Below are 57,051 nucleotides of genomic sequence, written 5' to 3'. Positions count from 1 at the left end.
CTTGATCTGCCTATCACGGCAATGGAGCTCTGCGCCGATGGGCTTCTGGTGGCGCAGACCGGCGGCTGGTCGTTGTTCGATTGGGAGGGTGTGGAGCACCCTGTCCAGGATGTGCTGGGTAGCCGTCTGCTGGCGCTGGCTACCCACCCTTCGGGGGCATTGTGGGCCTGTGCGAAAACACCGGGGGGTTGCGTGATCGGTGAGCTGAGTGCCGAAGGCGAACTGCGCAACGGCTGGAGCGTCAACGAGCTGATCACCAGCTTTCGATGGGATGCCAAGGGGTCCGCGGTTTACGCCATCGCGTCGAGCGTCGGCAACATCCTGTTCATGCAGCCAGGCAGTAACCTCATCCGCAGGCTCGCGTCCCTGCCACCCGGGGGAGGCAGCTTCAGTGGGCTCGCTCTCGATGCCGAAGGCGGTGTCTGGACCACTCAGCGCGACGGATGGAGCCTCGCCCGTTTCGATGCGGACGGTAATCTGGACCGCATGATCGGCTTGCCAGTGCCCTCACCCACCGACCTGTGCTTCGGTGGCGAAGACGGTCGCAGCTTGTATATCACCAGTGCACGACAATCGCTGAACCTCGAAATGCTGGGCAGCGCGCCTGACTCGGGCTGCTTGTTGAGGGTGGATGCAGGCATTGCCGGCGAGCTGGCCGCAGTGGGTGACTGGAAGGTCAACTCATCACGCTAGCCTCAGTCACCCTGTTGTCAACATCGACTCATACCAATAAGCATCACTCAACAGCATATAGCCCAAGACCATGCAGATATTGACGCCAGGGTGGCACAGCACCCCGGCAACCTGATGGCAACACTTCAGACACCTGCGGCTACTCGCCCAGGTAAGCTTTCCTGACCTGGTCATCGTCCAGCAGCGTCTTCGAACAACCTTCAAGCGTGATTTTTCCACCGTCGATGACGTATGCCCGCTGGCAGGTCTGCAACGCCAACCGCGCATTTTGCTCGACGAGCAACAGCGTCACACCGCCTTTGACGACGTCGACGATGGTTTCGAAGATTTTCTGCACAATGATCGGCGCAAGCCCCATCGAGGGCTCGTCGAGCAATAGCAACTTGGGTTTGCCCATCAGGGCGCGGGAGATGGCAAGCATCTGCTGCTCCCCCCCGGACATGGTGCCGGCCAGTTGCTGCGAGCGCTCCTTGAGCCGTGGAAAGATGCTGTACATCCGCTCGATGTCAGCCGAAATCGCGCCCTGGCCATCCTTGCGGCTAAATGCGCCCATTTCCAGGTTTTCGTGCACGGTCAACTTGGGGAAAATACCGCGCCCTTCCGGCACCAGGGCGAGGCCTTCACGAATCAGATCATGGCTCTTGATAGCAGCATGCGCCTTGCCATCAAAGGTGATGCTCCCTGAAGCAGGTGTCAGCAGGCCTGCAAGCGTCTTGAGGGTGGTGGTCTTGCCAGCACCATTGGCCCCGATCAAGGCAACCATTTCACCCTCGCCGACCTTCAGGTCGATCCCTCTGATCGCTTGAATCGCACCGTAAGAAACCTTCAGATCGTTTATTTCCAGTATGTTTTTCGTGCTCATGCCACTGCCTCCGAGCCCAGATACGCTTCAATCACCCGCGGATCCTTTTGCACCTCTGCTGGTAAACCATCTGCAATCTTGCGGCCGAACTCCAACACCGTGACGTGATCGCACAAGCCCATCACCAGCTTCACATCGTGCTCGATCAACAGCACCGTCTTGCCATCCGACTGCATCTTGCACATCAGTTGCCGAAGCCCTTCGGTTTCGGAGGCGTTCATGCCTGCCGCAGGCTCGTCGAGGGCGATGAGCTTGGGCTCTGTGGCCAGTGCCCGAGCGATTTCCAGGCGGCGTTGATCGCCGTAGGACAAGCTTTTTGCCAGCTCCCCGCCCAGATGCCCAATACCGACGTAATTCAGCCAGTAACGGGCAGCCTGACGGATTTCCCGCTCCTCCCGCACACAGGCCGGGGTTCGCAGAATGGCGCCGAACACACCGCTGCGGGTGCGCACATGGCGTCCGATCATCACGTTTTCCAGGGCAGTCATGTTGTGGAACAGACGAATGTTCTGGAAGGTGCGCGATATGCCGGCTTCCACCACCTTGTGGGGTTTACTGATGCGCAGCGGCTTGCCATCGAACATCACCCGCCCCTGCTCGGCCCGGTACAGTCCGGTGAGCACGTTGAACAGCGTGGTCTTACCAGCGCCATTAGGACCAAGCAGGCCGCGGATCTCGCCGCGACGGATCGTCAGGTCGATGCCGTGCAATGCCTGCAAGCCACCAAAGAACTTGCTGACCTGATGCAACTCGAGAAGGATATCGCTCATGCCTTGTCCGCCTCTTTGATAGGGAGTTCGAAAGATGCTTCGCTGGCCTGGGCATGAACGGTAGTGCTCATTGCCGCAGCCACCGGCTCGGCTTCAGGATCGCCATCGTGCAATTCGGCGCGCCGTCGATCGGAGGGCCACAAGCCTTCGGGGCGGAAACGCATGACCAGAATCAGCGCCAGACCGAACACCAGCATGCGCAGGGTCGAGGCATCGAGCACGTTGCGCAGGATGTCGCGACTGATGAAGGTGACATTGTCCATCACCCATGGCTGAATCCAGTTGACCAGGTCACGGAACAGCTCTGGCATCACCGAAAGGATCAACGCTCCCAGCACCACGCCACGGATCGAACCCATGCCACCCAGCACTACCATGGCGAGGACCATGATCGACTCCATCAGGGTGAACGACTCCGGGCTGACAAAGCCCTGGTAGCTGGAGAAGAGCACACCGGACACACCGCCGAAGGTCGCCCCCATGGCAAAGGCCAGCAGTTTGAGGTTGCGCTTGTTCAGGCCCATGGCCTCGGCGGCCACTTCGTCTTCGCGAAGGGCCATCCAGGCGCGGCCGATACGCGAGACCTCCAGCCGCTTGGACAGCACGATGCAGAGGATGACGATGAACAGGAAGAACAGGTAATAGCTGATGACTGGCGATACGTGCACGCCGAACAGGCTCCAGCCTTGCTGCAGTGACAGCAACGGTGCCGCGCCCTCCCCCGGCGCATGCGACCATGCGCCGCCATCAATGTGCAGCGGGGCAATGCTGCTGATGCCCTGCGGGCCATTGGTAAGGTTCACCGGCTGGTCGAGGTTATTCATGAAGATGCGGATGATCTCGCCAAAGCCCAAGGTAACGATCGCCAGGTAATCCCCACGCAGCTTGAGCACAGGCGCGCCGATCAAAACCCCACAGATTGCGGCAGCCACGGCCGCCAAGGGGATGATCACCCACACCGGCCAGTCCAGTACGCTGTCGACCAGGCCCGCCAGTTGCAAATGCGGCGAAGCGAGCAAGGCGTACAGGTAGGCGCCGATGGCATAGAAGCCGATGTAACCCATGTCGAGCAGGCCGGCGTAACCGATCACGATGTTCAGCCCCAGCGCCAGCAGCACGTAGAGCATGGCGAAGCCAAGGATGCGCACCCAGGTCGGGCCGAGCATAGGGATGGCTTCGACCAGGAACGGCAAGGCTATGAAACCGATGATCAACAGCAGGTATTGAGTCTTGAGGTTTTTCATGATGCCCCCTTACGCCCGGTCAGCCTGGCGTTCGCCAAGCAGACCATTGGGGCGGATCAGCAGCACCAGGATCAGCACGGCGAAAGCGAAGATGTCCTGGTAGTTGGCCCCCAGGAAGCCACCGGTGATCTGCCCGGTGTAGCCCGCTGCCAATGACTCGATCAGGCCCAGCAGCAAACCGCCTGCCATCGCCCCGAACAAGTTGCCGATACCGCCGAGCACCGCCGCAGAAAACGCCTTCAAGCCCAGCAGCAAGCCCATGTAGGCGTCGGCCTGGCCGTAGTTGACCGCGCGCATTACCCCTGCGATCGCGCCCAGACTGGCACCGATCAGGAACGTAGCGCTGATCACCCGGTTGATATTGATGCCCATCAGCCCGGCCACTTCCTGGTTCTGCGCCGTGGCGCGCATGGCCTTGCCCAGGCGAGTCTTGTCCACCAGCAGCCACAGACCGAGCATGATCACCACGGCAATCAGCATGATCGACAACTGCACGTTGGTCACCGTGGCGCCGAACACATCCACCGGCTGGGTCTCGACCACTTCAGGGAAGGTTTTGTAACCACGCCCCCAGATCATCATGGCCAGGTTCTGCAGGGCGATGGAAATACCGATTGCAAGAATCAGCGGGGTCAGCCGCGGCGCTTTGCGCAAGGGCCTGTAAGCATACTTTTCCATGCCCTGCGCCAGTAGCATGCACACCACCACAGCAGCCATGATCGCCAGCAGCAAGGTGATGATTCCTGGGGCAAAGCCTGCGCCAGCAAGCATGGTCAGTACCGAAATGGTGACCATTGCACCGACCATCACCACCTCGCCATGGGCGAAGTTGATCAGGCCAATGATGCCGTAGACCATGGTGTAGCCCAGGGCTACCAGGGCATAGATGCTGCCCAACACAAGGCCGTTTAGAACCTGTTGCAGCAAGATATCGAAATTACCGTCCACGCGCTGAATCCTCGAAACTGCATTAATGTCGGCGCACAGCGGCTCAGCACCACACGCCGACAGGCCTGGCAGATGGGAAAAGTCTTCTTGTTATCTGGCAGGCCGGCGCCTGCTTGTTATGGGGTGACGCTTAGTCGCGCTGGACTGAAAGTGTTTTCCAACCGCCATCGGCGAACTGGAACACCGTGGCCGCCGGATTTTTCAGATTACCTTGGTCATCGAAGGCGATAGTGCCGGTGACACCCTCATAGTTCTGGCTTTTGAGCACAGGCAGGTAGACTTTGGGGTCGTCAGAACCGGCCGTGACCATGGCGTTGATCGCGGCCCAAGTGGCGTCGTATGCAGCAGGCGAGGACTGCACTACGCCGACCCCGAATTTATCCTTGAGTTTCTGCTCGAAAGCCGCCCCTTTTGGCATATCCAGCAAAGGCGTGCCGTAGTTCCAGGCGTAGGTGCCTTCCGCAGCGTTACCGGCCATCTGCTTGAACTGGTCATTAGGAAGGTTGCCGATATTCATGAAACGCGCCTTCAGGCCAAGGTTTTTCATCTGCCGGGCCATCGGCGCTGCCTGATAATCCAGAGCGGCGAAGAACACAGCATCGGCTTTTTGTGCCTTGGCCGTGGTGAGGATGGCATTGAAGTCGGTGGACTTGTCGTTCGTGTACTCGCGAACCACCACATTGCCACCTGCAGCCTTGACCGCCTTGGTCACCTCATCGGCAAGGCCCTGGCCATAGGCAGTGCGATCGTCGAAAATGGCGATGCGTTGGGCCTTGAGCTGGCTGACCAGGTAATTGCCGGCATAGCGGCCAAGGGTGGCGTCGTCGTTGACGGTGCGAAACACCGATGGAATGCCCTGGCGGGTCAAGGTCGGGTTGGTGGCCGACGGCGAGATTTGCGGTATGCCCGCAGCGGCATAAATCTTGGAAGCCGGGATGCTGGTGCCGGAATTGTAATGGCCGATAACCACCGCGACCTTCGAATCTACAAGCCGCTGGGCGACGGCAGTGCCGGTACGCGGGTCAGCGACATCGTCTTCGGATACCAGCTTGAACTGGGCAACCTTGTCGCCGATTTTAAGCTGCTGCTGGTTGGCCTCTTCGACCGCAATCTGGATGCCATGCTCGACATCCTGTCCTTGGTGCGCCGAAGGGCCGGTCAAGGGGCCGGCGAAGCCGATCCTGACGATTTCACTTTCTGCTGCATTCGCCGTCCCCATGGCCATCAGCAATGTTACCGCGGTCGCAAGGGCTGTACGCCCTCCCTTATTGTTATTCATGCTCAGCTCCCAGTAGTAATTGGACGAACCTCGACATCGCTTACCGCATGCGAAATGGCCAGAAAGCCCTCGCACTTGTAAGATAACAGGCAGCAGACAACTGTCAATGGTGTATGCTTGGCCTGTCGTTAAAAAAATTTTCGGGCATGCAGGAATGCGCGTGGGTGGGCGATCACGCTCATACAGATCAGATGTTTGATAACATATGCCTACAACATCACCGCTGGTTGGCTACGGATCCCGCCGCAAGGGGCATCAGGGCTGCGCGCAACCTGCCGGAGAACCAACCGTGATGAGCCAATCAGTTTCAGGAGCAACTTTCTATGAATGCGTCGTTAGGAACGCGTCGCGCCAACCTGGCGGAAACCGTCATCCAGGAGCTGTCCAGCCGAATAGACAACGGCACCTACGGCCCAGGCGACAAACTGCCGTCCGAGCAGGAGCTGTGCAAGGAATTCAATGTCAGCCGCCCGGTCATCCGCGAAGCCGTTGCTTCACTGCGCCTGGGCGGACGCTTGATCGCACGCCAGGGCGTGGGCGTGTTCGTGGTCGAGCAGGATGTCAAACGCATCGGTTTCGCCATTGACAGCGTCGTCGATGACGTGCGCGCTGCCGCGCAGATCCTCGAACTACGCCTTGGCATCGAGGCTGAATCGGTGGCCCGCGCAGCCGAGCGACGCAGCCCCGCCAGCATGGCGGCGATCACAGAGGCATTCGATCGCTTCAATTCGCTGGACGGTGCCACGCAAGAGGAAGAAGCCCGCGCCGATTTCGAGTTTCACCTGGCGATTGCCCGTGCTACCAATAATCCGCACTTTACCCAGTTGCTGGAAGCGCTGGGGCCGGACATCATCCTTGACCTGAACCTCAAGCACGGCCAGGTTACGGGCAAGAACCGCCAGGCGCACATCAAGAAAATCGGCCGCGAACATGGCGCGATCCTTTCAGCAATCAGCATGGGCGATGTGGCCAGTGCGCGAACGGCGCTGCGCAAGCACCTCGAAGAGAGCCTGTCGCGCTACCAGCGCTTGCTCGACACCAAGGCCTGATCGCTCTCCTGTACCGGCCTCTTCGCGGCAGAAGCCGCTCCCGCATTGACCGCTGCTTCAAGCAATGCGCCGTACCTGTGGGAGCGGCTTTAGACGCGAAGAGGCCGGTACAGGCGACCTCAGAGGCTCAGCAATACCTTATAGCCCCAGGCACACATACTTGAGCTCCAGGTAATCCTCGATGCCGTAGCGAGAACCTTCCCGGCCCAATCCCGAGGCCTTCACCCCACCAAAGGGCGCCACCTCGGTCGCCACCACGCCGACGTTGACCCCGACCATACCGTACTCCAGCGCTTCCGACACACGCCAGATGCGCCCGACATCCCGGGCATACAGGTAGCAGGCCAGCCCGAACTCGGTGTCGTTGGCTTGGGCGATGACCTCCTCCTCGCTGGCAAAACGGAAGATCGGTGCCACCGGACCGAAGATTTCCTCGCGCGCCACGCGCATGTCCCGCGTCACGTCCGCGAGCAAGGTCGGCTCGAAGAAGGCTTCCCCCAACGCATGCCGGCGACCGCCCGCCAGCACCCGCGCCCCGGCCTCCACCGCGTCGCCAACCAGCCGTTCGACACCGCTGACCGCACGCGCATCGATCATCGGCCCGACCTGCGTTCCAGGCGCATCTCCTGGACCCACAACCAACTCAGCTACTCGTTCGGCGAACCGCGTCACAAAACGCTCATAGATGCCGTCCTGGATATAAAACCGGTTGGCGCACACGCATGTCTGGCCGCTGTTGCGGAACTTGGCAATCAACGCGCCCTCGACTGCTTTTTCCAGATCGGCATCGTCGAACACGATAAACGGCGCATTGCCACCTAACTCCATGGTCACCTTTTTGACTGTCGCAGCCGACTGCTGCAACAGCTGGATGCCGATAGGCGTAGAGCCGGTGAACGACAGCTTGCGCACCACCGGGCTCGCCGTCAGCTCTCCGCCAATGGCGGCCGAGTCACCAACCACCACGTTGAGCACGCCAGCAGGAATGCCCGCGCGCTCGGCCAGTACGCACAGTGCCAAGGCGCTGAAGGGGGTCTGCGAGGCCGGCTTGAGCACCAGCGTGCAACCTGCCGCCAATGCCGGGGCCGCCTTGCGGGTGATCATCGCTGCCGGGAAATTCCACGGGGTGATGGCCGCGCACACCCCGATCGGCTCCTTGGTGACGAGCAGACGCCGGTCGGCGTTCGGCGAAGGGATCACATCGCCATAGATGCGCTTGCCCTCCTCGGCATAGAACTCCACATAGGCGGCAGCAAAGGCGATCTCGCCACGGGACTCCGCCAGCGGTTTGCCCTGCTCGGCGGTCATGATGCGCGCCAGATCTTCCTGGTGGGCCATGATTTCGCTAAACCAGGCTTGAAGCCGAGCGCCACGCTCCTTGGCGGTCAGGGCCCGCCACGCAGGCAAGGCGCGCTCGGCAGCCGCAATGGCGCGACGGGTTTCTTCCGCGCCCATGCGCGGCACATGGCCCAGCACCTGCCCGGTGGCCGGATTGGACACGGCAATGCGCAGGCCACTGTCGGCCGCCAGCCATTGGCCATCGATATAGCAAACTTCACGCAGCAGATCACGATCGGCAAGTTTCATGTCGATTGACTCGTTCGGGGGATGAAAAAAGGTGGGGCCGTACCGCGCCCCACCTGAGGTGAATCAGCGCTTGGCGTGCAGGGCCTTGTCACGGATCTGGCTGAGGGTCATGCGTGGGGTCAGGGCTTCGGGGTCGATCTGCACCTCGATCAGAGCCGGCTTGCCCGAGGCCTGGCAACGCTCGAACGCGGCGGCAAAGTCCTCGGTTCGGGCCACGGTCTCGCCATGCAGGCCGTAGGCGCGGGCCAAGGCGGCGAAGTCAGGATTATGCAGCTCGGTGCCGGACACGCGCCCTGGATAGGTGCGCTCCTGATGCATGCGAATGGTGCCGTACATGCCGTTGTTGACCACCACTGTGATCAACCGGGCATCGTAGTGCGCTGCGGTGGCCAGTTCCTGGCCATTCATCAGGAAGCAGCCGTCACCTGCAAACGCCACCACCGTGCGCTGGGGATAGGTCAGCTTGGCCGCCACCGCCGCAGGCACGCCGTAGCCCATGGAACCGTTGGTGGGCCCGAGCAGCGTTCGGAACACGCGGTGCTGGTAGCCGCGGTGCACCCAGCCGGTGTAGTTGCCGGCACCACAGGTGAGGATGCTGTCGGCCGGCAGGGCCTTGTTCAGCCAGGCGATCACTTCACTCATCTGCACATCGCCCGGCGAACGCGGCGTATCAAAGTTGCCGCGGTAGCCGTTGTTCAGGCGGGCGACCCAGTCGGCGAACGCCGTCGGCCGCACTGCCGGCAAGGCAGCGGCCTGGTCGAGGAAGCTGGCCGGCCCGGCATTGATGCCCAAGGTTGGCTGGTACACCCGGCCGATTTCTTCGGCACTGGCATGCACATGCACCAACACCTGCTTGGGCGTGGGAATGTCGATCAGTGCATAGCCGCCCGTGGTCATCTCACCCAGTCGAGCACCGATGACGATCAGCAAGTCCGACTGCTTCACCGCATCGACCAGTACCGGGCCGGCGGCCAAGCCGAGGTCGCCGGCATAGTGCGGGTCGGTATTGTCGAACAGGTCCTGGCAGCGGAACGATGCCGCCAGCGGTAGTTTCTGGGTCAGCACGAAACGTTTCAGAGCCGCTACTGCCTGGTCGTTCCAGCCACCACCGCCGGCAATCACCAGCGGCCGTTCAGCCCTGGCCAGCAGCGCCTGCAGGTCAACCAGCGCCTGCGGTGCCGGGGCGGCCTCCACGCGTTGTGCAGGGCGGGCGTCGGCCACCTGCACCAGGTCGGTCAGCATGTCTTCTGGCAGCGCGATCACTACCGGGCCAGGGCGGCCGCTGATGGCACGCTGGAAGGCCTGGTTGACCAGTTCGGGAATACGCGCGGCATCGTCGATTTGCACTACCCATTTGGCCATCTGCCCGAACATGCGTCGGTAGTCCACCTCCTGGAAGGCTTCACGTTCGATCTGGTCGCGGGCTACCTGGCCGATGAACAGCAGCATTGGCGTGGAGTCCTGGAAGGCGGTGTGCACGCCCACCGAGGCATTGGTGGCACCCGGACCGCGGGTGACGAAGCAGATGCCCGGCTTGCCGGTCAGCTTGCCATAGGCCTCGGCCATGTAGGCAGCACCACCCTCCTGGCGGCAAACGATCAGGTCGATCTCATCCTGCACATCGTGCAGCGCATCGAGCACCGCCAGGTAGCTTTCGCCCGGCACGCAGAACGCACGCTCGACACCGTTGATCCGCAGGGCATCGACCAGCACCTGGCCGCCACTGCGCTTGACTTCGCAATTGCTCATTGTTGTTCTCCCTCAGGCGCTGCGGTCAGATGACTGAATCTTCCAGGAACGGTTTGTTGTCGATCACCCGCTGATAGCTCAGCGCACCCAGGTCGAGCGTGCGATAGGCGCCGTAGGTAATCAGTTCGGACAGCCCGCGACCGATCGCCGGTGCCTGCTGCAGCCCATGGCCGCTGAAGCCATTGCAGAACAGGAAATTGCCCACCTCGTTGTGCGGGCCGACGATGGCGTTGTGGTCAAGCACACAGAAGTCGTAGTGCCCGGCCCAGAAGTTGACCACCTTGATACCTTCGAACGCCGGCACGCGCTCGGCAAGAATCGGCCATACCTCCTCGTCGAATTCCTCATGCAGGACGTCGAAGTCTTCGAAGTCCACTTCCGGGTCGTTCTTCGGGTAGGTGCCGCCCAGGTAGAACTTGCCCTCCGGCCGGAAGAACACGCCGGTCGGGTCGATGGTCAAAGGCACGGTACCCTCCAGCGGGGTGCGGCAATCGAACACGAACAGCGAACGGCGACGAGGCTCGACCGGTATATCCAGCCCGGCCATGCGCGCCACTTTGGTGCCTCGGGTACCAGCGCAGTTGACCAGCAGCCCACAGCCGATACGCTCGCCACTGGCCAGCTGCACGCCCGTGATGCGGTCACCCTCGCGCTGGATGCTAGCCACTTCGTTTTCGATGTATTCGATGCCCAACGAACGGGCCTTGCGACGGAAGCCGTTGAGCATACCCAAGCTGTCGAACCAGCCCTCGCCGCTCTGGCCATAACTGGCGCCAGCAAGGCTGTCGATGTTGACCCACGGGAACTTGCGCTTGAGCTGCTCGGGGTCGAGCAAATGCACATCAGCGCCATGCGATACCTGGGTATCGTGCAGGCGGCGCAGTACTTCGTAGCCCTTGTTGTCGCCGAGAAACAGATAACCGTTTTCGTGGAAAGCGAGGTCCGGACGGTCCCCATCCAGTTCCATGATGCGCGGAAAGTCACGCACGAACTCGGCGCCAAACTTGGAGATTTCGATGTTTATCGGGTTGGAGAACTGCTGACGGATCGAGCTGCTGGAAAGCGCCGTGGCCGACTTGTTGTAGGTCCAGTCGCGCTCGATGACCAGTACTGTTCCTTTGAAGTCCGGGTTGTTGGCCAGAAAATAGGCAGTAGCACTGCCGTTGACTGCGCCACCGACGATTACCACATCATAGTTTTGTTGTTTAGCGGTAGAAGCCATGAGGTAAGCTCTCTTGAGTTTTGCGGCCCCTGTGGCAGCAGCGCTAGAGCACTGCCACAGTGCGCTCAGGTCATTTCGGGTCTTCGAAGTGGCCGGCACCCGCGAAGTTGCCGCCGTGGTAGCGTGCCGCAGGCTCATCCGGGTGCAGGGGTGGATGCTCGGCAAGGACTTTCTCGCGGTAATCGTCGGCGCTGTCTCTGGGCTGGTAGCCAAGCGACGAGGCCAGGCGGTTGTCCCACAGGCTCTCACGGTTGGCCGACATGCCGTAGACGATCATGTGCCCGACCCGAGGTGCCAGCAGCGAGCGCTCGGTGAGCTGGGCGAAGTCGTCGAACGACAGCCAGGTGGCAAGCATGCGCCGGTCCAGCGGCTCGGGGAACGACGAGCCGATGCGCAGGTTGACCGACTCGATGGCGAATTTATCCCAGTAATAACGGCCCAGGTCTTCGGCGAAACACTTGCTCACGCCGTACAGGCTGTCAGGGCGGTGCGCGGCGGTGGCGTCGATGGTTTCGGTGCGGTCGTAGAAACCGATGGCGTGGTTGGAACTGGTGTACACCACGCGCCTGACGCCATTGCGCCGCGCCGCTTCATAGATGTTGTATGTGCCAACGATATTGCCGTTGAGGATCTTCTCGAAGGTGTCCTCCACCGGTACGCCACCTGCATGCACGATGGCGTCGACGCCTTCGGTCAACGGCAGCACATCAGCGAAGTTGGCCAGGTCGCAGCGGATCAGCTCTTCATGCGGTGCGGCATGGCCGAGGTCGGCGATATCGGTCAGGCGCAGCTCATCGGCGAACTGTGCCAGGTGCTTGCGCAATACGCTGCCCAGGCGCCCCGCGGCGCCGGTGATCAGCAGGCGTTTGAATGGCTTGCTCATGGTCTACCTCTATTCGATTCGTTTGGTCAGGCCAGCGCTGCGAACGCTTCGCGCAGCTGGCCCAGTGCCTGTTCCAGTTCCTTGCGCGACGTGGCGAAGGACAGACGTACATAAGGCTCCACGCCGAACGCCGAGCCTGGCACGGTGGCTACCTTGCCCACCCGCAACAAGTAGGCCGACAGCTCGGTGTCATTGCTGATCACCTGCCCGTCCGGGGTGCGCTTGCCAATGAAGGCACTGACCTCAGGGAAGGCGTAGAACGCACCCTGCGGCATCTGCAACTTGAGGCCTGGGATCTGCGCGAGGCCGTCCACGACCAGCGCACCACGCGCCTGGTATTCTCGATTGGCTTCGCGCACGAAGTCCTGAGGCCCGTTCAATGCAGCTACTGCGGCCAGCTGCGAAATGCTCGACGGACATGTGGTGGTCTGCGACTGGGTCTTGTTCATCGCCACGATCAAGTCTTTCGGCCCTGCCGCATAACCCAGCCGGTAGCCGGTCATGGCGTAGGCCTTCGAGACCCCGTTGATCAGCAGGGTGCGCTCGCGCAATTGCGGGCAGGCAGTTACGAATGACACGAACGGCTGGTCGCCCAAGACGATGTGCTCGTAGATTTCATCGGAGATGATCAGCACGTTCGGGTGGCGATCCAGCACCTTGCCCAGCGCTGCGAACTCCTCGCGCGTGAAGATCGCCCCGCTCGGGTTGTTCGGCGAGTTCAGCATCACCCAGCGCGTACGCGGGCTGATGGCAGCCTCCAACTGCTCAGGCGTGACCTTGAAGCCTTGCACGGCGCCACAGGGAATGACCACCGGCACCCCACCATTGAGCATGGCCATATCGGTGTACGACACCCAGTACGGCGCCGGGGTAATCACCTCGTCGCCCGGTTCGAGGGTGGCGAGGAAGGCGTTGAACAGCAGTTGTTTGGCGCCATTGCCCACGCAGATCTCGTCCAGGCCATAAACCAGGTCGTTTTCCCGGGCAAACTTGTCGACGATCGCCTTGCGTAGCACCTCCAGGCCGTTTGGCCCGGTGTAGTGGTTATTGCCCGCGAGCATCGCCTGGTAGGCGGCTTCGATCACATGGGCTGGCACGTTGTAGTCCGGCTCGCCGAGGGCGAGGTTGATCACCGGCTCGCCCTTGGCGAGCATCTGCTTGGCCAGCACCGAGACGGCCATGCTTGGCGAGCTTTTGACCGCGCGCACGCGGCTGCTTTGCACGTCCATCGTCTAGCGCTCCTGAGCGGCATCAAAGCCGTAGTCGTTGCGCGCCTGCTCGGCGCTGATGTAGCCAAAGCGCAGGTCACGCTCGACTTGCTGGCGGTCGCGCTGGCGCGGATCGCCGTAGCCGCCACCACCCGGCAAGCGCAGCACCAGACGCCGCTCGGCCGGCACGAACTGCTGGCCCTTGCCACGCAGCAAGGTGCCGTCATCCAGGCCGACGAAACCTTGTGCGCCCTCTTTGCCACCCTCCAGGCCGCGCGCGGCATACTGGATGCGGTCGAACATGGCGCTGAAGCGGAAGCTGTAGCCTTCAGCCGCCGACACTTCAATCTCCTGGCCCAGGCCGCCGCGCAACTGCCCGGCACCACCGGACCCTTCGCGCAGCTCCTTGCGCCATACCACCACCGGGCCAGCGTGTTCAGTGGCCTCTACCGGCATGGTGTGCACGCCGCTTGGGAACGCCGTGGCGCTAAGCCCATCCATCGCCGACCGGGCGCCCATACCGCCACTGTTGAACATCAGCATTTCGGCGTTGCGCCCACCGGGGTTGCTCTCCAGCGGACGTACGCTCAGGTGCAGGTTCCACAGGGCGCTGGCGCCCTCGGCAGGCACATTGCCCGGCAGGCACTTGTGCAGCGCACCCAACACCAGGTCCGGCACGAAGTGGCCGAGCACATGGCGCACCGACACCGGCGCCGGGTGCTTGGCATTGAGGATGCAGCCCTCGGGCGCAGTAACTTCGAACGGCGCCAGCGATGCGGCGTTGTTGGGGATCTCCGGCGCAACGATGCATTTAAGGCCATAGCACGCATAGGCCTTGGCGTAGCCTAGCGGCACATTGATGCCGAACTGGCTCATGCCAGAGGTACCCGTGAAATCGCTCTTGATGCCATCAGGCCCGACGGTGATGGCCACCGCCAGAGTCACCGGTACGTCATAGCCATCCAAGGTCATGCTGTTGCTATAGGTGCCATGGGGCAGCGACTTGAAGCACTCTAGGGTGGCGCGGCGGCTATGCTCGAGGATGAAGCCACCGATGTGCTCCAGGTCATCCAGCTTGAACTCTTCCAGCATGTCGAGCAGTCGCTTGTGGCCGGTCTCGTTGCATGCCGACAGCGCATAGAAGTCACCGACCACGCGGTCGTTCTCGCGCACATTGTTGCGCAGGATGTTGATCAGGTCGCGGTTGACCTTGCCGCGCTCGAACAGCTTCATGATCGGAATGAACAGGCCTTCTTCGTACACCTCCCGAGCGTCCGGGCCAAAACCGCGGCCACCAATATCGACTACGTGGGCAGTGCTGGCGAAGTAACCGATCAGCTTGCCGCGGTAGAACGATGGCGACACGATGGTGATGTCGTGAAGATGGCCGGTGCCCTTCCAGGGGTCGTTGGTGACATACACGTCGCCTTCGAAGATGTTGTCCTCGCCAATATCGTTTATAAAGTGCACCACGGCTTCGGCCATGGTGTTGACGTGGCCAGGGGTGCCAGTGACGGCTTGGGCAAGCATGTTGCCGGCGCGGTCGAAGACGCCGGCCGACAGGTCGCCGGCTTCACGTACGCTAGTGGAAAAAGCGGTGCGGATCAGCGTCAGGGCCTGCTCTTCGACCACCGAGACCAGGCGGTTCCACATCACCTGCATTTGAATATCGATCAGGGTATCGCTCATGTTCTGGCTTCCAAATCAGGCGTTAGCGGCGCACGACCAGCAGGCAGCCATCAGGCTGGACCGTGGCGGCAAAGTTGGAGGTGACGAAGGTCGAGGTTTCGCGTTCGACAATGATCGCCGGGCCGTCGACGCGGGCGCCGACCTGCAGCTCCTCACGCGGATAGATCCCTGTATCGACGAAGCCGCCAGCAGCCACGTCGAACACCTGACGGCGGGCGACATGATGGGCCCGGTAAACGGCGCTCACTTCTTCGATACGCGCAACGGGTGGCAGTGGTGAGCTGGCCTTGACCGACCAACTGACGATCTCGATGTCCGGCCCATCGATCGGGCGACCGAAGAAGCGCGTGTAAGCCTCTTCGAACAGGTGCTTGAACTGGGCGGTATCGGCTGCACTGAAGGCCTTGAACGGCAGCGACACGGGAATTTCCCAGCCCTGACCGACATAGCGCATGAACGCGGTGCATTCCATCTCCGGCTCGCCTTCAGGCATGCCTTGACGCAGAAAACTCAGTGACTCCGCTTTCATTTCTTCGATCAGGTCGTTGATGCGCGCGGCATCGAATTCGGACAAGCGCACGAATGCACTGCGCACAGCTTCGTAGCCGAACGGTGCCCGCAGGAAGCCGATGGCCGAGCCAACCCCCGCACCGGCCGGGACGATGAAGCGTGACACGCCCATCTTCTCGCACAGCCGCGCCGCATGCAGCGGGCCGCCGCCACCGAAGGTAATCATGGTGTAGTCGGCAATGTCCTTGCCGCTTTCCACAGCGTGTACGCGGCCGGCGTTGGCCATGTTTTCGTCGACCACTTCACAAACGCCGAAGGCGGCCGTGTCGGCAGCGATGCCCAGTGGCTGGCCGATCACCCGGGCCATGGCATTGGCGGCACTGTCGCTTGACAGGCGCAGGGCGCCACCTGCGAAGTTGTCGGCATCCAGGCGACCGAGCAGCAGGTTGGCGTCGGTGATGGTCGGCTCCAGGCCACCCCGGCCATAGCAGGCCGGGCCAGGCTCGGAAGCGGCGCTGTGCGGGCCGACGCGAATCTGGCGCATGCTGTCGATGCTGGCGATCGAACCGCCGCCAGCGCCGATTTCGACCATTTCCACCACCGGGATGGAGATCGGCATGCCACTGCCCTTCTTGAAACGATAGGTACGGGCGACTTCGAATGTCTTGGCGGTTTTCGGCACCTGGTCCTCGATCAGGCAGATCTTCGCCGTGGTGCCGCCCATGTCGAACGACAACACGTTTTCCAACTGGTAACGGCGTGCGATGTCAGCGGCGAATATCGCCCCACCGGCCGGCCCCGACTCCACCAGGCGCACCGGGAACTCGGCGGCGCTTTGCACCGAGATGATGCCGCCACCGGAGTGGATCATGAACACCGGGCAATCGGCGCCCTCTTGCTTGAGGGTCACCACCAGGCGGTCGAGGTAGGACTTGATCAGCGGTTTGACGTAGGCGTTGGCACACACGGTGTTGAAGCGTTCGAACTCGCGCATCTGCGGTGAGACTTCGCTGGAAATCGAGATCGACAGCTGCGGCAGGCGTGCCTGCAATGCGTCGCGCAGCTGACGCTCGTGAGCGCCGTTGACATAGCTGTGGATGAAGCCGATCGCGACGCTTTCGTAGTTGCCTTCGGCGATGCGTTCGACCAGCACATCAATGTCGGCCTGGAGCGGCGCGATCAGCACGTGGCCTTTGACATCCAGGCGCTCACGCAGGGTGTAGCGGTGTTCACGATCGATCAGCGGCGGGGGCAGGACGATATTGATGTCGTACTGCTCGAAGCGGTTCTCGGTGCGCATTTCCAGGGTGTCGCGAAAGCCTTCGGTTGTGATGAAGGCGGTACGCGCGCCCCGGCGCTCGATCAGGGCGTTGGTAGCCAGGGTGGTGCCGTGGATCAACTGGTCGATGTCCGAAAGCGCCAGGCCGGCCTGCTCCACTACCTGGCGTACGCCGGTGAGGATGGCCCGCTCGGGCAGCTCGTAATCGGTCAGGATCTTGGTCGAATGCAGCACGCCGTTAACGTCCAGCGCGATGTCGGTGAATGTCCCGCCTATGTCCACGCCGACCCGGCATGATGTCGCAGTCATCGTCATATCCCCTGCTTGCTTTGTAGTTGTACCGATCCGCTGAGCGGTCTTCATGTAAGTTATATGTTGTCTTACAGGTGGTCAAGCACCCATGGATGGAAATCTATGCTGATCTGGAGGGCCTCTTCCGCGATGGTGCGGCGGGAAGAGGCCGCAAGCTCATACGGCAGTCTTGACCATCCGCCCGCCACCGACCGCCTGCGCCGTGGGGAACACTTCCAGCCGCGACACATCCACCTGCCGCGGCATCTTCAACGCCGCGAGCAACAATTGGGCAATGTCCTCGGGCTGGATAGACTCGTAACCGTCGTACAGTTCACTGCCCGCCGCCTGCATACCCATAGCCGCCTTGTACAGTTGGGTTTGCACCCGGCCCGGCGCGATCTCGGTCACCCGCAGGCCGGTCCCCAGCAGATCACAACGCAATGCATCGCAGAAAAGGCTTACACCGGCCTTCGAGGCCCCGTACACCGCAGCCCCTGGATGAGGCGCACGACCTGCGCTGGACCCGATGAAGAACAGGTGCCCCCTGCCCCGCTCGATCATGCCGGGCAGCAGCTGCCGAGCCAGGTGCAGCGGGGCTTTGAGATTGATATCCAGCATGTTGTCGATCTCGGCTTCATCGATGTCCTGGAATGCCGCACGCGTTGAAAGCACCCCGGCATTGTTTACCAGCACGTCGATGACTCTTCCTTGCAACGCCACCTTCAGCCCTTTGGCGTCGCGCACATCGGCCTCCACCGTGGTAATGCCAGGCTCGTCGGCCAAGGCTTGCAGTGCATCAGGGCTTCGGCCAACTGCGATCACCTGCAACCCGGCGTCACGCAGCGCCAGCACGATGGCTCTGCCGATACCACTGGTCGCGCCGGTGACGAGCGCGTGCTGGTAGCCTTCCGGCAATGGGGCATCAGGCATAAATGTAACCTCCGCTTACGATCACATTTTCGCCGGTGGCGTAGCTGTTGCGACTACTGCCCATCATCACGATCCACTCAGCGATTTCTGCAGGCTCCGCGGCACGCCCAAGCGGGTTGGCGGCTGCAAGCTCACCCAGGAAGCCGAGCTGCCTGGCGCGCTCGGTGGCGAAGCCTGCCGGCGCGACTGAATTGACCAGGATCTGATCTTTGGCACACGCCTGCGCGAACGATTTGGTCAGGCTGACCACCGCTGCCTTGGTCGCTGCATAATGGGCGTTCTGCGGGTGCGCCTTGAATGCGTCCACGGAAGTCACATTGACGATGCGTCCCGTTACTGCGGGTGCTGCAGCATACGGCTGCATGTGTCGAACCGCGGCAACCATCATGTGGTAGGTCCCTTTGATGTTCACCGCGTTCTCCAGGTCCCACTCTTCGTCGCTGATCTGGAAAATGTCCTGACGCGGATAAATCGCTGCGCTGTTTACCAGGCAGTGCACTCGACCCAGTTGTGCAACGATTTCGTCAAACGCTGCGTGGGCAGTCTGCTGCCGGGCGATGTCCCCCGTGGCGATTGCTACCTCGACCCCTTGGGCCGTGAGCAGCTCCTGAGCCTGCACCAACAACTGCTCATTGCGGTCGATGAGACCAATTCTTGCCGCACCTCGCTTGGCCATCAGCCGAGCTGTTTCCAGGCCAAGCCCGGATGCACCACCTACGATCACCACAGTTTGCGCTTGCATGAACACCTCCGCGATTGAGTCTTTACGTAAGATGCCTGTTGTCTTACATTTGGTCAAACGACAAAAAGGCGCAAGGTCAGTCATGCCAGTACAGAACCTACCGTCCCTCTCACTATCGGATGCTCGAGACCGGCTGCTGGAGGGGGCCAGCGCACTGTTTGCAGCTTACGGCTATCAAGCCATCAGCATCCGCGATCTGGCAGGTCACCTGCAAATTAAACCGGGATCGCTCTACCACCACATCGAGAGCAAACAGGCGCTGTTGTTCGAGCTTATTGAGTCCAGCATGACGGATTTGCTGTATGAAACCCGGCAATGCCTCAAATACGCCCCCTCAAACGAAGCGCGTCTTGAGCGATTTGTTCAGGCTTTCATTTGCTTCAGTGACCAGAACCCTGATCGGCTGGTGCTTATCACCCGGGAGGCGGTAAATCTGAGCGCCGACCAAGCCGCCCAGCTCGATCGATTGAAAGCCTCGTACACTGAGCTTCTTAGCGGCATCGTCGCAGCTGATTGCAACTTGACCAGCGTCGCTGCAAAAGCGCATGCCACGGAGATCGCGCATGCGGTTCTGTGCATGCTGTGCGGCCAGTGCCACTGGGGCTCGTCACACCACTCACCGGTTGCATTCAGGAAAGTACTGTTCACGTACGCGCGCGCAATCGTTCATGCTGGGAAAGATCTTGTGCAGGCTGGCTCTAGCATTGCGCTCAAGAGCCCGGCAGGCTCGCTGACTTGAAAAACAGGGGCCATCAATGACGATGGCCCCTTTGCTTTGTGACCAAACAAAGCGAAAACGATCAACGCAATGGACCACCCCTGCCGGATGGATCGGATGACGGCCCCGCGACCACGCCCGCGTCGTGCAGGCGTGCAATCTCGACGCCCGTGAGCCCCAGTACAGTGTGTAGCACTTCGTCGGTATGCGTGCCCAGCAGAGGGGCACCTGCTCCGGCGGTACGAGCTACACCATCGAATCGTGCAGCCAATTGCGCATGAATGTGTTCACCAACGCCAGGGCTGTTGATTCGCTCGAAGACAGGGTTGTGCATACCGACCCGCGGATCATCCTGAAGAAGTTCCTGGGCGGTTTGGTATTTACCCCAAGACACGCCATGAAGATCGAGCTGAGCGATCGTTTCTGCGAGCGTACGCTGTTTGAACCAGGCATCAATCAACGCGGCAATGACCTCCCTCCCCTCGTAGCGCTGTAACGCGCTGTCGAAATCCAGCCCACAGCGCTTTTCAGCCAGTTCGATCTCCCGCTCCAGGCCGCAACAGCTAACCAGCGCTCGCCACTGCTCCAGTGTGATAGCGGCAACCATTACCCAACGGCCTTCTGCAGTCTGGAAGTCGCGGCCAAACGCGCCATAAATGTGATTGCCCTGTGAGGGGCGGTCCCTGCCCAGCACATCAGCCTCGGTCAAAAGCCCAAGGTGAGACACCGTTGAGAATGCTACGTCTGCCATCGCCAGCTTGATCTGCGAACCCTCACCGCTGACCAGTCGTCGATTGATCGCCCCTACAAATGAAAAGGCAGCCTGGTAGGCCGTGATTACATCCCATGCAGGCAGCTGACTGTTGACTGGCCGCGCCTGGTCATCGTCCCGCCCCAGCAAGGGGAAGCCTGTCGCGCTGGCGAGGGTATGTTCCATAACAGATGACCCATCCGGATTGCCTTCGATGGCGCAAGAAATCAGGTCCGGACGCGCCAGAGCGAGCGTTGAATGCGACAGCCACGGTGCCGCCCTGTTGGTGAGGAAATTACCGGTTTGAGCGACGAGTTCCTGAACCAGTTCGCGAGCTTCAGGTTTGGTAAAGTCCAGCGCCACGGAACGCTTACCGGCATTCAGCGATGTCCAGTAGAGGCTTCGTCCACTGGCGTCGACGCGAGGCTCGCGCCGGTAATCGATCCCGCCCCCAATTGCATCCACCCGGATCACTTCGGCACCAAACTGGGCCAGGACCAAGCCTGCCAGTGGTGCCGGCACGAAGGCCGAACTCTCGATGATGCGGGTACCATTCAGAAACGGATAAGGCATGTTGGCCTCTCACTTCGATAACGCTACGCCCCGGCCCCACTACTGCCTGTGCGTGGCAGCCAGCAGGGAGGCCGGTACGTAAACTCAGCCCAACTCGCGCGCGAGTTGTTCCCGGTCCAGAACACCCTCCCAGCGGGCGACGAACAGCGCGGCGACACCATTACCGATCACGTTGATCAGCGCGCCGCCCTCCGAGATGAAACGATAGACACCCAGTACCAGCACCAGGCCCGCAGCGGGGATGACATCGATGGAGCCCAGTGTCGCGGCCAGGGTGATGAACGCGCCCCCGGTTACACTCGCGGCGCCTTTTGACGTCAGCAGCAGGATCAGCAGCAGCGTGATCTGGTGGTAGAGCGATACATCGATGTCCAGGGCCTGGGCGATGAAGATGGCCAGCACTGTCATGTTGATGCAACTGCCATCGAGGTTGAAGCAGTAACCCGATGGCACCACCAGGCCCACTGTGGACTTCTCGCAGCCCAGTTTCTCAAGTTTGGTCATCAAACGCGGCAGCGCAGACTCCGAAGACGAGGTACCGAGCACCAGTACCAGTTCTTCCCTGATGTATTTGAGGAACTTCCACAGGCTGAAGCCCGCCAGCCGCGCTGCGAGGTTGAGCACCACGAACACGAAAACCAGGCCTGTGACGTAGTAGCAGATCAGCAGGTGCCCGTAGGCCGCCAGCGAGCCGATACCGTACTTGCCTACGGTGAATGCCATGCCACCGAACGCCCCAAGCGGTGCCACGTACATGACGATTTTCAACATCCGGAAGAACGCTTGCGCTACCAGGTCGATCGTCGCAAGCAGCGGTTTGCCGATGGGGCCCAACAGTTGCAACCCAAACGCGAACAACACGGAAATGAACAGTACCTGCAGGATTTCTCCATCAGCGAAAGCACCGAATACCGTGGTAGGCACGATGTGCGTCAGGAAGCCGACCACGCTTTGGTCGTGCGCCGCCTTGGTATAACCGGCAATGGCAGTGGCATCCAGCGTCGCCGGATCGATGTGCATGCCAACGCCTGGCTTGAACAGGTTTACCCCTATCAAACCGATGATCAGCGCCAAGGTGGTCAAGACCTCGAAATACACCAGAGACTTGAAACCGATACGGCCGATTTTCTTCAAGTTCTGCATGCTGGCGATGCCACTGACAACCGTGCAGAAGATGATCGGCGCAATCAACATCTTGATCAGCTTGATGAATGTGTCGCCTAGCGGCTTCATCTGTTCGCCCAAGCCGGGGCTGATGTGCCCCAGCAGGATACCCAGCAAGATCGCCGCAAGAACCTGCACATAAAGGTGGTGATAAAACGGCTTGCGTTTCAACCCCGGAACGGCAGGTATTTCGGATGAAGAGCTGATTGTTTTTGTCATGGCGCTCTACCTATTCAAGTTGTCTGTACACACGTGCTTTCAGGAGACCACGTTAATTGCCTTCCCAGCGGCGAAGGATTCGATGTTGCCAAGCAAGATCTCTTTGAGGCGGGATACGCTGCTCTGGCTGGCCCAACCCACATGAGGCGTGATGATCAGATTGTGCAGTTGGCTGTGCAGGTAGGGGTGTTCAGCGCGAGGCGGTTCGCCATCGAGTACATCAAGCGCAGCGCCGCCGAGCTGACCTGAATGCAGTGCATCGAGCACCGCTTGCTCCTCAACAAGAGGCCCGCGTGCTGTATTGATCAACAAGGCACCAGGCTTCATCTGAGCGATTTGCGCTGCGTCTATCAGATGATGGGTTTGCGCTGTCAGTGGGCAGTGCAACGAAATGGCATCTGCCTGCCGCAGCATGGCTTCAAATGCCACATAGCCTTCGCGGACAGTGCTCGCACCGCGGTGTTCGGCAAAGATCACCTTCATACCCAAGGCAGAAGCCAGGCGCGCTACCCTGCTGCCGATGTCGCCCCGCCCCACGATACCGAGGGTAGAGCCTTCAACGTCCAGGATCGGCGTGCCGTGCACGCAGAAATGATTGGAGGTAGGCCAGTGACGAGACGCTGCATCACGGTACTCGAAAAGGTGCCGGCGCAGTGCAAACAGCGATGCGATCACCGCTTCGGCCACACTCACCGCCGAGTAAGCAGGCGCGTTGCACACGGTAATGCCCAAATCCCTGCACGCCGCAATGTCGATGCAATCGTAGCCAGTTGCGGCAACGCAGATCAGCTTCAACCCTGACAACTGCTCAAGTTGGGCTCGCCCCAGCTTCACCTTGTTGGTAATGGCCACTTGCGCATCGGCAAGCGCAGAAACGACCTGTTCGGGGGCGGTGCTTTCACGTACTGTCCAGTGGCTGGCGAGTGCTGGGCGTTGCAGGGCAGACGGCAGGCTGGCACCGTCGAGGAATACGATGTTCATGGTGTACCTCTTGTTATTGTGTTTGATCGCAAGCCAGGTCACAGCAGCTCGGAAATCTCGATCAGGTTCAGGTCTGGGTCGCGCACGTAGACAGAGCGGATAGGCCCGGTCGCACCGGTTCGCTGAACTGGGCCTTCGATGATTGGCCAGTTCTGGCTTTCCAGATGCGCAACCACCTGTTTCAGGTCAACACTTGCGATGAAGCACAGGTCCAGTGCGCCGGGAACCGGCAAATGGGCCTTGGGCTCGAACTCATGCCCGCGGACATGAACGTTGATTTTCTGGTTGCCGTAACAGAAAGCCAGGCGACCTGCGCCAAACGTCTCCAGGCGCATACCCAGCACGCGGACGTAAAAGTCTTTACACGCGTCAACATCGAAAGTGGTCAGTACCAGATGGTCCAGGTGGTCAATCATTTGGCCACCTCCGCTACAGCCGACACGACTTGCCTGGACAAGTTGTGAACATGTTCCGGGATCGGATGCAGATCCAGGCGTTTGCCCGCCCTGAGAATCTGGCTGGGCGTTGCGTGCCCGATCAACCCCGGCAGGCGCGCGGAGGCAGCCAGAATCAGGTCGAGGTCAACGCCCGTGTCGTACCCCATCAGGTCGAGCATGTGCACCAGGTCTTCAGTGCACACGTTACCGCTGGCACCTGGCGCGTAAGGGCAGCCACCCAAGCCGCCGAGCGAGGCGTCGAAACGGTCGATGCCAGCTTCAAGCGCGGCCAGCGTATTGGCCAGTGCCATGCCGCGGGTATTGTGAAAATGCAGTGTCACCTGCAGTTCGGGGAACCGCTTGAGCACTTGCGCCGACAAGGTCTGAACCTGAGAAGGGTATGCCATGCCAGTGGTGTCACAAAGCGTGACGCCGCGCACCCCCAGGTCTGCAAAGCGCGCAACCCAGTCCAGCACTTCAGCGGCAGGTACATCGCCCTGCATGGGGCAGCCGAATACCGTAGAGAGTGAAACATTCACGGCAACAGGACCTTGGCCGATGACGGAAACCACTTCCTTGAGTTGAGCGAAGGAGTCCTCACGGGCCATACGCAGGTTGGACCTGTTATGTGGCTCACTGACCGACATCACCAGATTGGCTTCGTCGATACCGCAGCCCAATGCCCGCTCGGCGCCGCGAACATTAGGCACCAACACGGTATATTCAACCCCAGGCTGGCGAGTGATGCCCTGCATGACTGCTTCTGCGTCGCGCAGCGCAGGAATGGCCTTGGGCGAGGTGAAGGACGTCACCTCGATTTTGGCGAAGCCGCACTGGCTCAGCGCGTCGATCATTGAAATCTTGTCGGCCGTTTCGATGAAGGTGGCTTCGTTCTGAAAGCCGTCCCGAGTGGCGACTTCCTGCATAAATAGACGTTTCATCAGGTTACTCCGCATTTCAAATAATGCCGCGCGCACGCCATTGGTCACGCGTGTGTGCATCGACGCCGCAGGCATCGAGCACCTCGTCGGTATGCTCACCCAAGGTCGGCGCCTTCGAACGCAACTGCCCGGGTGTGGAAAGGAGCTTGGGCACGATGCCTGGCAAAGTGACCGGCGTGCCGTCTTCCAGCGTGCTCGCGAGCAGCATGTCACGCGCCTGGTAATGGGGGTCGCTGGCAATGTCGGCGGCATCGTAGATCTTGCCGGCGGGAATCCGCGCCTCGTTCAACGCTTCCAGCACTTCATCCAGTGAGCGTTCGGCAGTCCAGGTTGAAATGGCGGCGTCGATACGCGCTACATGCCGGACGCGGCCATCGTTCTGCTCAAGTTCAGGGTCATTGGCAAGGTCCAGGCGATCGATCTTTTCCATGAGGCGACGGTAGATGCTGTCACCGTTGCCGGCGATCAGTGCGTACTTTCCATCCTTGCAACGGTAGGCGTTTGTAGGGGCAATACCGGGCAAACTGCTCCCCGCTGGTTGGCGAATGGACTGGAACACCGAGTATTCGGGGATAAGGCTCTCCATCATGTTGAACACCGACTCGTACAGCGCAACATCCACCTGCTGCCCTTGGCCGTTGTTCTGCTCGCGATGGCGCAGTGCGAGCAGCACACCGATGACCCCGTGCAGCGCAGAGAGCGAGTCACCGATTGACACGCCAACCCGCACTGGCGTGCGCCCGGGCTCACCGGAAAGATGGCGAAGCCCGCCCATCGCCTCACCTATCACACCGAAGCCGGGCAAGTCACGATAAGGCCCGCTTTGCCCGTAGCCGGACACCCGAAGCATTACCAGACGAGGGTTGATTTCGCTCAGCACATCCCATCCCAGGCCCCATTTTTCGAGAGTGCCCGGCCGGAAGTTCTCGATCAATATGTCAGCGTCTGCGACAAGACGCTTGACCACCTCGTGCGCCTCGCCCTGGCGCAGATCCAGCGTAACGGAGCGCTTGTTGCGCGACTGGGATGCCCACCACACAGATGTGCCGTTGTGCAGCATGCGCCATTTGCGCAGGGGGTCACCGGTGACCGGGGGCTCGATCTTGATTACCTCGGCACCGAATTCGGCGAGGATTTTGGCAGCAAACGGACCAGCAATCAGCTGCCCCATTTCGATGACCTTGATGCCTTGCAATGGGAGGGTCATGGCGTCATCCGCTCTTGTTGGTTGTTATGACCGGATGATTACGCTCATTGCCGATAATGAAAATTGCGAAATTCTCCATTACCCTTTCCGAAATCGAAAGCCTTGGAGCTTGTGATGAACCTTCTACACGTTGATTTGTTATCCCTGCGCCTGCTGGTCTTCGCTGCAGAAACGCTCAACCTGACTCAAGCGGCCCATCGCGCGAACATGACGCTTTCTACGGCAAGCAAGCGCCTGGCAGAGTTGGAGCGCATCACTGACTGTGCGTTATTCGTACGCCTGCCACGCGGGGTTGCGTTGACCGCAGCAGGCCGAGGCATTGCCGACCACGCGCGTCATATCCTCGAGAGCGTCAACCGCATGGCGTGTGACGCCAATGACTTTGCCATGGGGGTGCGCGGGCACGTTCGCCTCACCGCCAACACCTCGGCAGTCGTCCAGTTCCTGCCCCAGGACCTGGCTTGCTACCTCGCCGACAACCCGCATGTACGTATCGGCATGGAAGAAGCACTAAGCGATGACATTGTCGACGCCGTATCCAATGGCAGGGCTGATATCGGGATTTTCGCCGACAACGTTGCGTCTGAGGGGCTGCTCAAGCGGGTCTACCGCCGTGATCAGTTGGTGCTGCTGGTGCCCAACGACCACCCGCTTGCCGGGTTGCAACAGATTGCCCTTGCGGATGCGCTGGACTTCGACTTCGTTGCACTGAACCAAGGGAGTTCGCTGCTGCGACGCCTTACGGATGCAGCAGTGGCCAACGGCAAGATGCTCAAGGTGCGCATTCAGGTCAGCAGCTTCGACGGTATTTGCAGGATGATCGAAGCAGGCCTGGGTGCGGGTGTGCTGCCCCTTGCGTCGGTGCGCAAAGCGTTGCTGGGAACGCAGATACACGCGATCAGGCTCACCGATGATTGGGCCAGGCGCACCCTTTATGTGGGGGTGGCGAATGAAGCGCAACTTTCACCTGAAGCGGCCAAGCTCTTCGATTACCTGGCAAGAATGGAAAGCAGCGAGGCCACGACGACGGGTGAATGAGTAATTCCCATACTCTGAGATACGCGCGCATAACGACGAACTGCGGCATTGCGACAGGTAATGATTCTTCACATGCTCTAGTCATTCCACTTCTTCCAACAACAATCAAGGGAATGCAACGTGAAAGTATTCATTACAGGTGCTACCGGTCGTGTAGGCAGTGAAGTTGCCAAAGCGCTGATTCAGCGAGGGCACGTCATCAGCACCGTTGTGCTGCCGGGCGATCCCAACCTGGGCAAGGCCCAGGCGGCTGGTATCCAGTGCACTGTCGGTAATCTTGCCAACCGCGATGATGTTCGCCAAGCCATGGAGGGCGCCGGGGCGGTTTTCCACCTGGCTGCACTCATCTCGTTTCGTAGCGAAGACCGCGACCGCCTATGGGCAGCCAATGTCACGGGAAGCTATAACGTTTTCGATTGCGCGGCCCAGCAATCCTCGCTCGACACCGTGCGGCTGATCTTCGCTTCCAGCGACCAGGTTTACCCGACTCGCTTCGCCCGTTACAGGCCGGTGGATGAACATCATCCGCGCGAGCCGTACAGCTTTTACGGAATGACCAAGTTGCTGGGGCAGGACATGCTCGACTTCTTCGCCAGAACTCACTCGAATCTGCTGGTCAGCACAGCTGTCTTTTCGCATATTGAAGCGGCAGCTGAAGTCATCGACCCTAATGGGGAATACTCCCGCCCGGCCTTTTCTCTGCAGGGGCGAATAGACAGCCTGCGCGCTGCCAGCAGCCACAACGCCAACTCGGCAGCCAATGATGTTCAGCGCTTGCTGGATGTGCTGGAGCCGCTGGCCGGGGATGATGACCCCCTGCTGCTGGCCCGTGATGCCAACGGTCATGCTCACACCCAAGAGTTGACGGACGTGCGCGATATCGTGGATGCGCTGCTGCTGATGCTCGACAAGCCTGCAGCGGTCGGCGAAACCTTCAACCTCGCGCCTCCTAGCCTGGTAAGCCTGGATACCTTTATCCCATACCTGGCGCAAGCAACCGGCCGCCGCTACGTGGAGGCCAACCTGCCTGCCGAGCTCGGCCAGCCGCACAGCACGGCTGCAAAAGCCAGGGCGATCCTTGGCTGGGCTCCGCGCTTCAGCCTGTTCGATATGGTCGACGATGCAGTCCAGGCGCAAAAGCGCTAACCCTCCCGGCACCACCCAACCCGCGCAGCGGATCCTCGGCTGCGCGCGCTTTCACAGGCGAGCCCTCATGAATAAAAATAAAAGCCACTATCGCTGGTTCATTGTGACCATGCTATTCATCGCCATGGTCATCAACTACATGGATCGCGCAGCACTGTCAGTAGCGATGCCGTTCATAACCAAAAGCTTCGAACTGACGCCCAGCGAAAAAGGCATGGTCTTCAGTGGATTTTTCATAGGTTACGCCGCCTTCAACTTTATCGGCGGTTACCTGGCCGACAGGTATGGGCCCAAACGCGTATTTGTCTATGCCATGTGCATCTGGTCAGGCCTGTGCGCACTGACAGCGTTGGCTTACAGTTTCTGGACGCTATTGATCATCCGGGCATTGTTCGGTGTCGGTGAGGGCCCGGTGCCTACCACGGCGAACAAGGTCGTGAACAATTGGTTCCCGATCCGCGAGCGCGCTCGAGCAGTGGGAATTAACCAGGCGGGTGGGCCGCTGGGTGGCGCTTTGGCGGGCCCTGTGATCGGATTTCTTGCCATATCGCTCGGCTGGCAGATTTCATTCGTGATAGTGGGCGCCATCGGCGTGCTGTGGGCCATCGCGTGGAAGTTCATCGCCACCGACAACCCTGCCGACCATAAGCGGGTGAGCCCGCAGGAGCTCAAGGACATTCAGGCTGGCCGAGACATCATCGTTGAAACAGACCAACCGCTCAGCAAACCTACTTTACGTTCAGTGCTGATGCGGCCCGCGGTACTTTGCACAGGCTTCTCACTGTTCTGCTACAACTACACGCTTTACTTCTTCATGACCTGGTTCCCCAGCTATCTGGTAGACACCAAAGGCGTCAGCCTGCAACAGATGAGTTGGATCACTGCATTCCCATGGCTTGTGGGCGCGTGCGGTATGGCAGCAGGGGGCTTCCTGATTGACAAGATCTACCAGAAAACCGGACGCCAACTGTTCTCCCGCAAGGTGGTGCTGGTCACATGCCTGACACTGGCGGCAGCATGTATTGGCCTGAGCGGGCGTTCTGAGTCCGTGCAGTGGGTAGTACTGTTCATGTCCGTGGCAATCGGCTTTCTGATGCTGACGGCTTCCGCTTATTGGGCACTGATTCAGGATACCGTACCGAGCTACTACGTTGGCACGGCAGGAGGATTGATGCATGGCATGGGCAACTGTGCCGGCCTGTTCGCACCGACCCTCACCGGGGTCATCATTCAGGCAACCGGCACCTATAGCGCAGCATTCGTATTGACCGGCGTGCTGGGCGTTGCCGGTGCACTGGCTGTATGGGGCTTTGTGAACGAACAAAAGCATCCAGAGCGACAGCCAGCCCTGTCCGCGCAGTGAGCCAGGCTCAAGCCATCGTCAACCGTTCGAGCAAGTCCACAGGCTGCAGGTAAACGCTGGTCGTGCAACAACCAGCGTTTACCTGCAGCTTCACTTTTCGTTAACAATGCTGGTGCCGTAGGATTTGGCGCAGTCCCGTGCCAAAGCACCTAGCGTATACCCCAACGCTTGCTGGTCATGCTTCATGAATGCGAGATGGTAATCCACCGGGGTGGCCCCTGTGGCCAGCGTGACTTCCTGGTACAAGCCACACGCAATATCTTCCTCGAACAACACCTTTGGTATGCAACTCACTCCCACCCCCGCCCGTATCAGCGCAGCGAGCGCGAACAGGCTGTTACTCCCGTACACCTTGGTAAACTCAACACCTGACTGCGCAAAAAGTTGCTCCAGCCGTGTAGTGATCCCTGACTGTGGCCCTTGCACGATCACCGGCAGTCGCGCGAGTTCGCTGACAGTAACAGGCACACCTGCCTCAAAAGAACCGGGGGGCGCCAGCCAGGCAAAGTCAACCGAATCGATCAGCAGCGACTCCATCTCGGGCGAAACGTAATCCACCGGCACGACGATCAGGTCAAGCTCACCCGTCATCATCTTTTGTTGCAGCCGCGCGGAAATATCAACGTCTGGAAGCAGGGAAATGTGCGGGTAGATAACCCGCATTTGTTGAACAAAGCCCGAGAACCAGGTGAGCGTGGCCAATTCGGAAAGGCCGATTCTGACCGTTCTCATGGTTCGCTGAGCCGACGTGCGCATTTCATCCAGCTGCTGCAAGCTCTCCAGCACGGCACCCGCGGCGACAAGGAGCTCTTCCCCCTTGCTCGTCAATGACGATTTCTGCGCATTGGAATCGAATAGCGGTACCGACGCCTGTTTTTCCAGCTCCTTGATGCGTTTGGTTGCAGCTGACTGCGTGATGAACAGCTTTCCGGCAGCACGCTGCAGCGTGCCCAGCTTGATCGTCCAGTAGAACGCCTCAATTTGCTTTATGTTGGACATGCTTCATACCTCCCGCGGGACATCAATCCCGAACGACATGCTCACCGTCCCTGCAGAGCTGCACACTTCACCAATGATTTCTGAAATACGCCGCAATACCGGAGTGAAGGAGTCTGAGCGCGCGGCGACGACGTAGGGAATACACGGCGGCTCCGGGTGCATCTGCAGCTCAATCAATTGCCCGTTTCGGACACAGCTGGCGGCGATCATGGGCGGGATGAACGCAACACCGAGGCCGGAGATGGTCAAGCCGAGCATGGCGACGATGCTGTTGCACGACATCTGATTGAGGGGTTTGACATTGTTGGCCTTCAGCCACTCGCTGACCAGCAAGCCAGAGCCCGATTTTTTGCCTTCGAACAGCAGCGTGTGGCGCTCGAAGAGCGTGATATCGACGTTCTCCCGATCAAGCTTCAAATCAGCGGAACAATAAAGCCGATTCGCAACGGCTTGTAGCGGTCGTTTGACCAGCCCTTCCTGCACGAAGGCATCCGGAAGCACGACGACATCCAGGCGCCCGGCAAGCAGCAGGTCCTTCAAGCCTGCGCTCATCTCGACAACCGGTTCAACGACGATTTGTGGATACTCCCTGGAAATCGCCTGAATAATGCTGGACAACCAGGCTATCGCTGTCAGCTCCGTGACGCCAATTCTGAGCTTGCGTTTGACGACCTCGCTACTCATCAAGCAGCTGTCGAACACACCTCGCTGAAGCAGAACGAATCGGGCTTGCGCGACAACGTCACGCGCCATCGCATTCGGCTTGGCGGTACGCCCCGTGCGATCGAACAGATCGAATCCAAACCACTGCTCCAGCTCCTGGATCTGCCGAGAGATCGCGGACTGAGCCAATCCCAGATGCCGGGCGGCGCCCTCGAAGGTACCGTGATCGCAGACCGCAATGAAGGCTTCAAGCTGCTTGAACGTGACGTTCATTTATCTATCTCGCTTTGGAATACTTTTCCTTCAATTATTATCACTATGCCTCCTACTGCGGCTTCTGTAAAACTTTGTCCATACGCGCGCACCTTGATCACAACATCAGGCTCCTGGTTCCGGCCAGTGAACCGTCCACAAAAAGCCGTGCTCCTTAGGATTAGTGTATGCAGCAGCCAGACTTGAACGCCTGCAATGACGTCGTCGTCATCGGTGCGGGAATCGTGGGACTTTCGGTCGCTCTTCAGCTACAGCTGGACGGCTTCAAGGTTACTGTCGTCGACCACTCGCCTGCGATGGAAGGTTGCTCGGCGGGTAACGCAGGCTACCTTTCCCAAGCAAACATCTTTCCACCCGCCACTCCTGACCTGTTGCTCAAGTTACCTAAGCTTCTGTTGGATAAAGAAGGACCTCTGGTTATCAAGCCCAGCTACTTCGGCAAGATGATTCCATGGTCGATGCGAGCCGTTTCGGCACTGAAGCCTGCACCCTACGCCAAGACCGTGGATGCGCTGGCTAGTTTGATAACCCGCTCTCAGGCCTGTCTTGCCGAGCTCGCGAGCAAAGCTGATGCTAGCCATCTGTTGACGCAGGAAGGCGGGCTGATTGCCTTTCGTACTGAATCCGCGTTCGCTACTCGGCAAAAGGCTATCCCCGCCTGGCGTGATCACGGTGTTGATGTCACTGCCCTCTCGCGCCAAGAAGCCCTGGCATTGGAACCTGCGCTGACGCCGGACCTGGTCGGCGCCATCCATTTTGCCTACTCGGGGCGCTGTAGTGATCCTCAAGGCCTTGGCCTGCTCTACGCAAAGCAGCTTGAACGAGGCGGAGCTCGGTTCATTCGGGATAAGGTGCTGAGTGTCAAGCAAGGTAAGAACGCTGACTGGACGCTGATCACCCCCTCACAGAAGCTGAGCACCTCAAAAGTTGTGCTGTGCGCGGGGCACGCCTCTGATGAGTTGCTGGCCGGCTACGGATACCGCAAAGCCCTGGTGAGTGAGCGCGGCTACCATCTGATGCTGCCTTCCTCCGGTATTCAGCTGAACCGGCCGGTCGTGTTCGGCGAGCCCTATTTTGCGGCGACGCCGATGCTCCATGGGCTGAGGCTTGCCGGTACGGCTGAATTCTGCTCAGCCAGCGCCGCCCCCAACCTGCAACGTTCGCACATGCTCGGCAGCCTTGCGCAGAAATATCTCCCAGGCTTGAGCATAGACGGCGCCAACCCTTGGATGGGTGTGCGCCCCTCCCTGCCTGATGGCCTGCCGGCCATCGGCCATGTGGAAAGAGGCAACGGTTTCTTTTATGCCTTCGGGCACGGCCATAACGGCCTGATGACATCGGCGATTACCGCTAAATGCGTTTCTGAAATGGTTCGCAGGCGGGAAACGACGGTTGATCTTTCTCCGTTCGATCTGAAACGGTTTGGTTAATGTACAGGAGCAGTACCGTGGCAAATTTCACTCGTATCAAACATAACGAACTCATGAGCAAAGCCGTGCGGGCCAATGGCTTCGTTTTTGTCGGCGGCCAGACGCCTGACCAACGCGAAGAAGATGTAACAGGGCAAACGCGCCAGGTGCTGAAAAAAATCGACGAAAACCTAGAAGCCATGGGCCTGGATAAATCCCACTTGGTCAGCGTATCCATCTGGCTTAAAGATATCACCCGCGATTTTGACGCAATGAACGCGGTGTGGGCTGAATGGGTGGATAAAAACAATACCCCTTCACGGGCCACCGTCGAGGCGCATCTGCGCACTGCCGACATGCTGGTGGAGATCGCGGCCATCGCCGCCGAATAATAACGTCGTTTAAAACAGCGCCCACGCATGGGGCGCCAGCTGTTCGTTGCAGATCGATCGTCGAATGGCTTTATAAACTGCCGCAATAAATCTTCAAGCGATGGCGCAGGCACTCGGGTGCCTGCGCCTGGCATGTCAATCACTACAAAAAACAGACATCGATTATGCGCATATCTAAAACCCCGCTTGTTTGGCAAATTCTCATTGGTTTCGCACTCGGTATCCTTGTGGGCGCCGTGCTTCATCACTTCCCTGAGCAACGCGACTGGATGAATGCCAATGTGCTTCAACCAGCCGGCGACATTTTCATCAAACTGATGAAGATGATCGTGGTCCCGATCGTGTTCTGTTGCATGGTTGTCGGAATCGCTGGGCACGGTGACGGCCAGTCGATCGGCCGAGTCGGTGCCAAGACCATGATCTACTTCATGAGCGTAACAACCACCGCGATTCTCTTTGGCCTGGTCATGGGTAACCTCACCCAACCTGGCGCCGGCATGGACATGTCGAGCCTTCACCAGACTCAGGTCACTATCAACGCAGCGCCCGCCGCCAGCCATGGGATCGGCGGCATCATTCTGGGCATCATTCCCGATAATATTCTCGAGGCAATGTCTCAGGGCAAATTGCTCTCGGTACTGTTCTTCGCCGTGCTCTTCGGCATGGCACTCAACCGCCTCAGTAGCGAGAAGAAGGCCCCCATCATTGCGCTCTTCTCGAGTGTTTCCGAGACCATGTTTAAGGTCACGCACATGATCATGGCCTACTCACCCATCGGGGTGTTCGGCATGATCGCCGTGACCATCTCGTCCTTCGGTTTCTCTGCCCTGATCCCGCTCGCCAAGTTGATCATCGTGGTTTACGCCTCGTTCATTATCTTCGCAGCGGTCGTCCTGGGCAGCATTGCACGTTATGCCGGTATCAACCTGCTTCACCTGATCCGCCACATCAAGGACGAATTGATCCTGACGTACTCGAGTGCGACGTCTGCTGCCGTCATTCCTCAGATTATTCAAAAAGTGGAAGCCCTTGGAGCACCGAGATCATTGACTGGTTTCGTGGTACCGGTCGGGTACTCGTTCAACCTGGACGGCACCTCCATCGTTCTGGGCATCGCCACCTTGTTCATCACCCAGCTCTACGGCATTGAGCTGAGCCTGAGCCAGCAACTGATGCTGGTGGTGACGATGGTCCTCACCAGCAAAGGCGCAGCAGGCGTTCCTGGATTCATGTTCGTGGTGCTCTCCGCAACCCTCTCCAGCGCGGGGCTTCCGCTGGAAGGCATCGCATTCATCGCTGGTATCTATCGGATCATCGATATGGCGTCCTCGACCATGAACGTGCTGGGCAACGCGTTGGCACCTTTGGTCATCGCGAAATGGGAGGAGAGTACTCAGAAGAAGATGGGCTATGGACAAACAGGCCAAAGTAACGCCTGAGGAGAACGTGAAACACGCGTACCGCTTGCTCTCCACGTTCGTGCGTAGAACAAGTGCCAAGTATCAACCCTGGGAGGCCAAGCCGCCGCAGTTATCTGGCCTTGGCTGGTGTCCTGATACAAAACTGAGAATAGGTGACCTATGTTTTCGTACGACGATATCCTGCAAGCCCGTGAACGCATCAAGAATCGCATCGTGGAAACGCCAGTACTGTCTTCCCCGATGCTCAACGACATGGTCGGAGCGGAAATCTATGTAAAGGCCGAATCCTTGCAGTTGACGGGCTCGTTCAAAGTTCGTGGTGCGCTGAACAAAGTCATGTCATTGTCTGCCGAAGAACGCGAGCGAGGTGTACTGGCTTACTCCTCCGGCAACCACGGGCACGCCGTCTCGGCGGCTTCGAAGATTGTCGGGACCCAAGCTACCATCTGCCTGCCCTCGTTCGCCCCCGCAATCAAAGTCGCCAATTGCCGCTGGTGGGGGGCGGAGGTTGTTTTTTACGATGCCGAAACCACTGACCGTGAAGAGTTTGGTGCGGCGTTGGCCGCAGAACGCGGGCTGACCTTGGTCAAACCTTTCGACGACTACCTGGTAATGGCCGGCCAGGGCACTGCGGGCCTCGAGCTGTGCGAGTTCCTGAAAGCGCGCGACATCGAGCTGGACATGATGCTCGTCAACTGCAGTGGTGGCGGCCTGACCTCGGGCGTCTTTGCCGCAGTCAAGCATCACTTCGACAATGTCGAATACGGCGTCGTCGAACCTGTGGGTTACGAGAAGGTTGCCCGCTCCCTGAGCAGCGGTGTGCCTCAGCGTAACGATGTCATCCGGCCGAACGTCATGGACGGCATCCTCGGCCCGGTGATGGGCGCCTATACCTTCCCGGTCATCCGCGACTGCAACCCTACCCCCTACGCGGTTACCGAAGAAGAAGCCCTGAACGCAGTGAAAGTTGCCTTCAAAACCTTGAAGCTGGTGTTGGAGCCTGGGGCGGCCGTGTCGCTGGCTGCGATTCTGGCGGGCAAAGTTGATGTGCGCGGCAAGAAAGTGGCCTTGATCGGCTCCGGCGGTAACGTCGACCCGGAAATGTTCACCCGCGCACTTGCCGTTTAAGCGCAACAGCCCACACCCCATTGCGACCACGCATCGCAATGGGGTGTGTTTTTTTCAGCTAGGCAAGCATGCATTGTCGGCACCGCCGGCGACTGGCTCAACCCATACGCGCGGGGAAACCAGCATGCCAGCCTTACCCCAAGACTCGGTGATAATCATGGATACCATTTTACAACGCTTGGCGCAGTTGGGCCTGACACTGCCAGCATTCAATACCCGCGGCGGCAATTACGTTCAGTTCACGCGCCACGACAACCTGGTCTTTGCTGCAGGGCAAGTGTGCCTGGTTGACGATGTCCTGAAGTATCAAGGCACCGTCGGCGTGGAAGTTACCCTGGAACAAGCTCAGGACGCGGCGCGCCTTTGTGCGCTCAACCTTATTGCCATTGCTCATGCCGCCGCTGATGGGGAGCTGGATCGTGTGCGCGTGCTGAAAGTCAACGGATACATAAAGTGCCTACCCGAATTCACTCAGCAGGCAAAGGTGCTGGACGGCGCGTCGAACCTGTTCATTGAGCTGTTTGGTCAGGAACGTGGTGGTCACGCCCGCGCAGCAATCGGCGTAACGGCGCTCCCCCGCGGAGCGCCGGTTGAAGTTGAAGCCGTCTTTGCAATCGATAGTACGTGCTGAGTGCTGCCACAGCCTATCGCGATGCGATTAGCGCCATTGCCATCCGTTTGATTCCATTCCCTGTCGAAGCTCACCCGCTAAACGACCTCAATGCCCCCATACGGGGGTCAATGAGCGTAACTACGGCACCCTCCTCCATCCCCCGCCACGGGTGCCGGCGCCCAGCACTAAGCGCTCGCCTTTGCAGCCATGGCCGTAACTTCGACCCGCATGCCAGGTTTTCCCAAGGCCGCAACCCCAATGCCCGCACGAACTGGCCAAGGGCGCGAGAAGTAGCGTTTATAAACCTCGTTAAAACCTGCCCGATCCTCTGGGTGAGTGAGGTAGATAGTCAGATGAAGGACGCGCGCCATTGAACTACCGGCCTTCTCTAACGCCAGCTTCAGTGCAAGCAGGGTGCATTCGCTCTGCGCGTATATATCGCCAACCTCCATCTCGCCGTCAGGCTTCAACGGAATTTGCGTAGTGATGATCAGGTCGCCGAACACGGCAACATCGGACGAAATCGAACCGGGGTCAGCATCCGGGATAAACGCTATATCATGCATCAATACACCCTCTACTAAACAAAAAAGCGGAACCTGACCCGATGGGTAGGTCCCGCTAAAGAAACCACCTGTTTGCGCCTGCTCGCAGATGACATCAGGCCTGTTTGCCGTGATGATTTGCCGTCACGGCTGTACAGATCAGTGCGCGCGCAAATCCGAAATAAACGCTTTCGCCCGCGCATGTTGGGGGGCGGAGAAAAAGCCCACGGGGTCATTTTCCTCCAGGATTGCGCCCTGATCCATGAACCAGATCCTGTCCGCCACTTCGCGGGCAAAGCCCATTTCATGTGTAACGCACATCATGGTCATTCCTTCCTTGGCCAGCGCCTTCATGACACTGAGCACTTCCCCCACCATTTCAGGGTCGAGGGCACTGGTCGGCTCGTCAAAGAGCATCACCGGTGGATTCATCGCCAGCGCCCGGGCGATGGCTACACGTTGCTGCTGGCCACCTGAGAGTTGCTGAGGGTAGGCCTCTGCTTTATGCGCCAGGCCTACCCGATCCAACAACTCCATCGCCTTGCGCTTTACATCAGCTTTGCTTTGTCCGCGCACGGTGATAGGGGCCAGGGAAACATTTTCCAACGCCGACATGTGAGGGAAAAGGTTGAACTGTTGAAAGACGAACCCCACCCGGGTTCTGAAATCATTCAAGTCCAGGCCTTTGGCATGGATATTCTGGCCGTCGAGGAAAATATCCCCACGCTGGATTTCCTCGAGGCGGTTGATGGTCCTGATGAGGGTGGATTTACCCGAACCTGACGGCCCGCAAATCACCACCACTTCACCTTTTTTAACCTCGGCATTGACGTCGACCAAAGCCTGGTAGTCGCCGTACCACTTACTAACCTTGGAGAACTGGATCATTTGTTTTACTCCGACTTGCAGTGTTGACACCGAGGCGTTTACGGGTAATGCGCTTCTCAAGGGTTTGTGCCAACTGGGTCAGACAGAAGCACACGACAAAGTAGACCAGCGCCAGGATCAGGAAGACCTCGAACGGCTTGGTCAACAGTTGTGTATTGATCTGGTTGGCAGAGAACGTGAGTTCCTGCACGCCGATAACGTAACCCAGCGATGTTTCCTTGATCGTCGAGATGAACTGGCTGATGAGGCTGGGCACCATGTTGTACAAGGCCTGTGGCAGGATCACCTTGATCATGGTTTTCCAATAGCTAAGCCCCAGCGAACGTGCAGCCTCGGTTTGCCCCTTGGGCAGGGACTCGATGCCGGCACGCACTACCTCCGACAGATAAGCAGCTTCATAGACGATCAGCGTGCACAACAGCGCCGTGAACCCGCTCACGGTGTGCCCTACCATCAGCGGCACCAGGAAATAACTCCAGAAGATCATCATGACCAGCGGTAGCCCGCGTACAACATAAACGAGGACCGTCGCCGGCACGCGCAGGGCTCGCCATGGCGATACGCGACACAACGCAATAGCCACGCTCAGCGGAAACGAAATGAGCAGCCCGAGCACTGAAAGAATCAGCGTCAAGGCGACGCCGCCCAACACGCCCTGCGGATATTGCCCGACGAGAATCTGTTGCCAGTAAACTTCAATGATTTCCCACATACATCACCTCGCCGGAATACGCGCCTGATGCGCAACATAACTACCGAGCCACATCAAGCTCAGTGACACCATGAGGTAGAACAACGTGGCAATCAGATAAGCCTGGAAGGTGAGAAAGGTCTGATTTTCGATATCCCGTACCGCGTAGGTCAGTTCAGCAGCGCCGACGGCCATCGCCAAACTGGTGTTCTTGAACAGCAAGACCGTGTGGTTGATGAAAGGCGGGGCACAGACACGTAATGCTTGCGGCAAAATCACATGACGCATTGACTTGAGATAACTCATGCCCAACGACCGAGAAGCCTCGTGTTGACCATAAGGAATGGAACGCAGCCCACTGCGTATGTCTTCGCAGAAATAAGCCGCCATGCACAGGCCTATGGCGATGGCCGGGTAGATGAACTCACTGCCTAAGGCACTCAGTTGGTCCTGCAGTGCGATGGGCAGGATGTTCGAGACGCCGAAATACCAGAGCAGGATGTGCACAAGCATGGGCACATTGCGTTGAAATGCGACATAGCTCGCTACTGTTTTCTGGCAGACGATATTCTTCGACTCACGGACCATAGCCAGCAGGACGCCCAAAGCCACCGCCAGAATCCAACTGAAAAGCGTCAATTTCAAAGTGAGGGCAAGCCCATCCAGCAGCAGAACGTCGTATGGCGGTTGAAACAGCGTGATGAAGGCATTCAGAAAGTTTTGCATGAGACGACTCCAGCATGGCTGGCAAGCGCCAGCCAATACTCAAATACGTGAATCATTAAGGTACGATCGGCTGTACCTTGAAATTCCGTTCCATGCTGTAGATCGTTCCTTTACCCATCCATTTCTGGAAGATCTGGTCGGCCTCACCTGAAGACTCCATCTCGCTCAGGGTCTCGTTGACCGCTGCCAACAATTGTGGCTCACCTTTCTTGACCCCAAGGCCCCAGTGTTCCTGGCCAATCGGCTTCTCCAGAACGACGATCTTGGAATTGTCGCCCAATTTAGCGATGAAGCGCCGCAGCATGGCTTCGGTCAGGCCAAAACCATCAACCTTGCGCTGAGCCAAGGCCATGAAGGCAGAGGGTGCGTCGTCGTAGCTGACCACTTTCGCCCCGGGAATGGAGGCACGGATCATGACCTGGGTGCTTGACCCCTTGATGGAGCTGATGCGCTTGCCATCGAGTTCGTCGAGCGATGTGTAGTTAGCGCTTTGCTGGACCGCCAGCTTCATCTGGCTCAAGAAATAACTGTTTGAAAAGTCGACCTGCTCAGCGCGGGCCGGCGTGTAACCCAACACGGCGGCGAGGACATCAACGCGGCCTTGGGAAAGCTCAGGAATACGCGCATCCAGCGACAGCTGACGGAAGTCGGCTTTGACGCCCAGATGCTTGGCGAGGGTTTTGCAAAAATCTACGTCATACCCGACCAGCTCACGACTGGCGGGGTCAATGTAGCCGAAGGGCTCAAGCGTGCTGAGCACACCACAAACCAAGGTCCCGCGAGCTTTGATTTCAGCAAGTTGATCGGCTTGAGACTGAAAAGATACAAGGGCGAACAGGGCGGAGACGGTAAGCATGCCCAAAGCTTTCATTTTCATTGTGTTCCTCGCTTTTTGTGTTGAGCAGTTTGAAAAAAACATCGCTCGAGCTTTTGTTTTCGAGGTGTGGCTCGTGTGTACCGATTTTTACAGCAGCTCACCTAGGAAGCATAGTGATAAAAGCTGAAGGAATAGTATTCCAAAACACGATAATTTCAGGTGATTTGGCGCGCGCGATTAGCCTGCTCATGCCAACCTCTGCAGTTAAATTATGTTCATTTTGACATGAGAACTTGTCAGTCTCGAAAACGGCGCCATGGTCTAGGATAGCGATCCATCAATCGCTAATTTGCTCAAAAGTGAGGTAGCACAGTGATTATTCTGGTGACAGGCGCAACGTCAGGGTTCGGTCTCGAGATCTCGCGATCGCTGGTAAACGACGGCCATATTGTCGTGGGCACCGGGCGTCGCCATGAGCGTCTTGCAGAGATTCAGGCGGAGTTAGGCGAACGCTTCATTGCTCGGGCGCTCGATGTTTCTTCTCGCGATCAGGTCCTCGCCACGGTCGATGCAATTGAGCGTGAGGTGGGCGCGATCGACGCACTGATCAATAACGCAGGTCTGGCACTGGGGTTGGAATCGGCAGAACAATCGTCGCTCGACGACTGGGACGAAATGATCAATACCAACATCCGTGGGCTGGTGTACTGCACCCACGCCGCGCTGCCACACATGGTAAAGCGCCAGGCAGGCTGGATCATCAATTTGGGGTCTACAGCTGGCACCTATCCTTATCCAGGCGGAAACGTCTACGGTGCGACAAAAGCGTTCGTGCACCAGTTCAGCCTGAACCTGCGCTCCGATCTTGCAGGGAAAAAAGTACGGGTGACATCCATCGAACCGGGCTTGTGTGGGGGCACTGAGTTTTCCAATGTTCGATTCAAGGGCGATGACACGGCTGCCAACAACGTCTATGCCGGCACCGACCCCTTGACCGCTCGCGACATCGCTGACACGGTTCGCTGGATTCTGGCATTACCAGAGCATGTAAACATCAACGCTATCGAAATGATGCCGACGTGTCAGGCCCCTGGCCCAATGATTGTCCGTCGAAACAATCAGTAAGCGTTGAATGGCCTTGAATCTGTAGCGCTGAGCCATGGCGTGCAGGTTCAAGGCTTGCGCTGCTGATGGTGATCTGTCGCACCGTCAAATCCAAAGGAGCCCCCTACCCGCTTGCATGGGATTCGCCACAGCCCCGCGTCAGAACCTACCGAACGATGAGAAGCCGCGAAAAATCGCACAGTTTCGCGGCCAGCGCAGCGATGTCTGCGCTGACACCCACCCAGCGATCAGGCCGATAAAGCGCGATGTAGTTGGTATCGGGAAGTGTCGGCTCACACCGTATCTCGCGCAGATCTCCCCGCTCCAGCAAGTGCTCGATGCAGTCTCTGGGGAGGTAGGCCACGCCCAAACCAGACATGGCCAAACCCACCTGGGCCAGCAGGTTGTTGACCGTCACCGACTTGGAAAAATTGATACCTTGATTTGCGAACCAACGCTGATAGAGCAAACCAGCACCCGATGAGGTGCCTTGGGTCAGCAACTTTTGGTCTGACAATTCATCAAGCGTCCACAGCCGCTCGGTATCGAGCAGCCTAGGGGAGCACATCCATGCGTTGCGAACACCCTGCAGCGCGACCTGGGTGAACCGGGCATCGCCAAACACATCAGGCAGTACGACCAGGTCCAGGTGGTCTTGCTCAAGCTTGCGGAAGAGATCGGCGCCAACCTCCACCAAGGGCTCCAGTTGCAGCCGTGGATACACGTCGCTGACAGCCTCCACAAGCGAAGGGAGCCAGGTCATTGCCGTCAGCTCCGTCACGCCTATTCGGAACCGCCCCACCAAAGCGGCCTTGTCGCTCACTTCCCCGAGCATCTGGTCCCGACGCGACAGCAAGTCGGCGGCATGCTCAAGCAGCAAAGTACCTCTGGGTGTCAACCGCGCCGTCCGCCTGGAGCGATCGAACATGGCGACGTCGAAGGTTTCTTCCAGTTCAGCGATTCGCTTGGAGATAGCCGATTGCGACATGTTCAGCTTCGCTGCAGCCGACTCGAAACTACCCAGTTGAGCGATCCAGAAGAGTGCTTCGAGTTGCTTGAATGTCACCAATGGACAGGCCTCTCAGAGTATTGAATGCCGGTGAGAATCACCCGACTGCCAAGACTGGATAGGCCTAGACAGTCACGCGCCCAGCGAATATTTACTAAAAGCGATGGTATCACATCATAAAATATCGCTAAAAGCTTTCAAGGCATCTCCCTATCATCGAATGAAACAACACCAATCGTGTGATGGAGACCCCCTATGTCCCTTGGCAACCGCTTCAACCCACCAGTTCCCGCTGCTGCACCTAACATCATCGAAGCCTTCCGCACCGTCGTCACGCCGCACATCAGTGACAATATGGGGCGTCATATTGGCGCTCGTGGTCTCACCCGCTACAACCAGACCGGTAAGCTGGTGGGAACAGCGCTGACCGTCAAAACCCGCCCGGGTGACAACCTGATCATCTATAAAGCCCTGACCATGCTCAAGCCCGGCGACGTCCTCGTCGTGGACGGCCAAGGCGACACTACCAACGCAATGATCGGCGAGCTCATCAAGCTCTATGCCCTCGAGCATGGCTGCGTAGGCTTCGTCATCGACGGTGCCATCCGCGACGTTGCCTGCTTCACGGACACTCCCTGCTACGCCAAAGCTGTTGTTCACTGCGGCCCATATAAAACCGGCCCAGGCGAAGTCAACGTGCCTGTCAGCATCGGCGGCATGATCGTGAACCCCGGCGATATCATCGTTGGCGATGAGGACGGAGTAGTTGCTTTCTCTCAGGCAGATGCCGAAGAAGTCCTGGCCAAGGCACGTGAGCACGAAGCGCTCGAAGAGCGTGTCAAGGCGGAAATCGCAAACGGTTCGGTAGATCAATCCTGGATCAACAACGCGTTGGCTAAAGCCGGCCTGCTTTGAGAACACCCAGAATGAGCAATCAACTCCTGTCTCAACGCGTACTGAGTATCGCGCCCTCCCCAAGCGTTGCCGCCAACGCCCTGGTCGCCCAGTTGCGTGCAGAAGGTCGCGACATCGTCAACTTCACCGTGGGCGAACCAGACCTCGCTACGCCAGCCCACATCGTGGATGCTGGTCGCAAGGCAATGGAAACTGGCGACACCCACTACACCAGCACCCTGGGCACCCTGGCGCTGCGCAAAGCCATCGTCACCAAGCTCGCCCGCGACAACGACCTGGAATACACCATCGATGAAGTCGTCGCCGGCACCGGCGGCAAGCAAGTGATTTTCGAAGCACTTGCGGCGACCCTCAACCCAGAAGACGAAGTAATCGTTCACACCCCGTACTGGGTGTCCTACCCGGACATCACCAAGCTCAATGGTGGCACGCCCGTCGTCATCCAGGGCAACGAGAACAATGGCTTCAAGCTACTCCCTGAAGAGTTGAGCAAAGCGATAACCCCGCGCACCAAGTGGGTCATTCTCAATAGCCCTAACAACCCCAGTGGGGCCGTCTACAGCGCAACTGAACTGAAGGCACTCGCTCAGGTACTTCGCGACCACCCCCACGTCCTGATCATGGCGGATGAGATTTACGAGCACTTCGTATACGGCGACGAGCCCTATCTGTCATTTGCTGCCGCTGCGCCAGACCTGAAAAGTCGCACGCTGATCATCAATGGTGCCTCGAAGGGTTACGCAATGACCGGATGGCGCCTGGGCTTTGGTGCCGGGCCGAAGTGGCTGATCGCTGCCATCGGCAAGCTGCTCTCCCAGAGCACCACCTGCCCAAGTTCGATCAGCCAGGCCGCTGCTGTCGCTGCCTTTGCTGGCGACCAGGCGCCAGTGAAAACGATGGCCAGCCTGTACCGCACGCGCCGCGACATCATGTTGGTCGCGCTCGAAGGCGTTAAGGGCCTTACCTACACCATCCCGGAAGGTGCCTTTTACCTGTTCGTGAATGTGCAGGGTCTGTTGGGCAAAACCACACCTCGCGGCAACCTGCTGAACACCGATAGCGACGTTGTCCGATACTGGCTGGAAGAAGCAGGCGTGGCGACCGTGGTCGGTGAGGCTTACGGCATCAGCCCTTACGTTCGCTTGTCGTTTGCAAGCAGCGAAGCTGTGATCCAAGAGGGCTGCTCGCGCATTCGTCGCGCCTGCGATGCCCTGCGCTAACAGCAATCGATAGCCGGAAGCTGTCGGGGGCGTAAGCCCCCGATCTACCTTTACAAAAAGATCCTGCCGCTGAACCCATCTGTGAGACGGACATGCATAAACCACGTATTCCTCTGGTCGCCCAGATATTGATAGGCCTCATGGCCGGCATCGTATTAGGCGCGATTCTCAACCATTATCCTGATGCCCGTCCGTGGCTCATCAACAACGTGCTGCAACCCGCTGGTGATCTGTTCATCAAACTGATGAAAATGATCGTCATCCCAATCGTTTTCTGCTGCATGGTAGTCGGCGTGGCCGGACAGAGTGATACCAAGGCTCTGGGCCGCATCGGTGTGAAAACCCTGCTCTATTTCTTCTGCATTACCACCAGCGCGATCGTCTTCGGCCTGGTACTAGGCAATCTCATGCAGCCGGGCGCCGGCACCGATCTTCATAGCCTTCATGCTACCGCGGTCACGCTGCCGGCAGCGGGAGGCCATCAAGGTGTCGCAGGCCTGATACTTGGGATCGTTCCAGACAACATCATCGACTCGATGGCCAAAGGCAATCTACTGCCTGTGCTGTTCTTCGCGGTCATGTTCGGCCTGGGTCTGTCCGGCCTCCCTTCGGAGCGCAAGGACCCAGTGCTGGCGGTATTCCGCGGAGTGAGCGACGCCATGTTCCGAGTGACGAGCTTCGTGATGGCCTACTCGCCAATCGGCGTCTTCGGCATGATCTCGGTAACGGTCGCCAATTTTGGCTTTGCCTCGCTGCTGCCCTTGGCCAAGCTCATTCTCGTCACCTACGTTGCCCTGTTCCTTTTTGCGACAATCGTCTTGGGCTCAGTGGCCAAACTGGCCGGTGTCCCATTCTTCGGCCTCATACGCTTCATCAAGGACGAATTGGTGCTGGCATTCTCCAGCGCGAGCTCCACTGCGGTCATGCCGCAACTGATGGCCAAACTCGAAAAGTTTGGTGCCCCCCGCGAACTTGTGAGCTTCGTTGTGCCGGTCGGGTATTCGTTCAATCTGGACGGCGCCTCCATCTTCCTGGGTATCGGAACGCTCTTTGTCGCTCAGCTCTACGGCATCGAACTGTCGCTGGGCCAACAAGCCCTCCTCGTCGTCACCATGGTGCTGACATCCAAGGGGGCTGCGGGCGTTCCAGGCTTCATGTTCGTCATCCTGTCCGCGACACTGGCCAGTGCAGGCCTGCCCCTCGAGGGCATCGCATTCATCGCGGGCATCTATCGCATCATGGACATGGGCACCACCACACTTAACGTTCTTGGTAATGCGCTGGCGCCTCTGGTCATCGCGAGTTGGCAAGGAAAGCACGCAACCACCCCGAGCGCTGAGGCTCAGCCGAGATGCAGATCCTCGTACTGAGGGTCGTCAGAAAACCTAAGAGATAGGGAGCATAGTGATGCGTCCAACCCGGTTGAACGACATAGACGCGCCAGTCATTGGCCGGGTTTTAGGCTGACGCTCCAACATTGATGCTGCACGCCTGACCGGACCTCCATGCCAACGACATCAAAAATGCGAATGGCAACGGTGACAAATATTCGGAGTGGGAACGTGATCACCAGATCGATTTCGTGATCCACATCCGGCCTAGCCAAAGGGGTCGGGTTAGCTCTGCGACGAGCGAATTATCAGGTTGGCTACACCCGTAGGCCGCGCCCCCCTCCAAACTGGTCTGTGGTAGATTGCCGCGCATGAGCCAGCGGCTTCGTGCAGGCCGATTAGAATTCCTGGAGGGTACATGTCCGATAAGCTTTCACAACTCGAATCCGATCTCAGCGGGCCGCTCGTCGCCTCTGCCCACCTCGTGGTGGAGGGCCAGGTACCTGCTTCCGAGTTTGAATTCGGCATGATTCTCACCTGGAACGCTTTCTCCAGGTGGGCCACGTCATGCATGAGTGCAGCTGGAGCGCCAGACCTGGGCATGGTCGACATCATTGTGTTAAATCACATTTGCCACCGAGGTAAACAGAAAAAACTGGCCGACATTTGCTTCACTCTGAACTTCGGCGACACGCATATCGTGGCTTACTCACTTCGAAAGCTGTCCGGAAGCCAACTGATCACCTCAAAAAAAATCGGGAAGGAAGTTTTCTACAGTCCTACGAAAAAAGGTCTGGATTTAGTCGAGCGTTACGTTGTCGTCCGCAACAAATGCCTCGTTCCCAGCATTGATCAGAACGTGGTGGAGAAGCTAAGCGCCACTGCTCGCACCCTGCGCGAAATGTCTGGTACGTATGATCAGGCCGCCAGGGCGGCTTCTTCACTGGTGTGAGCCCCACTTACCCTCCCCGTGCGGCCTCCCCAACCGCACGGCGAACGATGAAAGCGCACTCATCCCTCCAATGCTTGTTTTGAAGCCCTGCTCCTAGGCTCTGTACGGAAAGTTTTGTGGGAGCGGGCTTGCCCCGCGATGGAGTGCGAAGCGCTCCTATATCCCGGAGAACGGCGCATATTCAGGCTTTGCTGCCGCATTGCGGCAGATCGCGGGCAAGCCCGCTTCCACAACGATGGGTAACCCTACTTCTCGTACAAAACCTAGAAGTAGTACTTCACTACGCCACCCTTCGATCCTCGTACTGGAGCCGGCAGGTGCGACTGCGCTCGCAGTCGTATTCAAGGTACTCGAAAGGCTCAAGGCCAATCCGTGCTGTTAATTAGCTCTGGGGGCAACGTGGATTTCTCTATGTTTCTAGCGCGACTTCCACCAAGCGAAGAAAAGCCGGCACCGTTCTGGTACCGGCCTCCTTGCTAGTTGGGACCAGCGCGACTGAGTCTAGAGCGGCTGGTACCGATTAACTTCCGGAATCTGCTGCAAGCCCGCAATTGACTCTCCTAAAGTTTTCCAATGCCCGTCACTCAAACCGTAAATGCAGCCCTGAATCATTAGCTCTTGGCCACGATGCCAAGCGTTCTGGACGATGGTGGTTTGAGCAACACTGTTCACTTGCTGAAGTACATTAAGCTCGCACATCCGATCCACTCGCGCGTCTTCAGTTTCCAGCTTCGAGAGTTCACCGTGATGGACATGGTAAAGATCTCGAATGGAGCGCAGCCACCCGTCAATCAGCCCGAACTGGCGAGTGCCCATGGCTGTTCGCACACCGCCACAGCCGTAATGGCCGGTGACCAAAATGCTCTTCACTTTCAGAACATCGACTGCATACTGAATAACGGAGAGGCAGTTCAGGTCTGTATGCAGCACAACGTTTGCCACGTTCCGGTGAACGAAGAGCTCACCGGGTAGTAGCCCCACAATCTCGTTCGCCGGCACCCTGGCATCCGAACAACCGATCCAAAGGTACTCAGGTGTCTGCTGGCTCGCGAGCTTTGCAAAAAAACCTGGGTCCTTCGCTCGAACCGACTCCGCCCAGCGAGCGTTATTGTCAATCAGCTCTTGCAGCTTTTTCATTACCCCCCCCAACGCTGACAGCCAAAGTTACTGAACGTGAACGTTGTTTTGCAGATCTCTGAGGGTAATGTCAGTCACCAACATGTGGCCTGGAGCATGGCCGATATATAGCGGGATGCCAGATGCCTTCAAGGCCTCTTGTGGCGTGACACCGCACGCCCAGAACAGGGGTATCTCGTTGTCAGCTACTTCCACGCCCGTACCCCAGTCAGGCTGTTCCAAATCCTTGATACCAATCTCCAGTGGATTACCCATGTGGATAGGGGCACCGTGTACCTGAGGGAAATTACCAGTGATCTGGATCGCTGTGATTGCCTGTTTGGCTACAAATGGCCTCATTGAAACAACGAGGTGGCCACCGAATGGCCCTACCGGAACGTTTTTTACATTGGTGACGAACGCAGGGACAACATGGCCGCGCTCAATGTGCCGCAGGCGCATGCCGTCGGCGATTAGGAGATCCTCGAACGAGTGCGAGCAGCCGAGTGCGAAGGCCACGTAATTGTCCTCCCAGTATTCCAAAATGTCGTCAACTTGTTCGGCCTGGACGCCCTGACGGTAAATGTTGTACTTCGGAACATCAGTCGCAACGTTGACGTCGCGTCCTAAAGCTCGAAACACAGGGTCACCCGGGGCAGTGACATCCAACAGCGGACACGATTGAGCGTTCAGCTCGCAGAATTTCTTGAAATCCTCCGCGTAGCTGCTGGGCATGATGATGACGTTGACTTGGGTGTAGCCAGGGCAGTAACCCGAGGTTGGGATCCGAAACTTGTTTGTGCGGATTTGCTGTCGGAGCTCGAAGGGAGTCATGGAATTCTCCTGAATGGACTGCCCGTGCGTGCCAGCGCAGCAGACACGGGCTTAGAAAGTTAACGTGGGTTAGCAATGGCTTTTGGCAAGCTCAGAGCGATCATTGCGGCGAGGAGTAACACAGCAGCGATAGCGAATACCGCAAGGTCGGTGTTGCCAGTGGTCTCCTTCACATACCCCATGAGGTAAGGCGAAACGAAGCCAGCCAGAGCACCGATTGCATTGATCATCGCGATTCCGCCTGCTGAGACTCCACCAGTCAAAAATGCCGGGGGAAGCGTCCAGAACAGCGCCGAAGCCGAGAAGGAAGCGGCAGCTGCTGCGCAGAGCGCGAGAAGCACTAGGTACGGGGAGCCAGCAGAGAACACGCTGGTGCAAAGCGCAATGGAGGCCAGAGTGAAGGCAATGCTCAGGTGCCAGCGACGCTCACGACGTTTGTCAGAGCTGCGGGTCGCCAGGATCATTGCCACCATAGCGCAGCCGTAAGGTATGGCTGTGATGGCCCCAATCGCACTTAAGCTTGCGAAGCCAGCACCTTTGATCAGGCTTGGGAGCCAGAAAGCCAATGCGTACTGACCAAGAGCTTGAGAGAAGACCAGAAAAATGAGCAGCCACACGAACTTGTTGGTGAGCATCTGGCCAAGGGTGGAAGAGCTCGTGGATGCCTTGACCTTTTCTTCAGCAGCAAGGTCATTTTGGATAATGCTGCGCTCTGCATCAGTCAGCCACTGGGCGTCCTTCGGCTTATCATCCAAGTAGAAGTAGGCAGCAATCCCCAGTAGCACAGCTGGGAGCGCCTCGATTAGGAACAGCCATTTCCAGCCAGCCAAGCCCATCTTGAGATGCATCCCGTCCATGATCCAGCCCGAAACTGGCGAGCCAATCAGACCAGCAACTGGAATGGCGCACATGAACAAGCCGATAGCACGGGCGCGGACATGCGATGGGAACCAGTAGGTGAGATAGAGGATGACCCCAGGATAGAAGCCAGCTTCTGCCGCCCCTAGCAGGAAGCGCATCACGTAGAACTGGGTGGGAGAGTTGACGAAAGCGAACCCTCCAGAGATCAGCCCCCATAGCACCATGATCCGACACAGTGTGGCACGAACACCAACTCGATGGAGATACAGGTTGCTTGGAATCTCGAACAGAAAATAGCCGATGAAGAAAACGCCGGCACCAAGGCCATACACAGCCTCACTGAATTGGAGATCGCTCAACATTTGCAGCTTGGCGAACCCGACATTCACGCGATCCAGGTAGGCCGCGACATAGCAAACCATCAGAAATGGAATGAAGCGAAGTGCAACCTTACGATACACCGCCCGATTCGATTCAACGGTCTCAACAACACCGTTCGTGATGACCTTATTCATTTATTATGCCCTACATACGTAGTCATGCATTCAGTTTAGCAGCCGCATTACCATGCAACTGAACCGGGAGCTTGATCCATCAAAGAACAGAAAATGCGTACTGAATAATTAGCCTGTTTTCGTCTAAGTCATTTCCAAAACTCGAACGAACTGTTGCATTCCTCCAGCGAACAGATAAATTTTTCAACCCCCCCGACTGGAACACATAGAAGATGTCTGTATTTCGCTCCCACTCATCCCCTGCATTTCCTGAGGGCAGCTTTACATCAGAACCTCTAACATACCGGGCCATAAGCCCAAGCCCGGGAACACCTAGTCCTGCGAAATCAATGTCATAACGAACCTGCCATGAACGCTCATTGACATTGGCAAAGTCGCTAATCTGAATGAAGTTCACCAGATAAGGGTCAGTCCCCGCGACATAAGGATACGGGTCATCCCCAATCATCTTCTGGAAGCCAAGTCCAAAGGAGTGAATACCCGACTTATAGGTACCCATTACCCCAACAGATTTGTTATCTATCGCTCGGAAGCCACCATCCTCTTCGGTTTTGGCTAGCCGCACGTCCGCCTTGAAACTGTCGCTGGGCGAAAGTTTGACCAAGCTACTAGCGTTGGCAACGTACTGGCGAAATACCCCTTCCAATGTGCCGTAGTGGAGGCCAATTGAGGTATCTGGCAGCACATTGTAATCGCCTCCATAGAACGTGTAATCGTCTCCCTCCCCGCCAATGCGGTTGCCCGTAAGCTTCGTCCAATGGCCGGACTGGCTAGCCATCGTCCTCGTGATACGTGCTGCTTGCAGAGAGAGATTTTCGATTTCGGAAACCTCAAGCATGCTGCCCTTGAACATCTGCGGAAGCAGTCGGCCGTCCGGGGACAGCAGCATCTGGTTACGGAACAAAAGGCTACCCACCTTCAAAGTGCTGTTGGATATCTTGGCCTTGAGAGTGGCCCCGAGCTTGGAATACTCATCCTGCGATGCTCCATCGGAACCAGTAGGCAAGAGAGCAGTACCCGCGCGATCCGGGCTCGAGTCGAGTTTGAACCCTGCCATTGCTATAGCATCAAGGCCGAAACCGACCACGCCCTCCGTGTAGCCCGAGTTTGCACGAAGTATGAAGCCTTGGCCCCACTCCTCCGCCTTACTTTGCCCACTGGCCAAGCTGCCACCGGGTTGGCGGAAGTCGCGGCTAAAATAAAGGTTACGCGCTTCAAGTGTAACCTTGCTGTCCTTTTGAAAATCCGCAAAGGCAGAGTTTCCGGCGAGTGCCAATCCAGTTGAAACAAACACCAAAGCTCTCGCAGTTAACGCCTGTTGTTGCATAGCAGCTTCACCCCTGAATTATTGTGTTATAGGCAGTAAAGAATTGAACAACGTGAAATCTTACCGACAGCGCGCATATCATCCGTACCAGCAACTAATAAGTTACCGGGGTGGCCAGTTGTCCAAAAAGGATTCCCTTCGCACAGAATGACATATAAGCCATCGCAAGCTGCTAAAGCCATGCAGACCTATGCCATCTTCATTATATTCAACCGAATTGGGTAAACACTTTAGACTTAACGATTACACCTGCTCAAACCGCTGACTGTAAGGAGCAATCTCAAGTCCCGAAGATTCAAGCGTCTTCTTAAGTGTCCGTGCCATTGCAACCGCTCCATGCGTATCCCCATGCACACAGATCGTGTCGATATCGGCTGCAATACGTTTGCCCGACTGGGTGATGATTGCCCCCTCCTGCACCATCGCGAGCACACGTTTGGCGGCCTCCTGCCCGTCATGAATGACGGCGCCGGGCTGACCACGCGGTACCAAGCGACCATTGTCTTGGTAGGCACGGTCTGCATAGATCTCGCGAACGATGTTCAGTCCAGCACTTTCTGCCATCTGCTCAAGGGTCACGCCGGCCATCACCGAGAGGATGAGCTCGTCGTTCACTTCCTTGATGGTTTCGATCAGGGCAGACGCCGCCATTTCGTCATCAGCAACAAGGTGTCCCAAGGCCCCGTGCGCCTTTACGAACGTGAGCTTGTGACCTACCGACTTGGCAATCGCCCAGGCAGCACCAATCTGATAGGCAAGCATCTGCTTGATCTCGCTCTTGGAAAAGTCTTGGTGGCGTCGGCCAAATCCCCACAGGTCTGGGTAACCTGGATGAGCCCCAACTGCTACGCCCCTGGCTTTAGCCTGGCTGCAGATATCAGCCATGATGGTGAAGTCGCCGGCATGGAACCCGCAGGCCAAATTCGCCGACGTTGCGATGTCCAGCATCTCATCGTCTTGAGCGATGGAGTAAGGGCCAAATCCCTCACCCATATCGCAGTTAATATCGACAGTCTTAATCATCATCAGCATCCCTAATCACATTTCCATACGCACTTCACCGCGAGCTCACTTACCGTTGCATAGCAGTGTCGTTATGGAGTGACCAATGCCAGCACATCTCCATAGCCAACCACCTGCTCGTGGGCGGCAACGTAGCTCGATAGCGTACCTGCGCAGGGCGCATACACCGGGAACAGATCACTGCCGCACACAAGATACCCAACGACTTTCTCCTCAGTGACTCGCTCACCAGCAACTACCGGCGCATCGGGGTTATACGGGTGAGCGTGATAGAACACGCCAAGATCCGGCGCCAGCACCTTGCGCTCTGAGAAGAGGGGTTCAGCTGGCCCCTCCACAATGGCTGACGGCGCGACCGACGAGGATTTACCAGTCAAATATTTCAGAGCAAAGCTGGTGGTGGAGTCTTCGTACTGAAACTCGACCAGATTTGTAGAACCCAAGCGTTCAATGAGCTGACAGACATCATGAATGTTCATTTCACTTTTCCTCTCGAGCTTCCAGGAATTGCTCAAGGTAATGGATGTTCGCACCACCGTCGCCGAACGGCTTGCTCTGTAGCACCTGAGCATGAAGTGCGATATTGGTATCCACACCTTCAACCACGGTCTCGGAGATCGCCACCTTCAATCGAGCAATTGCCTGCTCACGGGTAGCACCGTGGGCAATTACCTTCGCAATGAGAGAGTCGTAGTGACTTGGAATCCTGTATCCACCGTAGAGGTGCGACTCGACCCTGATACCTGGCCCACCTGCGGCTACCCACTTGGTGACCACACCAGAAGACGGTCTGAATGACCAAGCATCTTCAGCGTTAATTCGGCACTCGATTGCGTGCCCGGTGAATGTGACCTGATCTTGGGTGATGGATAGTGGTAGTCCCATCGATACGCGAATCTGTTCGGCGACGATGTCGACGCCAGTAACAAGCTCAGTCACAGGGTGTTCTACCTGCACTCGCGTGTTCATCTCGATAAAGAAGAACTCACCGTTCTCGTAAAGAAACTCGAACGTGCCAGCGCCGACATAGCCAATCGCTTTGCATGCCTTTACGCAAAGCTCACCAATTTCAGCAATAAGCGCTCGACCAATACCCGGAGCTGGACTTTCTTCGATGAGCTTTTGGTGACGTCGCTGAGTGGAGCAATCGCGCTCTCCCAGCCAGACTGCGTTGCCGTGACGGTCAGCCAGTATCTGAATCTCCACATGGCGAGGCGTTTGAAGGAAGCGCTCCATGTAGACGACTGGATTGCCAAACGCTGCTTTGGCCTCTGCTCGGGTCATGGTGACCGAACGCAGCAGTTCAGACTCTTCGTAAACAACACGCATCCCTCTTCCGCCACCTCCACCGGCTGCCTTGATGATCAGCGGATAGCCGACTTTTTTACCGCACGCGAAGATCTCGGCCTCTCCATCTGGAACTGCACCCTCTGAACCTGGAACACACGGAACGCCGGCTTCGATCATGGCCTGCTTGGCGCGAACCTTATCCCCCATCCTCGAGATGGCATCCGACGACGGGCCAATGAAGGTCAGTCCAGCCTCTTCAACAGCCTTGGCGAAACTGGCACTCTCGGAGAGAAAGCCGTACCCCGGGTGAATGGCCTGTGCCCCGGTCAGCTTGGCTGCATGCAGCAACTTCTCGTGGAGAAGGTAGCTCTTTGGGGCAGGAGCTGGGCCGATGCAGATTGACGTGTCGCAAAGCTGCACATGCCGCAGAGCACGGTCTGCATCTGAATGAGCAGCAACGGTCTGGAGTCCCAGCGCCTTGCAGGCGCGCCATACCCGCAAGGCGATCTCACCCCGATTGGCGATTAATACTTTGTCAAACATATTTCACCTTTCTAACTCGGCAAATCGGTGCACCCCGTTCGATTTCGTCGCCATCCTCGACAAGAAATTCAACGACCTCGCAATCAAACTCCGCCTCAATGGGATTGAACAACTTCATGGCCTCGATCACTGCCAGCGTCTGGCCTTCAGCGACCTGCTTGCCCACCGCTACATACACATCCTCCGTAGGTGATGGCTTGAGGTAGATGATTCCGCCCATAGCTGCCACTACGGGAACTTCGTCTGCTGAGGACCTCGCGTCGACATGCCCCACCGGCGCAGCGTTATTGGCCGACGTATCAGAAGAAGAAGCCACCGTTGCCAACTCGCGAGTGAGCTGGATGCGTACATCGTCCTGCTTGAAATCCAGGCTGAGCAAGGATGACCGTTCAAAGGTGCCGATCAGCTTTTCGATATCTGCACTATTCACGTTGTTCTCACTATTATTGATATTCTGCACAGTCGTAGATTCGGCCTTTCAACCCACCGCAGACTCAATCAGACCGGCGAGTTTTGAACGAGCTGTTAAACCCTCATCAATCCCGACCAACTCGAACCTGACCCTGTTGCCTGGCATGAGCTGGCCAAGGCGCCATAGGTCAGCGTCGATCACGTTCGCCAGCTTTGGATAGCCGCCGCAGGTATTTGCATCGACCAGCTGGATGATCGGTTGGCCATTGCTTGGAATTTGAACGGTGCCAGGAACGATCCCATGGGATAGAAGCTCTTTCGCTCCGGAGCGGACGATCTCCGCCCCAGCTAGACGGTAGCCCTGCCGATTGGAACTGCGCTCAACCTGGTATAGGGAGCCGAAGAACCTGTCCCGACTCTCTGTGTTGAAATCATCCCATTCCGCAGACGGCAGAACCCTGACAGAGATTTCACCGGCGCGCAGCCCCTGCCAATAGAGAGCGAGGTCGTGGTGGAAGTAACCATTCCGGACAGGCCTCAAGCTCTCGTCAGAATCGATATCCACCAGATCCGTCTTCTGCAGGGCGCGAGAGTAATAGCCTCCAAATTCCGCTTTCATGTCAGTTGAAAGCGACCCCAGTACCTCGGGCACCTTGATGCCGCCTCGGATAGCCAAGTAAACGCACCGTCCAACACTCGGCACACCAACAGTAAGCACTTCGTCGGCCTCGACCCGAAGAGCCGTCCAAGAAGCGAGCTCCTTACTCCCGAGCTTGTTGCTTGAAACAGCTCCCGTCAGTGCCACTGTGGTTGGCTCAGAGAAACGAACCTTGAAGGGAAAACTATTGATCTCAACACCTGCCGCCGCTGAGAGGTTGCCGACGATGGAGTTGCCGAGCGCGAAGCTCAAACCATCCATAGGTCCGCTGCGGCTAACACCACAATCAAGGAACCCGAATCGGCCCCGATCAACCACGAAATTCAATGCACCGTTGGAAAGAATCTCGATCATTTCAGAACTGCCTTTGGCACGAAGACTATTTGATCACCTGGGCTGAAAAGCACGGGTGGCACTTTCCGGCTATCGAAGCATTCCACCTCCGCATGGCCGATCACATGCCACCCACAAGGCCCAGTAAAGGGCAGGATCGAGGCTTGCTCGCTTGCGATGATGACGCTTCCCTTCTCCAACTTCGTCCTCGGCGATTGTCGACGAGGCACTTCTAACGCCTTCGGCAAACCTACCAAGTAGGCGAAGCCAGGCATCGAGCCGATAGCAGCTACCGTGTAATTAGCACTGCAATGCAGATCAATGACACTCGTCTTCGACAGCCCGGACACCTCGCTGATGTAATCCAGATCAAGGCCAAAATCCCCTCCGTAGCAGACCTCAATACTGATACGCCGGCCTATCAAGTCTTTCGGACGAACCTGCATCCATAGCTCAAGCAAAGTGGAGCGGGCTCGGGACGGATGGATCTGGAAGGGATCAAATACAACCAGTAGGTTATTCACCCCTAGGACGGTTTCCTTCAGGCCAGGAAAGCGATCTTGGCTCCCTATTACGGCCCTGAGACTCAGGAGGCGTTGCTGCCTTTGCAGACAGAACGGGCCATACGCAACATCAATCAGCAGCGCATCGATTCCCGCATGCGAAATCTTCACGGCCTCTTCAGCAATGCCCGACCCATTCATCAAGGTTTTCAGCTCAGTCATGGTGCTTCCAACGGAGGTGGCTCACGTGCCGGCACATGCCGACACGAGTACCGTTGCAGAAAGCAGGCCAACGTTTACGATTTGTGTATGTTTTGCATGCGTTTAGCGATGCAAAACGCATTTAGCATCTTGGTTTTTTCTCGAATATCAATGAGTTATGAACAAATAGAGGGCCCAGTTATCCAGACAGCCAGAGGCGATCGAGTGCTGGCCTTACCGTGCGTTCGCGAGCTTTGGTGCTACCGGAAGAAGCGCTGATTGCATCAAAAAGAAACACGACCGTAACGCCGCGCTTTGAAAAGGTGCAACGTGGGACTTAATGAAGGATTCGTATAGGACAGAATCGATTACGGTTGCTGCCGCGACCCACTCTCTGGAAAATGCGTTCGGCATTGATCCCACCCACTCGGGTATCGTCCTGGCCGTCTTACTTGGACTGGTATTCGTCGGCGGCATCAAACGCGACGCGAAAGTGGCAGACCTGCTGGTACCGGTCAAAACGCTGGCCTACGTGGCAGTGACACTCTACGTGATCGTTTTGCAATTCGATCACGTCGCGATGATGCTTCTGACCATCATCAAAAGCGCCGTCGGCCTGGATCAGGCTTTCGGCGGCCTGATTGGCAGCGCCATCGTGATGGGCGTCAAACGCTGCGGGTCAGCGAATGAAGGCGGCTTGGGCAGTGCTTTCAACGTGGCGGCAGTGACTGAGGTCAGACTGAATCGCCCCTGGTTTCCTAGACACTCTCCAAGCTCAGGAAATAGCGTTTCTCATACTCTACTGGAGACAGCTGCATAGCACTGCTGTGTCGACGTTTTGGGTTATAGAACATCTCGATGTAA

Annotated in this window: 55 protein-coding genes and 1 pseudogene (1 of these 56 only partly in view); 17 read left to right on the top strand and 39 right to left on the bottom strand. The window is 58.1% G+C overall.

What is annotated here, in order from left to right; genetic code table 11:
* On the top strand, positions 1–693 hold the 3' portion of the coding sequence (locus tag JOY50_RS05370; RefSeq protein WP_138736657.1) for an IclR family transcriptional regulator C-terminal domain-containing protein. Its footprint begins 927 nt before the window's first position; the window shows 693 of its 1,620 coding nt (coding positions 928–1,620); the start codon falls outside the window, past its left edge; the stop codon is at positions 691–693.
* A 139-nt stretch (positions 694–832) separates the two neighbouring features.
* Here the strand turns inward: JOY50_RS05370 and JOY50_RS05365 are convergent, their stop codons facing one another.
* The 5 genes from JOY50_RS05365 to JOY50_RS05345 form a co-directional block, all read right to left on the bottom strand.
* Positions 833–1,555: an ABC transporter ATP-binding protein gene (locus JOY50_RS05365; RefSeq protein WP_138736616.1), complete on the bottom strand. Its 723-nt coding sequence runs from the start codon at positions 1,553–1,555 to the stop codon at positions 833–835.
* Complete coding sequence (locus JOY50_RS05360) at positions 1,552–2,325, bottom strand: ABC transporter ATP-binding protein (protein WP_063426067.1); 774 nt, start codon at positions 2,323–2,325, stop codon at positions 1,552–1,554. The genes JOY50_RS05365 and JOY50_RS05360 overlap by 4 nt, the downstream gene beginning before the upstream one ends.
* Positions 2,322–3,569 (bottom strand): ABC transporter permease subunit, encoded by a 1,248-nt coding sequence (locus JOY50_RS05355; RefSeq protein ID WP_138736615.1) that lies wholly within the window; start codon positions 3,567–3,569, stop codon positions 2,322–2,324. Before JOY50_RS05355 ends, JOY50_RS05360 begins: the two co-directional genes overlap by 4 nt.
* A gap of 9 nt (positions 3,570–3,578) precedes the next feature.
* Positions 3,579–4,517 (bottom strand): branched-chain amino acid ABC transporter permease, encoded by a 939-nt coding sequence (locus JOY50_RS05350; protein ID WP_063426063.1) that lies wholly within the window; start codon positions 4,515–4,517, stop codon positions 3,579–3,581.
* A gap of 130 nt (positions 4,518–4,647) precedes the next feature.
* Positions 4,648–5,796 carry a branched-chain amino acid ABC transporter substrate-binding protein gene (locus JOY50_RS05345; protein WP_063426061.1) on the bottom strand — a complete coding sequence of 383 codons (1,149 nt, stop codon included), beginning with the start codon at positions 5,794–5,796 and terminating at the stop codon, positions 4,648–4,650.
* 323 nt (positions 5,797–6,119) lie between these two features.
* On the opposite strand from JOY50_RS05345, the gene JOY50_RS05340 reads away from it, so the two are divergent.
* A complete protein-coding gene (locus JOY50_RS05340) occupies positions 6,120–6,845 on the top strand; it encodes a FadR/GntR family transcriptional regulator (protein ID WP_063426059.1) in 726 nt (241 codons plus the stop codon).
* 138 nt (positions 6,846–6,983) lie between these two features.
* Here JOY50_RS05340 and JOY50_RS05335 read toward each other — a convergent pair whose 3' ends face one another.
* The 9 genes from JOY50_RS05335 to JOY50_RS05295 all read right to left on the bottom strand — a co-directional run bounded on the left by JOY50_RS05335 (position 6,984) and on the right by JOY50_RS05295 (position 18,938).
* A complete protein-coding gene (locus JOY50_RS05335) occupies positions 6,984–8,432 on the bottom strand; it encodes an NAD-dependent succinate-semialdehyde dehydrogenase (protein WP_243054895.1) in 1,449 nt (482 codons plus the stop codon).
* A gap of 63 nt (positions 8,433–8,495) precedes the next feature.
* Positions 8,496–10,181: a thiamine pyrophosphate-binding protein gene (locus JOY50_RS05330; RefSeq protein WP_243054894.1), complete on the bottom strand. Its 1,686-nt coding sequence runs from the start codon at positions 10,179–10,181 to the stop codon at positions 8,496–8,498.
* 25 nt (positions 10,182–10,206) lie between these two features.
* On the bottom strand, positions 10,207–11,403 hold the full coding sequence (locus JOY50_RS05325) for an FAD-binding oxidoreductase (protein ID WP_243054893.1): 1,197 nt from the start codon (positions 11,401–11,403) through the stop codon (positions 10,207–10,209).
* A gap of 70 nt (positions 11,404–11,473) precedes the next feature.
* The gene (locus tag JOY50_RS05320) at positions 11,474–12,286 is read right to left on the bottom strand and encodes an NAD(P)-dependent oxidoreductase (protein ID WP_138736611.1); all 813 of its coding nucleotides are present in this window, start codon (positions 12,284–12,286) and stop codon (positions 11,474–11,476) included.
* A gap of 26 nt (positions 12,287–12,312) precedes the next feature.
* The gene (locus JOY50_RS05315) at positions 12,313–13,515 is read right to left on the bottom strand and encodes a pyridoxal phosphate-dependent aminotransferase (RefSeq protein WP_138736610.1); all 1,203 of its coding nucleotides are present in this window, start codon (positions 13,513–13,515) and stop codon (positions 12,313–12,315) included.
* A gap of 3 nt (positions 13,516–13,518) precedes the next feature.
* Positions 13,519–15,183 carry a hydantoinase B/oxoprolinase family protein gene (locus JOY50_RS05310; RefSeq protein WP_138736609.1) on the bottom strand — a complete coding sequence of 555 codons (1,665 nt, stop codon included), beginning with the start codon at positions 15,181–15,183 and terminating at the stop codon, positions 13,519–13,521.
* Between the two features lie 22 nt (positions 15,184–15,205).
* Positions 15,206–17,281 carry a hydantoinase/oxoprolinase family protein gene (locus tag JOY50_RS05305; protein WP_243054892.1) on the bottom strand — a complete coding sequence of 692 codons (2,076 nt, stop codon included), beginning with the start codon at positions 17,279–17,281 and terminating at the stop codon, positions 15,206–15,208.
* Positions 17,282–17,440: 159 nt separating this feature from the next.
* Positions 17,441–18,196, bottom strand: a complete 756-nt coding sequence (locus JOY50_RS05300) for an SDR family oxidoreductase (RefSeq protein WP_243054891.1) — start codon at positions 18,194–18,196, stop codon at positions 17,441–17,443.
* On the bottom strand, positions 18,189–18,938 hold the full coding sequence (locus tag JOY50_RS05295; protein WP_243054890.1) for an SDR family NAD(P)-dependent oxidoreductase: 750 nt from the start codon (positions 18,936–18,938) through the stop codon (positions 18,189–18,191). The genes JOY50_RS05300 and JOY50_RS05295 overlap by 8 nt, the downstream gene beginning before the upstream one ends.
* On the opposite strand from JOY50_RS05295, the gene JOY50_RS05290 reads away from it, so the two are divergent.
* Positions 18,937–19,677 carry a TetR/AcrR family transcriptional regulator gene (locus JOY50_RS05290; RefSeq protein ID WP_238343957.1) on the top strand — a complete coding sequence of 247 codons (741 nt, stop codon included), beginning with the start codon at positions 18,937–18,939 and terminating at the stop codon, positions 19,675–19,677. The two genes, JOY50_RS05295 and JOY50_RS05290, sit on opposite strands and share 2 nt — an antisense overlap.
* Before the next feature lie 61 nt (positions 19,678–19,738).
* On the opposite strand, the gene JOY50_RS05285 is transcribed toward JOY50_RS05290, so the two are convergent.
* The 6 genes from JOY50_RS05285 to JOY50_RS05260 form a co-directional block, all read right to left on the bottom strand.
* Complete coding sequence (locus JOY50_RS05285) at positions 19,739–20,980, bottom strand: CoA transferase (RefSeq protein ID WP_243054889.1); 1,242 nt, start codon at positions 20,978–20,980, stop codon at positions 19,739–19,741.
* Positions 20,981–21,064: 84 nt separating this feature from the next.
* A complete protein-coding gene (dctA, locus tag JOY50_RS05280) occupies positions 21,065–22,363 on the bottom strand; it encodes a C4-dicarboxylate transporter DctA (RefSeq protein WP_138736605.1) in 1,299 nt (432 codons plus the stop codon).
* A 39-nt stretch (positions 22,364–22,402) separates the two neighbouring features.
* Positions 22,403–23,344, bottom strand: a complete 942-nt coding sequence (locus JOY50_RS05275) for a D-2-hydroxyacid dehydrogenase (protein WP_243054888.1) — start codon at positions 23,342–23,344, stop codon at positions 22,403–22,405.
* A gap of 38 nt (positions 23,345–23,382) precedes the next feature.
* Positions 23,383–23,760: a VOC family protein gene (locus JOY50_RS05270; RefSeq protein ID WP_138736603.1), complete on the bottom strand. Its 378-nt coding sequence runs from the start codon at positions 23,758–23,760 to the stop codon at positions 23,383–23,385.
* Complete coding sequence (locus JOY50_RS05265) at positions 23,757–24,722, bottom strand: hydroxymethylglutaryl-CoA lyase (protein ID WP_138736655.1); 966 nt, start codon at positions 24,720–24,722, stop codon at positions 23,757–23,759. The genes JOY50_RS05270 and JOY50_RS05265 overlap by 4 nt, the downstream gene beginning before the upstream one ends.
* Before the next feature lie 16 nt (positions 24,723–24,738).
* Positions 24,739–25,929 carry a CaiB/BaiF CoA-transferase family protein gene (locus tag JOY50_RS05260; RefSeq protein WP_243054887.1) on the bottom strand — a complete coding sequence of 397 codons (1,191 nt, stop codon included), beginning with the start codon at positions 25,927–25,929 and terminating at the stop codon, positions 24,739–24,741.
* Between the two features lie 111 nt (positions 25,930–26,040).
* On the opposite strand from JOY50_RS05260, the gene JOY50_RS05255 reads away from it, so the two are divergent.
* The 3 genes from JOY50_RS05255 to JOY50_RS05245 all read left to right on the top strand — a co-directional run bounded on the left by JOY50_RS05255 (position 26,041) and on the right by JOY50_RS05245 (position 29,476).
* Positions 26,041–26,967 carry a LysR family transcriptional regulator gene (locus JOY50_RS05255; RefSeq protein ID WP_138736654.1) on the top strand — a complete coding sequence of 309 codons (927 nt, stop codon included), beginning with the start codon at positions 26,041–26,043 and terminating at the stop codon, positions 26,965–26,967.
* Between the two features lie 120 nt (positions 26,968–27,087).
* Positions 27,088–28,113 carry an NAD(P)-dependent oxidoreductase gene (locus JOY50_RS05250; protein WP_138736601.1) on the top strand — a complete coding sequence of 342 codons (1,026 nt, stop codon included), beginning with the start codon at positions 27,088–27,090 and terminating at the stop codon, positions 28,111–28,113.
* A gap of 67 nt (positions 28,114–28,180) precedes the next feature.
* On the top strand, positions 28,181–29,476 hold the full coding sequence (locus JOY50_RS05245) for an MFS transporter (protein WP_138736600.1): 1,296 nt from the start codon (positions 28,181–28,183) through the stop codon (positions 29,474–29,476).
* Positions 29,477–29,566: 90 nt separating this feature from the next.
* Here JOY50_RS05245 and JOY50_RS05240 read toward each other — a convergent pair whose 3' ends face one another.
* Together JOY50_RS05240 and JOY50_RS05235 are read right to left on the bottom strand one after the other, a co-directional pair.
* Entirely contained in the window at positions 29,567–30,475 is a 909-nt protein-coding gene (locus JOY50_RS05240; RefSeq protein WP_138736599.1) for a LysR family transcriptional regulator, read from the bottom strand.
* Between the two features lie 3 nt (positions 30,476–30,478).
* Positions 30,479–31,411 (bottom strand): LysR family transcriptional regulator, encoded by a 933-nt coding sequence (locus tag JOY50_RS05235; protein WP_138736598.1) that lies wholly within the window; start codon positions 31,409–31,411, stop codon positions 30,479–30,481.
* Between the two features lie 167 nt (positions 31,412–31,578).
* Between JOY50_RS05235 and JOY50_RS05230 the strand changes: the two genes are divergently transcribed.
* From JOY50_RS05230 to JOY50_RS05210, 5 genes are all read left to right on the top strand, one after another.
* Positions 31,579–32,841 (top strand): FAD-binding oxidoreductase, encoded by a 1,263-nt coding sequence (locus tag JOY50_RS05230; RefSeq protein WP_138736597.1) that lies wholly within the window; start codon positions 31,579–31,581, stop codon positions 32,839–32,841.
* Between the two features lie 17 nt (positions 32,842–32,858).
* A complete protein-coding gene (locus tag JOY50_RS05225; protein WP_063426013.1) occupies positions 32,859–33,212 on the top strand; it encodes a RidA family protein in 354 nt (117 codons plus the stop codon).
* 164 nt (positions 33,213–33,376) lie between these two features.
* Entirely contained in the window at positions 33,377–34,651 is a 1,275-nt protein-coding gene (locus tag JOY50_RS05220) for a cation:dicarboxylate symporter family transporter (protein WP_138736596.1), read from the top strand.
* A 141-nt stretch (positions 34,652–34,792) separates the two neighbouring features.
* The gene (locus tag JOY50_RS05215) at positions 34,793–35,761 is read left to right on the top strand and encodes a threonine/serine dehydratase (RefSeq protein WP_138736595.1); all 969 of its coding nucleotides are present in this window, start codon (positions 34,793–34,795) and stop codon (positions 35,759–35,761) included.
* Between the two features lie 157 nt (positions 35,762–35,918).
* Complete coding sequence (locus JOY50_RS05210) at positions 35,919–36,392, top strand: RidA family protein (protein WP_243054886.1); 474 nt, start codon at positions 35,919–35,921, stop codon at positions 36,390–36,392.
* A 167-nt stretch (positions 36,393–36,559) separates the two neighbouring features.
* Here the strand turns inward: JOY50_RS05210 and JOY50_RS05205 are convergent, their stop codons facing one another.
* The 5 genes from JOY50_RS05205 to JOY50_RS05185 form a co-directional block, all read right to left on the bottom strand.
* Complete coding sequence (locus tag JOY50_RS05205) at positions 36,560–36,940, bottom strand: RidA family protein (RefSeq protein ID WP_243054885.1); 381 nt, start codon at positions 36,938–36,940, stop codon at positions 36,560–36,562.
* Positions 36,941–37,078: 138 nt separating this feature from the next.
* Positions 37,079–37,807, bottom strand: a complete 729-nt coding sequence (locus JOY50_RS05200; RefSeq protein WP_063426005.1) for an amino acid ABC transporter ATP-binding protein — start codon at positions 37,805–37,807, stop codon at positions 37,079–37,081.
* Positions 37,785–38,519, bottom strand: a complete 735-nt coding sequence (locus JOY50_RS05195; RefSeq protein WP_063426003.1) for an amino acid ABC transporter permease — start codon at positions 38,517–38,519, stop codon at positions 37,785–37,787. Before JOY50_RS05195 ends, JOY50_RS05200 begins: the two co-directional genes overlap by 23 nt.
* A gap of 3 nt (positions 38,520–38,522) precedes the next feature.
* On the bottom strand, positions 38,523–39,224 hold the full coding sequence (locus tag JOY50_RS05190; RefSeq protein ID WP_138736592.1) for an amino acid ABC transporter permease: 702 nt from the start codon (positions 39,222–39,224) through the stop codon (positions 38,523–38,525).
* Between the two features lie 55 nt (positions 39,225–39,279).
* Positions 39,280–40,101, bottom strand: a complete 822-nt coding sequence (locus JOY50_RS05185) for an ABC transporter substrate-binding protein (RefSeq protein ID WP_243054884.1) — start codon at positions 40,099–40,101, stop codon at positions 39,280–39,282.
* Positions 40,102–40,413: 312 nt separating this feature from the next.
* Here JOY50_RS05185 and JOY50_RS05180 point away from each other — a divergent pair, with 312 nt between their 5' ends.
* Positions 40,414–41,166, top strand: coding sequence for an SDR family NAD(P)-dependent oxidoreductase (locus JOY50_RS05180; protein WP_243054883.1), 753 nt, complete (start codon positions 40,414–40,416; stop codon positions 41,164–41,166).
* Between the two features lie 145 nt (positions 41,167–41,311).
* Here the strand turns inward: JOY50_RS05180 and JOY50_RS05175 are convergent, their stop codons facing one another.
* Positions 41,312–42,214, bottom strand: coding sequence for a LysR family transcriptional regulator (locus tag JOY50_RS05175; protein ID WP_138736589.1), 903 nt, complete (start codon positions 42,212–42,214; stop codon positions 41,312–41,314).
* Between the two features lie 195 nt (positions 42,215–42,409).
* Here JOY50_RS05175 and JOY50_RS05170 point away from each other — a divergent pair, with 195 nt between their 5' ends.
* From JOY50_RS05170 to JOY50_RS05155, 4 genes are all read left to right on the top strand, one after another.
* Positions 42,410–43,069 carry an RraA family protein gene (locus tag JOY50_RS05170; protein WP_138736588.1) on the top strand — a complete coding sequence of 220 codons (660 nt, stop codon included), beginning with the start codon at positions 42,410–42,412 and terminating at the stop codon, positions 43,067–43,069.
* An 11-nt stretch (positions 43,070–43,080) separates the two neighbouring features.
* Complete coding sequence (locus JOY50_RS05165) at positions 43,081–44,289, top strand: aminotransferase class I/II-fold pyridoxal phosphate-dependent enzyme (protein WP_138736587.1); 1,209 nt, start codon at positions 43,081–43,083, stop codon at positions 44,287–44,289.
* 92 nt (positions 44,290–44,381) lie between these two features.
* Positions 44,382–45,659 (top strand): cation:dicarboxylate symporter family transporter, encoded by a 1,278-nt coding sequence (locus JOY50_RS05160; protein ID WP_243054882.1) that lies wholly within the window; start codon positions 44,382–44,384, stop codon positions 45,657–45,659.
* A 379-nt stretch (positions 45,660–46,038) separates the two neighbouring features.
* Positions 46,039–46,572 (top strand): winged helix DNA-binding protein, encoded by a 534-nt coding sequence (locus JOY50_RS05155; RefSeq protein ID WP_243054881.1) that lies wholly within the window; start codon positions 46,039–46,041, stop codon positions 46,570–46,572.
* A 501-nt stretch (positions 46,573–47,073) separates the two neighbouring features.
* Here JOY50_RS05155 and can read toward each other — a convergent pair.
* From can to pxpB, 10 genes are all read right to left on the bottom strand, one after another.
* Positions 47,074–47,709, bottom strand: coding sequence for a carbonate dehydratase (gene can, locus JOY50_RS05150; RefSeq protein WP_243054880.1), 636 nt, complete (start codon positions 47,707–47,709; stop codon positions 47,074–47,076).
* 27 nt (positions 47,710–47,736) lie between these two features.
* Entirely contained in the window at positions 47,737–48,522 is a 786-nt protein-coding gene (locus tag JOY50_RS05145) for a putative hydro-lyase (RefSeq protein WP_243054879.1), read from the bottom strand.
* A 59-nt stretch (positions 48,523–48,581) separates the two neighbouring features.
* Positions 48,582–49,898: an MFS transporter gene (locus JOY50_RS05140; RefSeq protein ID WP_243054878.1), complete on the bottom strand. Its 1,317-nt coding sequence runs from the start codon at positions 49,896–49,898 to the stop codon at positions 48,582–48,584.
* Positions 49,899–49,977: 79 nt separating this feature from the next.
* Entirely contained in the window at positions 49,978–51,225 is a 1,248-nt protein-coding gene (locus JOY50_RS05135) for an OprD family porin (protein WP_243054877.1), read from the bottom strand.
* 243 nt (positions 51,226–51,468) lie between these two features.
* Positions 51,469–52,257: a LamB/YcsF family protein gene (locus JOY50_RS05130; protein WP_243054876.1), complete on the bottom strand. Its 789-nt coding sequence runs from the start codon at positions 52,255–52,257 to the stop codon at positions 51,469–51,471.
* 62 nt (positions 52,258–52,319) lie between these two features.
* A complete protein-coding gene (locus JOY50_RS05125; protein ID WP_243054875.1) occupies positions 52,320–52,727 on the bottom strand; it encodes a hypothetical protein in 408 nt (135 codons plus the stop codon).
* A gap of 1 nt (position 52,728) precedes the next feature.
* Positions 52,729–54,081, bottom strand: coding sequence for an acetyl-CoA carboxylase biotin carboxylase subunit (gene accC / locus JOY50_RS05120; protein WP_243054874.1), 1,353 nt, complete (start codon positions 54,079–54,081; stop codon positions 52,729–52,731).
* On the bottom strand, positions 54,074–54,511 hold the full coding sequence (locus tag JOY50_RS29080; RefSeq protein ID WP_243054873.1) for a biotin/lipoyl-containing protein: 438 nt from the start codon (positions 54,509–54,511) through the stop codon (positions 54,074–54,076). Before JOY50_RS29080 ends, accC begins: the two co-directional genes overlap by 8 nt.
* 48 nt (positions 54,512–54,559) lie before the next feature.
* The gene (locus JOY50_RS05110; RefSeq protein WP_243054872.1) at positions 54,560–55,504 is read right to left on the bottom strand and encodes a biotin-dependent carboxyltransferase family protein; all 945 of its coding nucleotides are present in this window, start codon (positions 55,502–55,504) and stop codon (positions 54,560–54,562) included.
* Positions 55,501–56,208: a 5-oxoprolinase subunit PxpB gene (gene pxpB / locus JOY50_RS05105; RefSeq protein WP_243054871.1), complete on the bottom strand. Its 708-nt coding sequence runs from the start codon at positions 56,206–56,208 to the stop codon at positions 55,501–55,503. Before pxpB ends, JOY50_RS05110 begins: the two co-directional genes overlap by 4 nt.
* A 319-nt stretch (positions 56,209–56,527) precedes the next feature.
* Here pxpB and JOY50_RS05100 point away from each other — a divergent pair.
* Positions 56,528–56,923: pseudogene (locus tag JOY50_RS05100) on the top strand (alanine:cation symporter family protein); the annotation flags it as partial.
* A gap of 22 nt (positions 56,924–56,945) precedes the next feature.
* Here JOY50_RS05100 and JOY50_RS05095 read toward each other — a convergent pair.
* Positions 56,946–57,051, bottom strand: a 106-nt coding sequence (locus tag JOY50_RS05095; protein WP_154100817.1) for an IS3 family transposase, incomplete at its 5' end; no start/stop codon positions are given.

It is taken from the genome of Pseudomonas sp. BP01 (assembly GCF_022760795.1).
Lineage (GTDB): Bacteria > Pseudomonadota > Gammaproteobacteria > Pseudomonadales > Pseudomonadaceae > Aquipseudomonas > Aquipseudomonas putida_Q.
The sequence above is the reverse complement of the archived record's forward strand: the minus strand, read 5'-3'. Positions and strand labels throughout refer to the sequence as shown.

Excerpts from the sequence above, each read along its gene's own strand:
- JOY50_RS05240 (WP_138736599.1), bottom strand. The coding sequence starts at position 30,475 with ATGTCCAACATAAAGCAAATTGAGGCGTTCTACTGGACGATCAAGCTG.
- JOY50_RS05285 (WP_243054889.1), bottom strand. The coding sequence starts at position 20,980 with ATGCCTTATCCGTTTCTGAATGGTACCCGCATCATCGAGAGTTCGGCC.
- dctA (WP_138736605.1), bottom strand. The coding sequence starts at position 22,363 with ATGACAAAAACAATCAGCTCTTCATCCGAAATACCTGCCGTTCCGGGG.
- JOY50_RS05195 (WP_063426003.1), bottom strand. The coding sequence starts at position 38,519 with ATGTGGGAAATCATTGAAGTTTACTGGCAACAGATTCTCGTCGGGCAA.
- JOY50_RS05220 (WP_138736596.1), top strand. The coding sequence starts at position 33,377 with ATGCGCATATCTAAAACCCCGCTTGTTTGGCAAATTCTCATTGGTTTC.
- JOY50_RS05165 (WP_138736587.1), top strand. The coding sequence starts at position 43,081 with ATGAGCAATCAACTCCTGTCTCAACGCGTACTGAGTATCGCGCCCTCC.
- JOY50_RS05245 (WP_138736600.1), top strand. The coding sequence starts at position 28,181 with ATGAATAAAAATAAAAGCCACTATCGCTGGTTCATTGTGACCATGCTA.
- JOY50_RS05365 (WP_138736616.1), bottom strand. The coding sequence starts at position 1,555 with ATGAGCACGAAAAACATACTGGAAATAAACGATCTGAAGGTTTCTTAC.
- JOY50_RS05340 (WP_063426059.1), top strand. The coding sequence starts at position 6,120 with ATGAATGCGTCGTTAGGAACGCGTCGCGCCAACCTGGCGGAAACCGTC.
- JOY50_RS05200 (WP_063426005.1), bottom strand. The coding sequence starts at position 37,807 with ATGATCCAGTTCTCCAAGGTTAGTAAGTGGTACGGCGACTACCAGGCT.
- JOY50_RS05320 (WP_138736611.1), bottom strand. The coding sequence starts at position 12,286 with ATGAGCAAGCCATTCAAACGCCTGCTGATCACCGGCGCCGCGGGGCGC.
- JOY50_RS05210 (WP_243054886.1), top strand. The coding sequence starts at position 35,919 with ATGGATACCATTTTACAACGCTTGGCGCAGTTGGGCCTGACACTGCCA.
- accC (WP_243054874.1), bottom strand. The coding sequence starts at position 54,081 with ATGTTTGACAAAGTATTAATCGCCAATCGGGGTGAGATCGCCTTGCGG.
- JOY50_RS05230 (WP_138736597.1), top strand. The coding sequence starts at position 31,579 with ATGCAGCAGCCAGACTTGAACGCCTGCAATGACGTCGTCGTCATCGGT.
- JOY50_RS05205 (WP_243054885.1), bottom strand. The coding sequence starts at position 36,940 with ATGCATGATATAGCGTTTATCCCGGATGCTGACCCCGGTTCGATTTCG.
- pxpB (WP_243054871.1), bottom strand. The coding sequence starts at position 56,208 with ATGACTGAGCTGAAAACCTTGATGAATGGGTCGGGCATTGCTGAAGAG.
- JOY50_RS05290 (WP_238343957.1), top strand. The coding sequence starts at position 18,937 with ATGAACACCTCCGCGATTGAGTCTTTACGTAAGATGCCTGTTGTCTTA.
- JOY50_RS05135 (WP_243054877.1), bottom strand. The coding sequence starts at position 51,225 with ATGCAACAACAGGCGTTAACTGCGAGAGCTTTGGTGTTTGTTTCAACT.
- JOY50_RS05125 (WP_243054875.1), bottom strand. The coding sequence starts at position 52,727 with ATGAACATTCATGATGTCTGTCAGCTCATTGAACGCTTGGGTTCTACA.
- JOY50_RS05305 (WP_243054892.1), bottom strand. The coding sequence starts at position 17,281 with ATGACTGCGACATCATGCCGGGTCGGCGTGGACATAGGCGGGACATTC.
- JOY50_RS05270 (WP_138736603.1), bottom strand. The coding sequence starts at position 23,760 with ATGATTGACCACCTGGACCATCTGGTACTGACCACTTTCGATGTTGAC.
- JOY50_RS05145 (WP_243054879.1), bottom strand. The coding sequence starts at position 48,522 with ATGACTCCCTTCGAGCTCCGACAGCAAATCCGCACAAACAAGTTTCGG.
- JOY50_RS05235 (WP_138736598.1), bottom strand. The coding sequence starts at position 31,411 with ATGAACGTCACGTTCAAGCAGCTTGAAGCCTTCATTGCGGTCTGCGAT.
- JOY50_RS05155 (WP_243054881.1), top strand. The coding sequence starts at position 46,039 with ATGTCCGATAAGCTTTCACAACTCGAATCCGATCTCAGCGGGCCGCTC.
- JOY50_RS05140 (WP_243054878.1), bottom strand. The coding sequence starts at position 49,898 with ATGAATAAGGTCATCACGAACGGTGTTGTTGAGACCGTTGAATCGAAT.
- JOY50_RS05170 (WP_138736588.1), top strand. The coding sequence starts at position 42,410 with ATGTCCCTTGGCAACCGCTTCAACCCACCAGTTCCCGCTGCTGCACCT.
- can (WP_243054880.1), bottom strand. The coding sequence starts at position 47,709 with ATGAAAAAGCTGCAAGAGCTGATTGACAATAACGCTCGCTGGGCGGAG.
- JOY50_RS05345 (WP_063426061.1), bottom strand. The coding sequence starts at position 5,796 with ATGAATAACAATAAGGGAGGGCGTACAGCCCTTGCGACCGCGGTAACA.
- JOY50_RS05190 (WP_138736592.1), bottom strand. The coding sequence starts at position 39,224 with ATGCAAAACTTTCTGAATGCCTTCATCACGCTGTTTCAACCGCCATAC.
- JOY50_RS05130 (WP_243054876.1), bottom strand. The coding sequence starts at position 52,257 with ATGCTGATGATGATTAAGACTGTCGATATTAACTGCGATATGGGTGAG.
- JOY50_RS05185 (WP_243054884.1), bottom strand. The coding sequence starts at position 40,101 with ATGAAAATGAAAGCTTTGGGCATGCTTACCGTCTCCGCCCTGTTCGCC.
- JOY50_RS05335 (WP_243054895.1), bottom strand. The coding sequence starts at position 8,432 with ATGAAACTTGCCGATCGTGATCTGCTGCGTGAAGTTTGCTATATCGAT.
- JOY50_RS05310 (WP_138736609.1), bottom strand. The coding sequence starts at position 15,183 with ATGAGCGATACCCTGATCGATATTCAAATGCAGGTGATGTGGAACCGC.
- JOY50_RS05330 (WP_243054894.1), bottom strand. The coding sequence starts at position 10,181 with ATGAGCAATTGCGAAGTCAAGCGCAGTGGCGGCCAGGTGCTGGTCGAT.
- JOY50_RS05355 (WP_138736615.1), bottom strand. The coding sequence starts at position 3,569 with ATGAAAAACCTCAAGACTCAATACCTGCTGTTGATCATCGGTTTCATA.
- JOY50_RS05360 (WP_063426067.1), bottom strand. The coding sequence starts at position 2,325 with ATGAGCGATATCCTTCTCGAGTTGCATCAGGTCAGCAAGTTCTTTGGT.
- JOY50_RS05160 (WP_243054882.1), top strand. The coding sequence starts at position 44,382 with ATGCATAAACCACGTATTCCTCTGGTCGCCCAGATATTGATAGGCCTC.
- JOY50_RS05110 (WP_243054872.1), bottom strand. The coding sequence starts at position 55,504 with ATGATCGAGATTCTTTCCAACGGTGCATTGAATTTCGTGGTTGATCGG.
- JOY50_RS05265 (WP_138736655.1), bottom strand. The coding sequence starts at position 24,722 with ATGAAACGTCTATTTATGCAGGAAGTCGCCACTCGGGACGGCTTTCAG.
- JOY50_RS05260 (WP_243054887.1), bottom strand. The coding sequence starts at position 25,929 with ATGACCCTCCCATTGCAAGGCATCAAGGTCATCGAAATGGGGCAGCTG.
- JOY50_RS05300 (WP_243054891.1), bottom strand. The coding sequence starts at position 18,196 with ATGCCTGATGCCCCATTGCCGGAAGGCTACCAGCACGCGCTCGTCACC.
- JOY50_RS05325 (WP_243054893.1), bottom strand. The coding sequence starts at position 11,403 with ATGGCTTCTACCGCTAAACAACAAAACTATGATGTGGTAATCGTCGGT.
- JOY50_RS05275 (WP_243054888.1), bottom strand. The coding sequence starts at position 23,344 with ATGAACATCGTATTCCTCGACGGTGCCAGCCTGCCGTCTGCCCTGCAA.
- JOY50_RS05315 (WP_138736610.1), bottom strand. The coding sequence starts at position 13,515 with ATGGACGTGCAAAGCAGCCGCGTGCGCGCGGTCAAAAGCTCGCCAAGC.
- JOY50_RS05215 (WP_138736595.1), top strand. The coding sequence starts at position 34,793 with ATGTTTTCGTACGACGATATCCTGCAAGCCCGTGAACGCATCAAGAAT.
- JOY50_RS05295 (WP_243054890.1), bottom strand. The coding sequence starts at position 18,938 with ATGCAAGCGCAAACTGTGGTGATCGTAGGTGGTGCATCCGGGCTTGGC.